The sequence below is a fragment of the Cyclobacterium lianum genome, from assembly GCF_900143075.1.
In the GTDB taxonomy this organism is placed as follows: Bacteria; Bacteroidota; Bacteroidia; order Cytophagales; family Cyclobacteriaceae; genus Cyclobacterium; species Cyclobacterium lianum.
On the sequence record NZ_FRCY01000006.1, the window covers coordinates 1 to 40,829 of the forward strand.

Consider the following 40,829-nt stretch of genomic DNA (forward strand, 5'->3'; position numbering starts at 1 on the left):
TCGTAATCGCTCCGGAAAAGACCCTCGAGGTTGTGGAAACCTCAAGGGTCGTTGTTGTCAAACCTTTGGGGTCTTTGGGACCCCGAAGGTTTTTTAGTGAACGCTCCGGATTAGACCTTCGGGGTTCGGAAAACCCCAAAGGTCTGACTCATTTCACTTTTCCCTTTCCACTTTCTCCGGTCTGCAGTTCATCCCGAAGGTGGACTCCACCGCATTGTGTTAAAATTAGCCCTTGGTTAAAATCAGGTAAAAAACCTATTGCTAAATCTATTAAACGATGGCTTGGAAGGGTTAGTACAAAGGTTCCAGATGATAGTAAGGATGTATCAATCTGATCCCTGACCAAATAAATGACCCCCGAAGGACACCCGATTTAGAAATTATTTACCAGATTACTTTTAGGCCTGTATCTGAATACCTTTTGATAATTTCATCATCAGAAATTAATGTCAAGTCATCCTGCAAGGCCTGCCATATAAGCATCCTGTCAAAGGGATCTTTATGATGAGTCTGTTTCAGTTGAAAAAATGAAGCCGCGTCATTGATTTTCAGGTCAAGATTTTGGAAGTCAAAATATTGATTAAATCCGGTCAATATGGTTTCAGGGGTATGGTGCTTCAAATCCAATTTTCCCATCTGGAATTTGATGCTGATCTCCCAAAAACTAACAGCACTCAAAAAAATCTCAGCATCGTTGGAAAGCAACAATTTCCTGACCCGGGAGCTAATTTTATTCTCATGAAAAGCGATCCATAATATCACATGGGTGTCCAATAAACACCTCATATGCCCATTTCAGACAATTCTTCGTCAGTCCATTCCATGTCTGATTTTGATATTTCAATACCCTGGTCTTTAAAAAAACCTAATTTCCTTTTTTTCGGCTTTGCCGGTTTCATCTCTTTTCCGAAATACCCTACCAATTGCCCGGATTTGCCCTTGACCACCTTTATGACAACACCTCCCTTGATCATTTCGACCACTTCGGAAAACCTGGCCTTAAATTCTCCTATATGCATGGTTACGGTCATGGTACATTTTTTCATAAATATAAGTTTTCCTTGTCAAGTTGACAAGTTTATTTTGTTGAAATATGTGCCTGTTGATGAAAAAATCGAACGGTATTTTTTTAGAACTATTTTTCACCGCAAGCCTGGTTTCAGCGCTGTGTGTGGATATCAATGTTTTCTGGAAGATCTATTAGATATTCTTATAAATGCTGAAATGAATTTGACCTTGTTGATGGAAATTTGAAATTTGGGAGATAAGTAGGAAACTGGTTAATACATCAGCACCTCTGAAAAGCTTCTCCGCCTGGCACCCCTGTTACCTGTCCTGTTCGCTTTACTTTATTTTCAGATATCAATGGGATTTCTGGAAAGATTGCGTTTCTTTAACCCTTCCAGCTCTATTCATTCTCCGAATGCCAAAATGAACCTGAAGACATGAACCCAAAAAGGAAAGTCAAACTCAGCCCTCCCGGCCAAATTGCAGCCGGAATGGACTCCATCCAATCTGTAGCCCGGGCCATCTGGGAGGAAACCCATGTGGGAAGAGGGGTGAAAACCTTATTCAAACTCAATCAACCCAAAGGCTTTGACTGCCCCAGTTGTGCCTGGCCAGACCCTGACCCGGACGAAGTATCCAAAATCGCCGAGTATTGCGAAAACGGAGCCAAGGCGGTGGCCTGGGAAAATGCCTCCAAAAAAATCGACGCTACCTTTTTTCAAAAAAATAGCGTTGAAGAGCTCTTCCAACAGTCCGACCACTGGCTGGAAAAGCAAGGGAGGCTCACCCAACCCATGGTGCTGAAGCCGGGAGCCAGCCATTACCATCCCATTTCCTGGGAGGAGGCCTTCGATCTGATGGCCGAAAAACTCCATGAACTGGATCATCCGGACCAGGCCATATTCTATACCTCAGGCCGTACAAGTAATGAGGCGGCTTTCCTCTATCAATGCTTTGTACGGCAGTTTGGCACCAATAACCTGCCCGATTGCTCCAACATGTGCCATGAAGCCTCCGGAAAAGCGTTGAGCGAAACCCTGGGAATTGGCAAAGCCTCTGTCATCCTGGATGATATCCGGCATGCAGACCTGCTGCTGGTAATGGGACAAAATCCCGGCACCAATGCCCCCAGAATGCTCACTGCCATGGAGCAACTCAAGAAAAACGGTGGCAAGATCATTTCCATCAACCCTTTACCGGAAACCGGACTGATCCAGTTTAGAAACCCCCAGAAACCCTGGGAATGGCTGGGCAAACCGACCACTCTGCATGACCTGCACCTTCAGGTAAAAGTCAGCGGCGACCTGCCCCTGCTCAAAGCCATACTTAAAATGCTGCTGGCGGAGGACAAGAAAAGTGGGGGCAAAATACTTGACCATACATTTATTGCGCAGCAAACAAGTGGTTATGAAGCCCTGCTGGAGCATTTAGAAACCTGCGACCTGGAAAAGCTTATTGACGATAGCGGCGTTGCTGAAACTCAGCTCAGAGAAGCAGTACAATTGCTGGCCGAAAACAAAAACATCATCATCGCCTGGGCCATGGGCATCACCCAGCACCGCAATGCCGAAAATACCATCCGTGAAATTGTCAACATCCTGCTGGTAAAAGGTGCTATAGGAAAAAAGGGAGCAGGAACCCTGCCCGTTCGTGGCCACAGCAATGTACAGGGTGACCGCACCATGGGCATTTGGGAGAAAATGTCCGATGCCTTTCTGGACAGATTGGGCCAGGCCTTTTCTTTCGAGGCGCCCAGAAATCACGGCGTGCATGCCGTAGGCACCGTAGAGGCCCTGGCTTCCGGAAAGGCTAAGGTATTTATGGGGATGGGTGGCAACTTTGTGCTTGCGGCACCGGATACCCAAAAGGTATTTGAAGGAATGCGGCAATGCAGCCTTACTGTACATGTCTCTACCAAATTGAACCGCAGTCACCTGGTACATGGCGAAACTGCCCTGATACTGCCCTGCCTGGGGCGTACCGAAGCGGACATTACAGCACATGGCCCCCAGTTTGTCAGTACGGAGGATACAGCCGGTCGCATCCGCATGTCATCCGGCGACCTTGAACCCGGATCCGATCTCCTGAAAAGTGAAGTGGCCATCATCTGCGGGCTGGCCAGAAAGGTGCTGGGTACCGAAAATGCCACCGATTGGGAAGGAATGGCGGAAAATTATGACCTCATACGGGATAAGATCGAGGCCGTGATCCCTGGTTTTGAAGCGTATAACGAAAGGGTGAGGGTGCCCGGAGGATTTTACCTGCCCAATGGGGCCAGAGAGGGCAGCTTCTACACCGAAGACCGCAAAGCCCACCTGACCGTAAATCCCCTTGCAGAAAAACCGGATTCGCAAACTCCTTTCATCCTGATGACCGTAAGGAGCCACGATCAGTTCAACACCACCGTTTACGGTTACAACGACCGGTACCGAGGAATTCAAAACAGCAGAGAGGTGGTCATGATGCACCGGGAAGACATGAAAGAAAGGGGATACCAAAGTGGCGATCTGGTAAAAATTACCAGCGTCTTTAATGGGGAAAAAAGGGTTTTGGAGGGCTTTCAGGTGGTACCTTACGATATCAGCAGGGGTTGCCTTGCGGTATACTTTCCGGAAGGCAATGTGCTGGTAGCGCTGGACAACAGATCTGGTGAAAGCCACTGCCCTGCCTCCAAATTTATAGAAGTTTTTCTGGAAAAAATGCAGGCATAATGGATAGCAAGGGTCTGGTCGCACATGCTGAGGTAGTCAAATACAGCAGGACAAACAGCCTGTTGTTACAGGATTTGGTGGCGGCCGAGGAGCCCTTGCAAATCAGGCTGGAATTTGAAAAAGCGGGATCCTGGTACAAAAAGGACCTGCTGGTTACCATGCGCAGTCCGGGTGATGATTTTGATTTGGCAATGGGCTTTCTGTTCTCGGAAGGGATTGTGCGTGAGGAAAAGGACATTCTGCTGATGCGCTATTGCCGGCAGGTCCGGGAGGAAGAAAAAGGAAATGTATTGCTGGTGCGCCTGGCGCCCAATCCGGAAATAGATTTAGCGGAACTGAATAGGAATTTTTACACCCATTCGAGTTGTGGGGTATGTGGTAAAACGGCGATTGATGCGGTTCAGTGCAGGGCTTTGCGGCTAGAGGATGATCCGGATTGGCAGATAGATCCCGATACTTTGATGGCTCTTCCTCATGCATTGAAAGAACACCAAACCGGCTTTAAATACACGGGAGGCCTGCATGCGGCGGTACTATACGATGCCAGGGGAAAAATCCAACTGATCCGGGAAGATGTAGGCAGGCACAACGCCCTGGACAAATTGATCGGTGCGGCGCTTACCGGATCGATCGCACTGGAGCGGAGAAAAATTGTCCTGCTCAGCGGACGGGTAAGTTTTGAGATGGTACAGAAAGCAGCTAATGCCCAAATCCCCGTTTTGGTTGCCTTTGGAGCACCTACCAGCCTGGCAGCAAACCTTGCCCGATCAAAAAATCTGACCTTAGTGGGCTTTTTGAAACAAGATGCATTTAACGTTTATTCCGGGCAGGAAAGGATAAAACAGTGGGTAAAAAAATCACTCAAATAATACCCACCATTTGCAATGGAAAAGTCCATTTTGAAAAGTTTATTTATCACCTGAAACAAAGGTAGGCAGGACTGACAATAAAAAATACCCTGTTTCGGGTATTTTTTATGCAAAAAGGCCCGAAAATCCGGGCCTTAAATAAAACGCATCCGGGCATCAACATCCGGGCATTCGGGTCGACTTCAAGACATGTTGAAGCGGTGCTCGTCTCCTGATACTTCCGTAAACAGTCCGTTTTGCAACATCCATTTTCTTAGTTTGGATTTCTCATCTTTGGTCAAGATCTGATTGGCTTTGGTCAGCTCTTTTTTCAACAACTGATAGTCAAAGCTGACTTTCTGCAAAATCATTTTGTAATAATCCAAATAAGATGTCTTCATACGCATTATGTTTAGGGTTTTAAAAAACTGATCTTCTAAATTCCTACTCAGGAAATATCAATGATTTTTATAGGCTTTCTTTTCGCTTCTTCGCGCTTGGGCAAAAACAAGGTGAGCATGCCCTGATTGAAACTGGCATCTATGTTTGCTGTATCGACCGATTCGGGCAACTGAAAAGACCGGCTGAAGGAGTGATAGTTGAATTCCTTGATTACATACTGCATCTCTCCGCTTTCCCGCTGCTGGTCTGTATTTCCGCTTACGGTAATCAACTGGTTATCAAGCTCCACCTTGATATCCTTTTTGTCCATACCTGGCAATCCCATCTCGATCCTGAAATCCTCGTTGGTCTCCATGATGTTGACCATCGGTACATAGGCGGTATTCCAATTTGTCCTGTTTATACCGAGTAACTCTCTGGACAGCATGTCCTCGAAAAATTGCGGACGCTGTTTTCTTCCGTTTTTACTGATTACATTTTCCATGGCGTTTAAGTTTTAAGTAAAACATCAAATAACTACATTTAATGGGATACAAATTGTCGGTCAAACAACAACTATTAACCATCAGGCATCAGGCGGCAAAGTGCATGCCAATCCGAAACGACTGAAAGGATGAACGAGCGTAAAAAGTCAGTTTGACAGTTCCTTTTCCAACAATCTTTTATTTGCTGAAACCAGGGACTGACAAACTGACTGAACTGGCTTACCCCTGTATTACTGATAATTTGGGTTTTGGGAAATAAGACCTCTACCCAGATCGATCTGATTTTGAGGGATCGGGAAGTATTCGTTTTTACCTGCAGCAAAATTAGCTCCCGAAAGATGAGGTCTTCTCGTTTTCTCCTATTGTCAGCCGGTCAAATAGCTTGAACTCTGAATTAAAACGGGCAGTAAAACGCTTGAAGCCGGTATGCTTGATCAAGCCTTCCTGATCGAAGTAATTGAAAGAAAGAAATTGATTAGCATCAGTTGAGTTTTTTGAGAAGTCAAGGTTATAGGATTGGATCATTGCAGGCCGGAAAATTTCGCTTACCCAGTCCACATCGGCAGCAGGTACGGTCTCAGCCTGATCGATCCATTCAGGGATAACCGGCTCAGCACCGGAGCCGTACACATCACTGGATGGCTGTCCGCCATCATTTAAGGTAGCCTCCCAGAGAAGATCGCCATATTCCTCTGCGTTGAGCATCCGGGGAAGATTAAATGCAGATTGAATTCCTGCATAGCTGTTGAAATTCATTTTGGTTTCTTCCGTTCGTCCTCTTTTGGTCGTGATGATGACCACGCCATTGGCTGCTCTGGACCCATAAATCGAAGCCGCAGCAGCGTCCTTCAGCACCTGAAAAGTCGCAATATCATTGGGGTTGATCATATTGATACCAGAAGTAGTCGGCACCCCGTCTATCACGTATAAGGGGTCGTTGTTTCGGATGGTGCTAAACCCCCTTATTCTGATCGCAACTCCTCCGCCGGGAGCGTTGTCAGACACTACATTTACGCCTGGAGCCCGCCCCTGGATCATTCCATCAATGCCTGCTGCAGGGATATTGGCGATTTCTTCCATATCGATGGTAGATACAGCGCCGGTCACATCCCTCTTTTTCTGGGAGGTATAACCGGTCACAATAAACTCATCCAGAAACAGGTCGTCTGCCTGTAGCCGGATTTCCAGATAACTTTGATTATCAATTGCGATTTCCCGGGGAATAAAACCTACATAGGAAACCAGGATTTGGTTTTGATTCTCCCCAAGCACCAGGCTGAATTTACCATCGATATCGGTAATGGTGCCAGCCGCAGTGCCCTTGACTGTAATGGCCGCCCCTATCAGGGGTTGGGCTGCGTCGTCGTATACAATTCCGTCAATTTTCTGCCGTGCGGCCACTATCCCGCAGACAAAGAGGAACAGGAAGCCGGACAAAAGTATGTGTTTTACCATTTTTGATTCAGTTGATTTGAGCTGCAAATCTCAAAAATGAATCATAAATGATATCAAAAAACGGATTAACAGTACATCAATTCTGTACCTGAAAACCCAATCTTAATTCACAAAAAAATAACGAGGAATTAAAATATCCCTGTCCGGGATCTGCTATGCCGGACAGGGATAAACGCAAGTAACCTATTCAGCAACATTTCGGGACGCAAACCTAAACGCCGGCTTTCCTGTAAAGTCCGTACTGAGCATTGAGGGAGCCCAATATTTTTCCACATGTGCCACCACCAAGTCCGTACCGGTAAAATGGTCTACGTAGGGAAGCATTTCCGGATTGTACATGGTGTCAGTCATGTCCCTCATCAGAACGACATTCTTGTCCAGATTGGCCATCTGCCGGATGGCGAAAGGTCTGCCCAGCACACACATGTTCAGATGTACACCCATGACCACGATATTTTCGATGTTCCTGGATTGAATGATATTGAAAATTTCCTGACCCTGGTCGGAAATAAAATCCGTTGCTGCGATATCGATCTCAGGGGTTTGCCGCGACCAGGCTTCTCTTTCCTCACAGGGTTCACCTCCGGAGCAGGGCTGATCACAGCCCCCATCGCTATCGTCAATGGGCAGGGCGGCTTCCTGTTCCGGATCCAGGTAACACCAGTCGTTTATGGGAAATGCTTCCGGTGCTGCATGGTAGGGTACCGATTTGGCCGCTTTTCGCTGGGGCCATTCTGCATAAAAATCCATGGTGCCGCTGGGGGCATGAATGATGGTCAGGCCCATTTCTCTTGCGGCATGGACGGTTTCGTTCATTCTTGGCGCCAGCTCCCCTACCCTTCTTGTAGCACTTTCACACCAGTGCTCATCCCACATGTCTGTGATGATAAAAGCTGTTTTCGATGGATCCCAGGACTCCTGAAATTCCCTGGATTCCCAAGCCATATTCTCGTTGTTGATTCGGACATGTTTACGCAGGTTGACGGAAATCTGCTCAGACTTAGTTGAGCGCTCCTCCTGCGCGGTATTTCTTTTCTGCTGCTGGCAGGCTGAAAACGTGACCAGCAGGATCAGTAAACATATAGAATAATTCATCTTACCGGGTTTTTCGGTAAGATACTTTAATTTTCCAATGTTTTAAAATATAATATTATGGAATCGATGTCATTTTCAGATAAGACACCCAGAAATGAAGGCATTTCACCCTCTCTGCCCTTCACCACCTTCGCGCCCGGGTCGGTGATGGATTCTTTCAGGTAGTCCTCATCGGCGACGGCACTGCTCCCGTCTTTAAATTCCCGCTCTGAGCCATAAAGCCCCTTCACCCCTGGGCCAATTTTTCCCTCATTATTTCCATCTACGGCATGGCAGGCAATGCAGCCATAGTTTGTAAACAGCTCCTTACCTTTGACCGCATCAGGTGCCGCCTCATTACTGCTGGCTACCATGGCGGGATCAAAGTCCCGGTTCAGGTCATCCTCATTGATACCACTAAAGCCTTCTGCCAGCAGATTGGGCATGACTACTTCGTTTACGGTCATCCAGACTTTGTCCGACCAGGACTCCCCCGCCGCAGTGGCCAGCTCGTAGGCCACTTCCATCTGCATCACCTCCGTGATATTCGGTACAGACAGGAATACTCCTTTTTTGTCGTCGGAAAGAAAAGCCTCCAATACAGGGAGGTTTTCCTCCCCTACCGATCCGTCGGGTTTGTAATGACCCGATCCATATTTTTCTGTGCGCAGGTAATTCCATCTTTTGACCTGGTAATTCGCCAGATCAGTGGCCATTTCTTCATCCAGTTCCTGCTCAAACCGGAGCAGGACGCCCCCATCTCTGACCTTATAATCTACCGGCAACAAACTCTTCTCACCCGTGTACCGGAGTCGCAATAAAGCACTCAGGGTATCTGAATTGTGTCCCCATAGGGAAAAACCGGTGATGTATACCAAGCCATCTTCAGGATTGACTGCAGCTTTCATGGTGGGCGCCGGATAGGTGCCGGGGATGACTGACGCTCCGCCCTGCACCCGCGAACTGGCACTGTCCACTCTCACCAGAAACAGACCGGGTCGGCCGTAGGAAAGGTGGATCATTTGGTTGTTTAAGGGGCCCATCTGCTCGCTGGTCACCCAGACCTGCCCCACTCCGGAGCGGTCCTGACTGTGCGGTATCCAGGTGATCGGAGGAGTAACTTCCGGAATTGGATCCCTGTGTGCCGTGGCAGGTACACCGAAGTAATTGCCCTTCCGGATCAACATGACCGGAGTAGATGGCATGTAGTGCCCCTGCTGATCCGAGCCTGTAAGCCAGCCCTTTTCCGGGTGAATGCCCAGATAGGGCCCCCTGAATCCACTGGCAAAGGTACTGATACTGCGGCCATCGGCAGAGACTTTCAGGATAGAGCCATCGTGGTGCGAAGCAGAGCGAAAGCCCATCAGGGATTTGGGCGAAGAGGTCTCCGGACCCATGTCCAGCGCTCCAAATTTAGCCACATAAAATCCTCCCTCAGGGTCTGCCACCATGTCGCTCGCCCATTCCCTGGTTTCGATGGACTGGGCCATCAGGTTAGAAAAATTTTCGTAAAAGTCGGCCACACCATCGCCATTCAGGTCGTGCAGGCGGGTGATGCCATCTTTCCCATAAACGTAAATGTCGCCATCAACCACCTCTATGCTCTGAGGCTCATACAATCCGGAAGCAAAGCGCGTCCAGGCTAATCTGTCCAGATCTTCGTCTATGCCATCCAGCATCCATACATCTCCTTCAAAGGTGACCATGGCGGCCTTTTCGCGTCCCAGAAAGCTCATGTCCACCAGCCTCACATTTCTCTTCCAGGGGTTGGGAACGGGCAGGGTAAGGCGGTCCGTGACAAATGCGGCAGTATCCGGAGAGATTTTCCCTCTGGTGAGTACTTCCTCTGTCCAGTATGGCTTTCCCCCCTTGCTGGTTTCAGGAATAGCCACCTCAAATTCCTGCGCGGCACTTTCGAATGCCTCCAAAGCAACTGCTGCTCCCTTCCAGATCAGTATGCCGAATTGCAGGTCATCTTGTCTGGCATCTACCTCCACCATCAGGTAGCGCTCATCTTCTATCAGCAATCTGGCTCCGCTGTTCTCAGAAGACAAAGCCAAAGCGGTGACCTGCCCGCCGGATTCCCCCTGGTATACCATCAGCTTATCATCCTGTATTTCAGCACGGGTACCATTGCTCACCTCAGCTACCGATAGGTATAGCTTTTCTGATCCTGCGGCAAGCTCAAAGGATCGGGTAAAAAAGCTGTTTCCGTCACTGTGCAGGCTACCGGGCCGTTCTTTTATTTCCGTATTGCCGACCCGGTAAGACAAGACCACCTGGTCATCCAAGGTATAAATGCCATTCCAACGGGCCAGTTTCGGAGAGAGCGGACCCCATGGGGGGCTCTGCGGATGGGGAGAGGGTGTACGGGGATCTGTGTGTGTGGGGCTGCCTGCTGACCATCCAGGATAGCTGCCAGTGGCGATCTTCGGTTCCCCACCTATGGTAGGGAGTTGGTTGCCTTTGTTGTGAAAATCATCGTACGATACCTGGGCCATGGTGACCATAGGCATAAAATCCCCCGTCCAGGCTACGGTCCAGCGCAGTAGGTCCGTATCAAAGCAGGCATAGGCCTCATTGCCCAATTGCAGGGCCAGCACCCTGGCCGAAATATTGTTTTCCGGAAAGCCTTCTCCCAGACCCCTGGCATCCATGGAGGTGGTGACAAATGGAAAACCTGGCTCCACAAAACCGGCAAATTCCTCCTTTTCAAAGTCTACTTCAGTGATTTTGGCCTCTTCCTTTGCGCAGCCGCAAAGGAAAAAAAGAAAAATAAGGATTGGAAGGCATGCGATAATATTGTCATTTCCGAAGGCTTTTTGCAGCAGTTCGTTTACTCGGAAGGAATTTGTCATTTGGCATTCATCGAATTAATTGAAGGCACAAAATACGGTCAAAAGATGTAAGTACAAAATCAAAATGGTAAACTTTAGAAGTCTCGCAGTAGCTTCCCGACATTATTGATTTGGCCAAAAATTATTTTGAGATTTATTAATTTCAGCCAGGTCTAAGCCAAAAATTGTCGATAAATTGATCCCCATATGAATTGTTTTTGAAACTGTCATGATGAAACACTACCTGACATTCCAGATTTTTCTGCTGGCTTTCTCCCTGCAAGCCCAGGATACCATTACACAGACCATACGCGGTAAAGTAATCGATACGGACGGCAAATATCCCCTGACGGGGGTCACGGTACTGCTGGCTGGTGAAGCGGAGGAAGGAATGACAGGCACCACTACTGATCTGGAAGGAGAATTCAGGCTGGAGAATGTGGCGTTGGGAAGGCATAACCTGAAATTCAGCTTTTTGGGATACAAAGAGGTGGTTTTGAGCAATTTGATGCTGACCTCCTCCAAGGAACTGGTCCTGGAAGTGGCCATGGAGGAGCTTGCCATTTCGCTTGCAGACGTGGAAGTTCGGGCCACCCGCAGCGGAGAAGCACAAAATGAAATGGCCATGGTCAGCGCACGTGCATTTACCGTGGAAGAAACAGACCGCTATGCGGGTAGCCGGGGCGACCCTGCACGCATGGCTTCTAATTTTGCGGGAGTGCAAGGTGCAGATGATTCCAGAAATGACATCGTGATCCGCGGAAATGCGCCAGGATCAGTGTTGTGGCAACTGGAAGGCATCAATATCCCCAATCCCAATCATTTCGGTGCTTCCGGCACCTCCGGTGGTCCGGTCAACATCATCAACAATAAGATTCTGGCCAATTCCGATTTTTACACGGGCGCATTTCCTGCCGAGTTTGGCAATACGGTCTCCGGAGTCTTTGACCTGAAATTCCGGAAAGGGAATAATGAAAAGCATGAACAGAGCTTTCAACTGGGCTTTATGGGCGCTGAGCTTTTCCTGGAAGGTCCGGTCAGTGAAGCCAAAGGCTCCTCTTTTCTGGTGGGGTACCGCTACTCCAGCCTGCAACTCTTTTCGGCTCTGGGCATCGATGTGGGCACCACGGCCGTCCCCAGGTACCAGGATTTGGCTTTCAAGTTTAATTTTCCACTGAAAAATAACGGCAACCTGTCTGTTTTTGCCGTAGGAGGAAAAAGCAATATCGATATCCTGGTTTCGGAAGAAAGCACGGAAGACAGAAACCTGTATGGAGAAAAAGACAGGGATCAGTACTTTGGTTCCCGAATGGGGGTTCTGGGCATATCCTATGAAAAAGTCCTGAAAAACCAAACCTATATGAAAGCTACCCTGGCAGGTTCGCAGGAGCGGGTCCAGGCAGACCATTACTATATTGTGGGACGGGTAAAACCTGACGGCTTTATCGATGTTCAGGATCTGCCGGCCATACTTGGCTATAACTTTACCACCAACAAATACTCACAGGTATTGAGCTTTTTTAAAAAAATTGACAATAAAAACACCCTCAATTACGGGTTCCAAAACGATATTTTTGGTTTTAACCTTACCGATTCAGCCCGTCAGGTAAATATACTACCTCAAAATGATCCCAACGCTCCCCTCAGTTTTCAAAGTACGCCCTGGGTAAATCGCTGGAATGAGGACGGTACGATCGCCGTATTGGCCCAACCCTACCTGCAATGGAAACACAAGCCCAGTGAATCCCTTGCGCTGGTGTTGGGATTGCACCATCAGTATTTTTCACTGACCGACAGTTGGTCTCCGGTTGAGCCGCGCCTGGGCCTGAACCTGAAACTCGATGAAATCCAGAGCCTGAATTTAGGAATGGGTTTCCACAGCCAGATTCAGCCTGCTTACACCTATTTTTACAAATTCAACGACCCAATCAGGCCCGATATGGGCTTTCAGGCCTTCAACAGAGACATGGATTTTACGCGGTCCAAACACCTGGTCCTGGGATACGAGCGTGCGCTGGGAAATCAGGTCCGGATGAAGTGGGAAACCTATTACCAGCATCTGACCCGGGTACCCGTTGAGAATCGGCCCTCTTCCTTTTCCCTTTTGAATTCAGGAGCCAGCTTCAACCGGATTTTTCCCGAGACAGGCCTGGTCAACGAAGGTACCGGAGAAAACTATGGACTGGAGCTGACGCTGGAGAAATACTACAGTAAGGGGTATCTTTTTTTAATTACCGGGTCGCTTTTTGAGGCCCGCTACCAGGGAAGCGACAAGGTATGGAGGGATACAGAGTTTAATGGAAATTACGCACTCAATTTTCTGGGTACCAGGGAAATTCAAACCAGAAATGGCCTGATCGGAATTGGTACCAATATTACCACTGCAGGAGGTAGAAGGTACGGGCCTGTAGACGTGGAAAGGACACAGGAGCAACAGGAGATTATCTACGAGGATGCAGGCAGAAACTCCCTTCAGTTTGACCCTTATTTCCGAATGGATTTGAGGGTAAATTACCGGATCAACCGAAAAAACCTGAGCCATGAAATTGCCCTGGACCTGATCAATATCCTGAACACCAGAAACATCCTGAACCTGACCTGGGCTCCGGATGAGTTAGAAAACCCTGACCCGGAAAAATCCATCGTCCCCAATTACCAGCTGGGATTTTTACCCATATTTTATTACAAGGTAGATTTTTAGCTCCCTTCAGGCCTTATAGCGGCTCTTAAGTAGGTTCAGCATATAGACGTTGATGTCCCACTGGCTGGCAAGGGGCATTTGGGTGTAGGCCAGGCAGGGCATATAGGGAAAGGGGCCAAACTCTGTGGTTATTCTGAGGGTACCTCCCTCCTCTCGATGCCGTTGGACCACCCTATCCCACCATTCCAGATGGGCCTGCAGTGCATCAGACCATTCGGGTGCCCGTGGATCATTGACCTGAGGGCCTTCCGCATGCCCCACCCTGCTGTGGATATGGTCGGTGCGGGAGAGGGCGAGTTCGACTGTCTCCCTTTGGTCTTCCAGCAGGGATTCGTGCACATTGCACCAGTGAGAAATGTCCAGGCATATCCTGAGTTCAGGCAGGCGTTCAAAATACTTTTTCGCAATGGGGGCAGCGTACAGGCATTTACCACGGTGTGTTTCGTGGGTGATGGGGATACCGGATTGGGACGACAATGCTGCGGCAAGCCCAAAATGACGCGCATTGGCTTCAAAATCAAAAAAATCCTTCCCCGTCTGGCAGTTGATGAGTACAGGTTCAGCAGCGATCAGGTGCCGGAGATACCGCTCATAGCTCTTTAGGTTTTCCCGGGGGTCGGCTTCGAAAGACTGGTAGTACTGGCCAATCAACTCCAGTTCGTGGTCATTCAATGTTTCGAGTACTTTCTTCTTTTCTTTCTGCTCCAGTGGCAGCTCCATTTCTACCCCGTCGTATCCGGCATCTTTGACATTTTGGCAAAAGGAATCAAAGGGAAGGGCATTTCCCCAGAGGGGTGCATAGAATTTGATTGGCATGGCAGGGGTTTTATTTCTGGATTATTCCATGGGCGTTTAATGTCTTAAAATTACGGAAAAAAACGAAACTATCCAGCGGAGCTGTGAGGGACTGAGAGACGAAGGGACTTAGAGAGGGGGTGACTGAGGGACTGAGTGACGGGGAGACTTAGAGACTTAGAGACTAAGAGAGCGGGAGACTGGGGGATGGAAGGAGAGAACGTACAGGATTTTTTAGTCACTAAGAACACAAAGAACCACGAAGGGCACAAAGGAAATTGCCGCTGTTCGGGATTTGCAATCCCGAACTCAGATAAGGCAGGATTTGCAATCCTGCTAACGAGTGCGGCATGTCTTGCACACACCGCAACGCTATTGCGGCAGCGGTACGGGCATTCCAAATCCCTCCGGAGGAGACGCTGTTCGGGATTTGCCATCTCCCTTGTGACATCCCAACCCCGACAGGGGTGACAGGAATATAACCTCGGGTAAGCCGAGGGACGAGGCGCAGCCCGGGGTAAGGAAAGCAACTAGTTTCCTGCATTGGCTATCCAGCTGATCAACCCTGAAGCCGGCTTTCCGCCAATGCCCTGACAGGTCTTGAGCTACTAGCATGTAATGGAACAATGGTTTAAAATTTAACCACCACGGTTGAGCCCAAAACCAGCCTTCCTGCTTAAGTGGCCATTACAAATCTCCAGCAGGCTTCGAGCCAAATGACCCTTAACATCCACGATTGAAACCAGCACCCTGCCCAAACGCAAAATGGCCAGACACAAAAGCCCATCCCCTATCGAACAAAACGAACACAAATGACTCGTATACCACCTCTCCTGCCTATTTGTCCGAAACAACCCCTCTGCCCAGACTGAGCCAATTAATGCTCAAGACTGGATTAGTGACCAATTTTAATCATTCCAATTTTCTACCGCAAGACCTTCAATTTTTCCAAAATGCCGAATGTTGTTGGTGACCAGGTTCAACTTATTTGAGATGGCAATACCGGCAATTAAAATGTCAATATCATCTATGGTTTCCCCTTTGACTCTCTGTTGCGAATATATCACTGCCGATTTCCGAATTGAATCCTTGGTTAAAAGTAGCAACGTGGCATTGGTACAAAACTTTTCAAAAATCAGGAGTTGCTTGGTAGCATTTTTGAAAGTCAATCCACTAACAATTTCATAATAAGTAATTATACTGATATTTATGCTTTCAAATTGCTTGAGATACTCCTGAAATTTTAAATAAACTTTTTCATTTCCTCTCAAAAAATAGGAAACAATGTCGGTATCAATCAAAGCTGGTTTCATCCAAAAATTTTACCCTGTTTGTTTTTCTCCTATTTTCTAAACCAATCGTAAATTCCTTAAACGTTTCATCATCAAGGGCCTGCCAGGATCCGGCAAAGGATAAAAGATCACCTTTTTTGGATCCTGAGTCCAGTGATTCCATAAATTTTTCCATATCCCTAAGCTTTGCCTCTGAAAGACCATCGATCCTTTCTTTCAACCTTTTTTTTAAATGCTTTGCACTGATCATCACCGAGTTCGCTAAAAGATATACTACAATTTAGCATTTAAAGTTCAGGATTCCAATCGCTTGTTTTTTAAATTAGCGATAGGTTTTACTTCTAATCCGCTATGCTAACATTAAAGCAGGTCCAGTTCTATGGGATCAATAGTAAAAATCCAATTCATCTGCCAAAAAAATCTATGGTAAAGCTTTAAACGAATAAACATTTTAACTACCACCGCTGAATCCAAATTCAGCCCCAAATGCAAAATGGCCAGACCCCAGCGCCCAGCCATCGAAATGCCATTTCACCCTTGACTTTGAGTCGCAAATCACTAACCCAGCAACATGCGCCTATACGACACCGAAGCCTGAAGGGCTTCAATAATCCAAACCCCGGGCGAAACCCGGGGTTTGGATGACAATCTATCCAGTTCGCAACTCCGGAGTGGGTTGGACATGGCCCTGCGAATACGGTACGCCATCTGGTGATACCTTTCCCACTAATGAAAATATATTTTTAGGAATACCTGTTTCGAATCCCAGAAAGGTTCAACCCCGTCCGGGGTTGGAGGTATTTCTTTGTTAGCTTATTCCGTGGGCTGCACCCACGGTTATTGTTGTTCAGGCCCTGCAGGCCTGGAGTCTATTTGAAAATCTCCGTAACTCCTTTTTCCTGGAATGATGGTTAACTGGGTTAACTCATTAGTTGAAGGTAATCGTCCGAAATTTCAATTTCGTAAATGGCTTTGAAAGACTGAATCAGATCAAAAAAATCTGTGTTAATCTGTGGCCATCTGTGGTGAAGCATTAAACAATTACCCCTTAAACGCCTCAAAGGTCTTTTCGAAACCTTCCGTGGCCGTCAGGGGAAGATCGCTGCCCAGGGCTTTCAGCAATTTGTCGTTGCTGACCCGGTAGCTTTCGGTAAGCTTCTGCAGGCGTTCGGAATTCAGCGGCAGGTGCAACCTGTCCCCTACCCTGGCAGCAGCACGGATCAGCCCGGAGGGAATCTTTAACAGACGGGCCGGCTTGTCCAGGGAGGCGGCCATCATTTGTATGAGTTCATTCGTAGAAAAAACGCCGGAATCGGCTACCTGATAAATGCCCGAGGGAATGTCATTCTCCATTAGCCGGAGTATCAGCCAGCAGAGGTTGTCCACCGAGAGGAAGGAGCGCTGGTTTTCGAAGGCCGTAAGGGGGTATGGGAGGCCTTTTTCAGCAAAGGCATAGAGCAGGTTCAGGTTGCCCTTATTGCCCGGCCCGTGGATCATTCAGGGGCGCAGGATACAGACCCGCTTGCCCTCCGGCAAATTATCCAACAGGTATTCCTCGGCTTTTCGCTTGGACTTGCCATAGACCGTTTCCGGAGCGCAGGGGCTTTCTTCCCTGAGCCAGCCTGTTACCCTGTCGGCACAGGCCTTGACGCTGCTGATAAAAATAAAGGTTTCGGCGGCAGGATCCGCCAGAAATCGATCGTACAGCTTGCGGGTCAACTCGTAATTGGCCTCCCAGTAATCCTGTTCGTTCGCCGTCGTTTTCAGGTCGTGCGCTTTTCCGGCCAGGTGGATGTAGTGGCCAAAGGACAGGTCATTTTGCTCCCAGAATTCGGTATAGGACAAGCCTGAACCGGATGGATTTCTGCTAAGGGCCTTCCAGGGCTTATCCTGCAGGTGCTTTTGCAGGTTTTGGCCTACAAAGCCGGAGGCGCCGGTGATGATGATGTGATGATGCGATGATGTGCGGTCCCTGAGCGGAGCCGAAGGGAGCGGAGTCGAAGGCATGGTTCGAGGATGTGGTGATTTGGGGATATGGTGATGTGCTGATTAGTACCGGTGCCTGATCCTGTCGGACTGAAAAACACTCAAACTAGACGCTTCTGCAGGCTCAGCGTGAAAGGCATGGGTTAAAGGTTTGATGGAATAGCGACCATGGGCATGCTTTCCTGGTAACGAACAAAAAACAAAGGCGCGTACCCGACAGCTAATCGATGAGCATTTACGTAAATAGCAGGCAAATATGAAAAAGACATTGAGTCTAGCCTGTAGTTTTCAAAACGAACTATTGTAGATCTAAAGTCCAAGAATGATAATTGGCTATAACATTCTTGACTTAAGTCCCATAATTGAAATCAATTTTATTTTTGGGAATTCGATTTTTCTCAGAATATTAAAATCTTTGTCCTGGGTTACCAGGTAGTCTGCGCCAGCAGCTACTGCGCAGTCACTAAATTTATTATCATCCTTGTCTTTAATGAGGTTCCACTTGAAGTAAATTTCAATTTTTTCTACATTTGGCAGTTCCATAAGGGCTTGCATTGCTGCCTCTGCTACCTCTTTTCCAATATGTTCCTCAATCTTCTCGGCATACTCAGAGAGAATCTCGGTCGTTACGCTAATTTGATAGGAACCTTTGATGAGTTTTTGGAAAATCCAATGGTACGGTGAACGCCTTGATATGGAAACAAGAAAAACATTGGTGTCTAAAACCACCTTCACGCTTTGTCACTTTTGTAGGGTGTTCGCATTTTTGATTTCAACAACTTATCAGCGTCCTTGTTTGTCCACCCTTTTTTTTGCCAGGATTCGTCTGCCAGGTCCATGGCTTTTTCTGCAAAATATTGGCCAATCAACTGTCGAATGGCTATCAGATCCTCTTCTGATACATCTTGGGCAAAAAGCTTGAGCATTTCCCTTTGCAAATTGCTCAAAGAAGAAGGTTTTGTGTGCTGTGTTTCCATGCGGGTTTAATTTTAACAGCGATTCTGATTAAAACATGCGGAAGTAACGGCAAGTTCCAGAAAGGATTAATTGCTTAACTGAAGAGTAACCCTTCGATTTCCATTTAACCTGGTTTTTTAACAGGAAACGGATCATTAATTCGTAATCGGCTGCTATCTTGTAATCTGTCTGGTAATTCCCGAATTTTTTAAAAAGCTCAGTCCTTGCAAAAAAAGAGGGGTGCGGGGGCATGTATCCCCAGGCGAACCGGGAAGGCTCCCATTTTTTTGCGGAATACCGCCTGATGATATTATCCTGATGATTTCCTTTGATAAATACGATATCCCCAATGGTTGCGTCGATTTCAGGATCTTCAAAGGCCGTTGCGATCTTCGAAAGTACCTTTTCACCATAAAAATAATCATCCAGCCAAAATGCTCGTCTCAAATTTCCAGCAGGCTTTGAACCAGTGAACCCTTAACCACCTGAGCTGATCTGGCAGCAAGCCTAAAATGCAAAACAGCCTACTTGAAGCCCGAAGCCGATTAATTAGGTCACTTTAAATTTTAAGCCCTGAAGGGGCAAAATACCAAAACACAGGGTGAATCCCTGTGAAAGCGTCCGGTATTAATAACAAAAGCCCTGAAGGGGCAAAATATATTTTTCGATTCATCAACCGGAGACAGAAAAATATTACGCCCCTTCAGGGCTCAATCCGATTGAGTCAATTCCATATCGATGGGCTGCACCCATCGCTGGGGTATTCCGCCCTTTCAGGGCTTGAATTTGGCAATTAATTTATCATTAACCGGTGATTGAGCGATTACTACCTTTTCAATTCTCCAACCGACTTCCAGTCTTTTAACCCTTAACCACCACAGTTAAATCCAAAAAAAACATTTCCTGCCAGCCTACCCGTTCCTATTCCACCGCCAGCTTCGAGCCTCTTTAATCCTTAACATCCACGATTGAATCCAGCACCCGCCCCAAAAGCGAAATGGCCAGACCCCAAAGCCCGGCCATTCAAATGCCATTTAAATTTTAATCAACCTTCCAGCCAAAAAAAATCTGTGTTAATCTGTGCCCATCTGTGGTGAAGCATTAAACAATTACCCCTTAAACGCCTCAAAGGTCTTTTCAAACCCCTCCTCTGCACTCAGAGGCTGCTCGTTGCCCAGGGCTTTCAGCAATTTGTCGTTGCTGACCCGGTAGCTTTCGGTGAGCTTCTGCAGGCGTTCGGAATTCAGCGGCAGGTGCCGGTTTATTAAGATCATATGATGAGGTGATGATACGATGAAATATGCGTTATGGCAATACACATAAATAAACCCTTCCTTGGTCCAATGGGGAAAATCATCACCCATTGCATTATTTCTCAAAAAGACTTTTCACTTTGACCAGGAGTTCATTTTTCGCTAGGTCGGTGAGCTGAGAAATCTTTTTTTTAACCAACATTTTTTCCATCGCGAAAATCTTATGCACCCTAACCTGGCTCATTTTTCTCAGTGAAACAGTAATCCTGTTTTCATCAATAAAAAAACTAAATTCATCACTTCTCGATGTTGAACTGATTTGGGCTAGAATGATATCCCTGGTATTATTTACTCTTTCACCTGAAATAACCACAGCGGGCCGGCTTTTTGACAGTTGCCCATCAGAAAAAGGGAAAGGAACAATAACGATTTCACCTTGCCTAAAATCCATTTATTCAAGAAAACTATCCCAGTGGGCATCATCTTCGTTTTCCCAATCTTCATTTAAGGATGATTCTGAAAGCCGCATTGCATGCTGTGTTAAAGCACTTTCGCCAGCATGTTGTGGATGGAGTTGGTCTTCATTTTTCTTTAATACAAATTCCGCAAAGTCAGCTATTTCTTGAATTCTACCTTCGGGGAGTCTTTCTAAAGCTTCAACTGTTCTACGAATTAAACCTTCTTTTGTCATGTCTTCCTCCTTTTCTGAAATATACGGTTTTTTAAGATTTTGTTTACAATGCGAATGATCTATTTGGTGATTTTGGATGGTGTTATGATATCGACTTCGACAGGTTCAACCCACGTGTAGGTGTCCATTTTGGCAGCCTGAGCCGATTTTTTAACTCTTAACCACCAGGTGTGAACCTAAAAAAAATCATCCAGCCAAAATGCTCATCTCAAATTTCCAGCAGGCTTCGAGCCAATTAACCCTTAACATCCACGATTGAATCCAGCACCCGCCCCAAAAGCGAAATGGCCAGACCCCAAAGCCCGGCCATTCAAATGCCATTTAAATTTTAATCAACCTTCCAGCCAAAAAAAATCTGTGTTAATCTGTGGCCATCTGTGGTGAACCATTAAACAATTACCCCTTAAACGCCTCAAACGTCTTTTCAAACCCCTCCTCAGCACTCAGAGGCAGCTCGCTGCCCAAGGCATTTAGCAGCTTTTCGTTGCTGACTTTGTAACTTTCGGTAAGCTTCTGAAGGCGTTCGGAATTCAGCGGCAGGTGCAAACTGTCCCCTACCCTGGCGGCAGCACGGATCAGCCTGGAGGGAATCTTTAACAGACGGGCCGGCTTGTCCAGGGAGGCGGCCATCATTTGTATGAGTTCATTCGTAGAAAAAACGCCGGAATCGGCTACCTGATAAATGCCCGAGGGAATGTCCTTCTCCATTAGCCGGAGTATCACCCAGCAGAGATTGTCCACCGAGAGGAAGGAGCGCTGGTTTTCGAAAGCCGCCAGGGGGTATGGGAGGCCTTTTTTAGCAAAGGCGTAGAGCAGGTTCAGGTTGCCCTTATTGCCCGGCCCGTGGATCATGCAGGGGCGCAGGATACAGACCCGCCTGCCCTCCGGCAAATTTTCCAGGAGGTATTCCTCGGCTTTTCGCTTGGACTTGCCATAAACGGTTTCCGGAGCGCAGGGGGAATCTTCGGTAAGCCAGCCTTCTACCCTATCGGCACAGGCCTTGACGCTGCTGATAAAAATAAAGGTTTCGGCGGCGGGATCCGCCAGAAAGCGATCGTACAGCTTGCGGGTAAGCTCGTAATTGGCCTCCCAGTAATCCTGTTCACCGGATGTTTTTTTCAGGTCATGCGCTTTTCCGGCCAGGTGGATGTAGTGGCCAAAGGACAGGTCATTCTGCTTCCAGAAATCTCCATAGGACAAATCCGTGGCGGAAGGATTTCTGCTGAGTGCCGTCCAGGGCCTGTCTTTTAAATGCTTTTTCAGGTTCTTCCCCACAAAGCCGGAGGCGCCGGTGATGATGATTTGATGGTTTGATGGTTCGATGGTGGGATGGTGGGATGGTTTGGTGATGTGGTGATTTGATGATATGCTGATGGAATGATTTGACGATGCGATGATGATGGGTACCTGAGCTTATCGGACTGAAAATCAGCCTAAAAAGGCATGCTGTGACGGGTTAAGGAGCGGAATTTAGGTTTTTATTGCTGTAACAAGACTTTGTTCCGCTGGGTGATTGTTGGCCTTGATTAGGAATTTGTTAAGGGTTAACTTATTTTAATTTCAAAAATATGAATCAACTTTTTATGCAACACCTTAATTTCTTTAAGATTAAGGTTTCCCAATTTCCCTATTACCAAGGATTTATCGATTGTGGCCATCTTTCCTATTCTTACGAGTGAAGGTTTCTTAAGTCCATTTATTGAATTTGGGTATAGTAGTATATCGGCCGGTTCCTGCCAGTGTAGCTTCGTAGAGATAAAGCTTACAGTGATGTCTAAAATTCCAACAATCAGTATCAACGCAGGGCGCTTTTTACTGCCTGTCAGATCGGTGAATGGAAAAGGGATCAAAATGATATCTCCCTGCTGCATCAGTATTTTTCTTTTAAATCATCTTCATTATATAAATCTTCCTCATCCTGAAGAAAAGCAAAACTATCTGATTCGCTGACCATTGTTTCTATCCCTTTTTGAAGAATTTGTTCTTCATGTTTTTTAAGTACAAAATCCGCAAAGTCAGCAATTTCTTGAATTCTACCTTCGGGGAGTCTTTCTAAAGCTTCAACTGTTCTATGAATTAAACCTTCTTTTGTCATGTCTTCCTCCTTTTCTGAAATATACGGTTTTTTAAGATTTTGTTTACATTATGCCTGGTGAAAGTTAAGGGTTAAGGGTTAAAACTAAACAGTTAACCGATTAAACAATTAACCCCTTTCGAATCCAACATACATCAACCTTCAGGATCTACGAAAAACACCTCACCAGCTGATACGCAATCCTAACCTATCGACTATACGTTGGCGGTTGGAAGTTAGCTATTGGCTGTTGGCTGGACCAAAAGCTAAAAGCAGAAGTCCAAATCTAAAATTCAATCACCGACACGAACTTGAAAAAACACGTACCAAACACTATACGAAACCTAAAAATCTTTTAACTGCTTCGCCAGCTTCCCTGCCTTTTCATAAACCGTCGGATTTTCTCTGATGGCGAACGATTCATTGAAATTCCGGATGGTATATGCTTGCTGAATCAACTGTTTGTCGGAAAGTTTATGGTGCAGCTGCATCCAGTCCAACACTTCGGTCCAGCGCCAAATTTTGGTTTTCGAGGTCAGGCCTGAGACCGGAACAGGAAAAGCTCCGTTCCCTCTGGCTCCGGAAATCAGCAAGCGGATGGATTCTTTGGACCTGCCCAATCGTCTGGCGATTTCTGCAGCAGTAACCAAATCTCCTGGTTCAACACTACTCACCGGAATTCCTGCGTTTTCAACATCCAAAATAGCACTCAGGATAGCTGTTTCAAAGGACTCCCCTTCCCGATCAAAATCCAAATAAGCGGTCTGCTCACGAAAATAAAGCAAGGCATCATCGCAGCCCCCTTCAAACAATTTGGTTTCTAAATCATCGGAAGGCTTTAGCAAACCCTTTAGCACCAATGTAAATTGAAAATTTAACATGTTTAATCCTTTACAGCTACTTTATGGTGGGGACAATTGTCAACCACCCGCTTAATTTGCCTGGCATGAGCCTCCTTATTTTTTGGGGTGCTCCATACAGAAATGATACAACCCTCTCTACTATTTTCACGACAAAACAACCTGCAAAAAGCATGTGAACTTCTTCCTGCTTCAACTATTCTCCAATCTTTTTGCAACGCATACTCAATCGCCTCTTGAATGTCTTTGCTGGGATGCTTTTTATTGGCCATGACAAAATTAACAATTTTGTTGATTTAAGTCAACGCGTCTTTTTCATTATTTGATGATCTGATGGTTCAATGGCAGGATGATTAATTGATGAAGGACTCGAGTGGTGAAAACCAAACCCCGACAGGGGTGGTAGGATTGTAACTCCGGGTAAGCCGAGGGACGAGGTGCAACCCGGGGTAGTTGGAGCCTCGCGTTTCCTGCATTGGCTATCCAGCGGCTCAATAGTGAAGCTGAATTTTCGCCAATGCCCGGTAAGGGTCGATTCCAGGTTGACGCAGGTGGCAGGACGAAGGTTAAATGTGGTAAGAATCGCTTATTCCTTCCGTACTTTTGGCCCCGATTCGCTGCGCTACTCGGGACAGGCTTTGACCCAAAAAGTACCAAACCTACCTATCGGTAGGCAGGAAAGTCAAGGCACAAAAATCCTTCCCCCCGCAAACCTCCCGCACCCCCGGTTTTGTGCCGGCCCTCCCGCTTTACTCATACATATATGTTCTATCAAAACTACCAGGCACAACCGACTGACCTATAACCCTTAACCACCCGATTAGGACTGAGTGACGGGGGACTAAGAGACTGAGTGACTGAGAGACGAAGGGACTTAGGGATAGACGGAGCGAACGTACAGGATTTTTTAGTCACTAAGAACACAAAGAACCACGAAGGGCACAAAGGAAATTCCGCTGTTCGGGATTTGCCATCTCCCTTGTGAAATCCAAACCCCGACAGGGGTGGTAGGATGATAACCCCGGGTAAGCCGAGGGACGAGGCGCAGCCCGGGGTAGTTGGAGCCTCGCGTTTCCTGCATTGGCTATCCAGTTGCTCAATAGTGAAGCCGGCTTTCCGCCAATGCCCGGTAAGGGTCGATTCCAGGTTGACGCAGGTGGCAGGACGAAGGTTAAATGTGGTAATAATCGCTTATTCCTTCCGTACTTTTTGGCCCAAAAAGTACCAAACCTACCTATCGGTAGGCAGGAAAGTCAAGGCACAAAAATCCTTCCCCCCGCAAACCTCCTGCACACTCCCGATAAAAATCGGGACAGGCTCCGGTTTTGTGTCGCCCTGCCCGCTTTCCTCATACAAAGAAGTTCTATCAAAACTACCAGGTGCGAACAAATGTCAAGATCTCACACCTGCCACTGGTACCCTTAACCCTTAACCACCAGGTTTGAACCTAAAATAAGTCATTCTGCCAAAGTGCTCGTCTCTATTCCCAACAGCCTTCGAGCCAATTAACCCTTAACAACCAGGGTTGAATCCAAATTAAGGGCTGACTGCCAAATAGCCACGATGAATACCACAGCCAGTTCCGAACCTCATTAACCCTTAACCACAACGGTTCAATTCAAAATCAGACATCCTGCCAAATTGCCCGTTTCAAATTCCCAACGGACTTAGAGCCAATTAACTACTAGCCATCAACAATGAATTCAAAAAAATACGCATATATTCCCAAGCTATTTAAAAATAAACTCAAATGGCTTAAACAGGTACTTGGAATAGATCATGGCGTAGTTCGTGTAGACATCGTTTTCCTTGCAAGCGCGGTAGATTTCCTTATTTAGGGTAATCAGACTTTGGATGCCTCGGGTACTCAATCCACCCATGCGCATTTTGGTGGTGGTGATGGGCAGGTACTTCCAGCGCAAGCCTCCTTTTAGCAAGAATCGGATCAGCAGTTCGTAATCCGCCGCGATTTTGTAATCCGTCTTGTAGTACCCCAACTTCTCAAACCATTCCCGGCGCACAAAAAAAGAAGGATGTGGCGGCATATAGCCCCAGGCAAATTTAGATGGTTTCCAATTTTTAGCGGAATATCTTCGCACCACCTGATTCAGGTCGTCTTCCTTTACAAAAACAATATCTCCTATTACGGCATCCAAATTAGGATCATCTTGAAAAGCGGATCCAACCTTGGTCAGTACCTGATTATTATAAAAAACATCGTCGGAATTCAAAACCCCAACAACATCCCCGGTAGCCATGCGAATGCCTTTATTCATGGCATCGTAAAGCCCACTGTCTTGTTCACTAAGGAAGGATAGTGAGCTTAAATCAAAGGATTTTATAATAGAAATCGTATTATCTGTTGATTTACCATCCACTACAAAGTGATGTTTAGAGTGAAAAGATTGAGAGCTTACTGAATATACGGTATCGGCAATGGTCTCCTCTACATTAAACGAAACAGTGACAACATCAATCCTCATACCCTCAGTCTTCGTAAAATTGTTTTTTATCCAATAGCTTAATTTGTTCGTGCGCTTTTAATAAGTGGCTGACACTTAAAGAATCAAAAAACATTTTAATACCTTCATCATTCGGTTCAATACACCAACCTAGTTTAACCTCCTGAACTCGCTGAGCAACGTAGGTACCCTTAGACACAACAATCGGAATATTAAAAAAACCAGATTCGTAGAATTTATTAGGCATAGCTACTTTTTCATTATCTAGAGAGTTATCATAAGCAACAAAATTAATGTTATTTTGAGAATAAATTTTCTCAAGATGGTCAGGATTTTTAAAAGGGCCAAAAAAATAAATATTTGGATATTTTTCAGAATGCTTCTTAATAAAATTTACTACATCTTCATAACCATCACCGTAAAACCTCAATTCTTTTTCAGGATTATTCTTAAAATAATTAATTAAAATCTTTATAATATCAGTATACCTAAAGGCTCCAACATAAGCTACACGTACAACATCACTTTTTAATTTTAGTATTGGTTGTACTTTATTAAAAGAACGAAATCTATTTTCTTTAATCAAAACCCTCTGCAATGGAAGATGCGAATAGTAGGATTCATAAAAGCCGGTTGAAGTAAACACAACTTTATATGATAAATTTGCTAAAAAATAATCAAGTTTACTAAAAAAAAATTTAAAAGGTCTCGAAAAATAAAGCCAGGAAATATCACTAATCTCATAAATCACTTTTGAATTATTAGAAAAAAAAACCAGCAAACGGGAATCTAACCCAAAACAATAGATATTATTAAACTTTTTAAACTGAAAATTTAAAAGAAATAAGAAATAAAAATAATATACAACACGGAAAAAAAAATTTCTATTAGGAATAGATTTCAGTTTAAGAATTTCAATTGAAGAGTAATTAGCAAACAAAGACGAATTAATATCTCTATAGAATGACCTAGAAAAACCTAGAATATAAACTTTGTTATAAATTTCAGTCAATTCTATAATTCTTTTAATTACCCGAGGTTGTTCTATAGATTGAACTAACACTAAAATTTCCGATTCCTTCATAAAACTATAAAAAACTCAAACAAATAAAGAACATCCCTAAATATACCCAAAATCCTTTAATATATCAAAATATTTATTATTAATCTTATTAATTGTAGATTCTTTTAATTTAATTTTATAATCTCCAGAAATACCTTTCCGTTTCTGCTTATTTTTATTTTCACTAGATTTCTGAGATAATTGATTATCTATAATATTTTTTCTAGTTTTCTCACAGAATTTATATCCAGTTTTCATTTCAAGTTGAAAAATCCATGAATTAAAATCACAAACCATTTCTTCATACTTCAATATTTTAACCGATGGATATTTATCTAATAAAAATTTTTTATAATTAAGATACCTATTAAATACATTATCGCATTCCTCTAGGACATATTCATCGATAGATAAAGCTAACGCCCTTTCTCGTTTTTTAATAAAAAACTCTCTCTTGGAACTTGAAAATGGAGGAATCTCGTGGCTAAAAGCCATAGAATAATATGAAGAAACAAGAATATCTCTAGGATCTCTAACAGTCAAAAGAATATTAAATCCACTCAAATCAACACCATTTAACATTCCACCAAAAGCACTATACATAAATCCCTGGGATTTGAAAACATCCTTATATTTAGACATTTGACTAACACTTAAATGATCAAAAAAAGGAATCTGGGTATAAAAAGAATAATCATTTAAATTAATAGGGACTAAATTATTTTCACTAGCTAACCTATTAAGAATAGACTTGATAAATTGAGATGCAGTTTTATTCAATGTAAAGTGAATCAATGATTGATTCTCGGAAAAATTAATATATTTTCCTTTAACGAGCCTAATTTCATTTCTAAATTTAATATTGATAATAAGTTTATTAAAAAATGGAAATTTAATAAATTTTTTAGCTATACTTCTGAAAATCATAATTAAATGTATTTATATTAAATAATATAAGATGGTCAATAAGATCATAATTAATTTTAAAGGAAATTTAAAAAAAATAAGAACAATAACAATAAATATATTGACTTAGGTATCTGATAATTAATCAAATTTTAATTGATTATCAATTGGTTAGAAACTTCCGCTTATTGAAATAATTTAAGAATTTGGTCTTTTGAAATTATTTTCGGAAATAAAATCTCTTTTAAAACTACTAAACCAAGAATGAACTATTGATTAGGTACCTAATAAAATAAATATAATTAAATTCAAATAATTTCTCTTAAAAAAGATAAACTTAAATAAAAACGAATTCAATTTTTTAAAAATTTTTAGTATATCTATTTACTGCAAACACTAATGCTAAAGAAAACCAAAACCAACTGGAATTATAAAACGTTCCACTGAATAATCCTTTTATGGTACTTTGAAAAAAAATAAAAGTTACCCAAGAATATTGAGGACTAAATTTAATAAGACTTAACGAATTTGAAATACCAGAGTAAATTAAAATGAAAATTGGAACGAAACCAATTACACCAAGGGATTGTAAAACTTCTAATATAATATTATGAGGATAGTAACCAGAAAATCCATTAACTCCAAGTTTATCACCAAAAAAAGGATTATTAATAAATTGATGAAATGAATTTTCCCACATTCCTAGTCTCATTGTCGAATTATTACCCTGTTCAATATCATTTGATAAATTGAAAAACCGATCAAATATATTACTTCCAAAATATTCTGACAAATAGATTAACGCATAAAAAGAAAAGAATATAAAAATTAACCCAAGAAAAAACCTTTTTATATTTACTTTAACTAATAAAACAACAAGAAAAGGAATGAATAAGGCAATTAAAGAACCACGCGAAGCCCCCAGAAAAAATGGAACAATTGAAAGCAAAATTGCAGCAAACCCAACTATATATTCCAAAATAGACCTTTTATTATAAATAAAATAAATAATAACTACTCCAATAATCAAGGTTGAAGAATATGATAGAGATAAGGGCGAAACAACATCTTCTCCTACTGTCTTACTAGATAATCTTCCAACTTCACCTATGAAATTACTGTAGAAGATAAGTGACAGAATTGAAAATAAAATACCTGAAGTGATAATCGATTTAATAATAATGTTAATAAGCCTTTCACTAAAAGGAATGGTACTAATTGAAACAAAAGGGATAAAGGAAAAAAAAAGAAAATAAAAAAAAACTTCAACGGATGATAAATAATAAATTGAGTCGTTATAATTATCAACAGCGACTCGAACGAAAAAAATAAAAGATAATATAAGAAAAATTTTGGTGTAGTAACCTATTTTAAATGATTTAAAATTTAAAATTAATAAAAAAAGAAAAGAAAAAATAATGATAAGTCTAACAGGAACTGTAACATATCTTGAAAAATCTGACAACCCAAAATTAATAGCTAAAAGTAAAATAGCGTAGTAACCCAAAAACGTCAGGAACACTATTTGGAATAAAAGCAAAGAATTAAAATAAGGTACTCTAATCTTCATAAATTAGATAACTACAAATAGTGTATTCTTCAAATTTAAATACCTAAAATTATTTTTGAGAAAGAACAAGGAGAATGAGATTTAACAAATTCCATTTGCCGACTAGTCTTAGTAAAAGGTGTGTCTAAAACACCAATAATCGCTTGGCTGATACATTTTGGGGAATTTTCTTTAATGGTAAATCCAAGATCGTAGGTTTTTACTAATTCACCAAGTAAACCCAATGAAGGACTGATGACTGGCTTTTTTGATGCTGCAGCATGCCCAATAATTCCACTAGATGATTCGGGATTTTTGTAAGGAACAAGAACAGAAGAACACTGTAGAAATAGACTTTTCATCTTCTCATTAGAAACAAAGTCATTTTCAAAAAAGCAAACTGAACTAATATTAAGTTCTTCAATCATTTTATTAATCCTATTTTCAATTTCAGAATTAACTTTACCAACTAAAAGAACAAAAATTTTATTTCGAACCTCAATTGGCAATAATTCAACAGATTTAAGTATATCAAATGTTCCTTTCCTTTCACCTAGAGAACCTATATGTAAGAATACGGCTTTGCCTTTATCAATGTTGTATTGCTTATACATATCAAAACCCTTTAAAGGCAATATTTCAGGGATCGGGTCAGGTAAAACCTTAAAAATTGATGTTCGAAATTGTAAATTTAGATAATTTACTGTTACATCATCATTTAATATGAAAATTTCTTTGATTTTTTTATTAATAGTTACTAAAAAGGTTTGTAGATATTTTCTATAATACATAATAGGATTTCTACTTTTTGAAGTTCGCGAAAACTGTTTAAACAAAATCCCACTAATCCCATATGAAGACCTAAAAATACTTAAAGAAAATTGAAAAGAATTTAAGGACAGGAGAATAGCATGCTCCACTTTATATAATAATGCATATTTATTCATTATTCGATACAGTCTAAGTGACTTCTTTAAAATGTTACCATTACAAGAACTATCAAACTCTTTTTGAGATACTTCAACCCAATTTATATTTTTGTTCGTTACTGATTTTTCTTTAATATATGGGAATTCATTTAAAAAGATCGGATGGACTACAAAAAAAAATTCGTTAGTGGTGTCCTTTTCAACTATATAATCAACCAAATGATTAATATATTCAGAATGATGACCAGTGATAAAAATATCAAATAATAAAATTCTCATAAATTGTGCTTTACAATTAACTACCTATAATACTAGCTAAATTATTTTGAAAAAAGATCTTTTATAACACCCTTATGTTCTTTAGATTAAGAAAAAGGATTATTAGCCATCTTGGAAAATAAAAAAAGATTAATGATTTTTTAGAAAGAAAATTTGTATCAATCAATTTACGAATCATTTTAACTTTATTCATATAGAGTCTTTCCTTTTCATATTTCCAAAGTAGATATACAGCCATGTTATTTACAAAATAAATTACATTAGAATTTTTTGACTTGGATAGTAGACCAAAAAGAATTTGGCTAGCCCAATGTTTGTCGATGGGTGGTCTTTTTCCGGTTAACCTATTTTCTTCGTCAACATCACAATTATAAAATGAAAGTGGTTTATTTATATAGACAATCTCAGATTGTGTAGAAACTCTTGAAAAAAAGTCATAGTCTTCATAATAATATATTCGTTCGTCAAAGTCTCCTACCTCAAGGATTGCCTTTTTATCTACAACACAACAGGATGTATGGAAGGGTAGTTCGTAGCTGTGATAATTTTTAAAAAAATTAAATAAATTAAATACTACGGTATTATTTGTTCTTGCGAGCGTCGGAGAACTCTTTACTGTTTTTACACCTCCATTTTCAACCCGATAATAAGATGAAAAATACAAGCATCTATTAGGATACTTACCAATTAATTCTGAAATCTCTTCCAAATAAGTGGGCGCCCAATAGTCGTCCGCATCAAGGAATGCCAGGTAGTCGTATTTAGCCGATTGAATACCGACATTTCTCGCACTGGAGACGCCACCGTTGTCTTTCGAAATAACACGTATCCGCTTATCGGAAAATGCGGTTACTATAGCAAGGCTTTGATCGACGGAACCATCGTCTACCACAATACACTCGTAATTTCCTTGAGTCTGGTTTATGACACTCTCTAAACAACGTCCAATATAGTCCTCTTTATTGTACAAAGGGATAATTATGGAAAAATACAGCTCTTTCAACTAACGTTCATTTTAATGCGCGACTTAGAAAGGTTTTTCCAACGTCTCCCATGCTGATAATTCTTTCATCAACGAATGACCAATCGATAGTCATTAAAGACGCTTCAGTGGTAGATGCGATGGTTGTCCCATCTACAGCGAGCTGATTCAGTTCCAGTCGTTTCAACAGCGACAATATTCGTTCATCTCGATTAAATCCTTTACCCCACTTAAGGAATAAAAACGGCGTGTGCGTAAAAAGAGCAAACAATACCGCATGATAGGAGTCCGTTATCAATAACTTGCTTTTAGAAATCGCACGAATCCAATCGAATGGACTAAAGTTGATACCCTTCATATCTAGTTTTTCCAAATCCGAAAATGAATCCAGACTACAGGCAAGTGATTCTAAAATTACCCCTCTCTCCTGGTTACCCTTGGCCAAAATAAATTTTGATACCTTTTTCCGTTTGTTTTCAGCATTCAAATTAAGGTGCTCTTTCCAATTAATCAAAAATGTCGGGTCGGGAGTCCATTCCGCCTTAGCTAAACCGATCCGCGTTAAGTAGAAAACCAGACTATCTTCCCTCGCCCCTAGCTGGTCAAATTTACTCAGAGAATCAAGCGCTACGGCCTGCATGTCATTGGAAAATACCTCTCCACCCGAACTTGCTGCATAAGAAATTCTTTTGATAATTTCATGGCCAAAATTCAAGAAATAAACAGGCATGTCGCATTCTAAAACAATTTTGGGACTCCAAATCTGATCGCTTCCGACGATATACATATCGGCTTCCGGTGGTGTTTTTTTCAATTGCTTCAGTGAATGATAGGTTCCTGTAGTCTGTGGTAAATATTCGTTTTGGAATTTTTTAAATATTTTCTCTTTTTGAAAATCGGATTTGAGCTCAACAAGATTTCTTTTGAATTTTGAATAGGGCGACCCAGGGCTTTTCCCGATGATACTAATAACAAACAAAAGTAGTTTACTATATTTTTGTTTACGTTTATAGTTTATAAACGAAACATCGTGCCCCTTTGAAGAAAGGAACGCTTTTAACGCATAAGCCTGGAGGTTTGCACCATAATTTAACTCAGCGTGAAATGTGAGAATCTTAATCTTCATTTATCTTTTTTTTGTAACTTTCATGGCGGAATAAACATGATAAAATCAGTTAGGTTTTACCGAGACTTTTCCTTAATGTTGCGATACCCTTTTTTCCCAATATTCCCTTTGCAGCGTCTTTTACAGCGGATTTTGCTCCAAAAACCGTGTCTTTGTGAATACTCATCATCATTTCTAAGGCTTTACTTTCTTCCTCACTATTTGTAAAGACCTCTAAAACTATTGGTCTTTCCGTAGGTTCTGCTTTTATAAACTCACTATGGACGCTTACAAATTCTTCCTTTGAGGATGCAGACAAGTATTCAAAACCTAAATTCTCCGCATATTGCTTTACCAAAGTAGGAGACTGGTTCCCAAAATGTCCTGCAGCCGAAATATACTCGTCGGCATAATCCTTGAAATGAGACGTGTGGTGCTTGTACTGTTTAAACTCAGTGCCTTTACCGTTATTTACCAATAATATGCGAACATTATTTCCAACGTGCCGATTTCCCAAAACATTCATGTCGTAAAAGAAAGCCAAATCTCCCACAACACAATAATAAATTCTATTCTTATTCGCCAATGATGCACCAATTAAAGCCGATAGGCAACCATCGATCCCAAACCCGCCGACATTCGACATAGATCGCACTCCCTCTGGCAATTCAAATAAATTCCAGGACCTGAGGCTATTTAATATTCCGAAATGAATTACTGAATTCTGTGGCATCTTAGGAGCCAGGATACTTGCAAGGTATATGTTAGAAAAAGGAAGATCAGGAATACTTTTTCTCACCGTGCTTAGGAAATTTTCGCAGGTAATAAAATAGGAATTGTCCGAGACACTATTAGTTGTGTATTTAGTAAAAAAAACGAATTCCTCCATTTCAAAGACGGTGGTGAGCTTGCGAAAGGTGTCGCGAATCTCTCCATCCGGACTAACTCGCCATACCTCCGTTCCGGACAAAGAAATCGATGGATAATCTCCCGTCACTTCTCCTATATGAATCATCAAGTCTGGTTTTAAAGGAACCCTGTTAAGGTACTGTTGTGAGCCGACCAATGAGAACAATAGTCGATTCTTCCCAAAATATCCACTTGTGTGATCACAAAAAACTACTGCACCTGTAGACAAACAAAAATTTTCCAAAGCCTTTGTTTCTCGCTCGTCCCACTTTCTATGAGAACCAACAAAAACCGCAATCTTACCCCCAGGAAGCTTTGGAAGTTTATCCTCTGACAAAAACCGATTGATTTTGCGATAAGGCGGAAGTACATTGGTTGAATAGGTACGCTGCGAACTGGTTTGTAAGTTAATATGAGCGGGCCCACCACCAGCACGGCTTAATTCAAGAATAGCTTTATTAACCGTAATCACACAATCCCACTCGTCCTCCGCGTCCTTAATAATGGGTAGATTCAAACTAAGTCGTGCAACGTCATTTGGAATCACTGACCGGTCGATTACCTGCGCTACATGATGTCCGACCCTAGCTATTGGCTGAGAGGAAGTGATAGCTAATATGGGCAGTTTTCGGTAATAAGCCTCAGTTAGCCCAGGCCCATAGTTTCTGGACGCAGTAGCACCTGTACAACTAATAACCACAGGTTCATTAGTCTCGGCCGCGAGACCACATGCAAGGTATGCAGCAGATCGCTCGTCTACTGAAGAATAAACTTCAAAGTATTTATCAAACTGGACACTGGCTACAAATGGAGAATTTGAGCTGCCAGGGGATGCTATAATCCGCTTAATTCCATGTTCTTTTAGTAACGAGAGTAGTACCTGAACATTCTTCTCGTCTGTATACATTGTGCTCATAGGGTAAAAATTTGGTAGATAAGATTGTTGTTAGTTATTTAAGTGAAAATCCTCCATCACAAATGATTGTTTGTCCAACTATAAAATTGGAAGCATCACTTAATAGAAATGCAGCCAATTCTGCAATCTCCTCGGGGGATGCTATTCGATTTTGCGGATTTAAATCACAATAGCTATTATCTCTTTGCTTTAAGAATTTTTTTTGCATTTCTGTAGAAATAATTCCTGGTGCAATTCCATTGACGATAATATTTTTTGGTGCAAGGGATATTCCTAAACCCTGGGTCAAACCAGCGATATCCCATTTGGTCATTCTATATGGATAAGTTGCTCCCACATATCCACCTTGGGAAGATATATTAATTACTTTTTTGACAGAACTTGTACTGGTATTTTGCTTTAACCAAATTCGACAAATTTCTTGAGTTAGAAAAAAAAGGCCCTTTGAGTTAATATCGTATACCTGCTCCCAATCCTCTTCTTTTACATTTGGGAAAAGTCCCTTTGATAGCACACCGGCATTGTTTACAAGTATATCAACCTCGCCTCCTAAAATATCTTTGGCCTCTGTTAAATGACTTGATAACTTTTCTGTTTCACTTACATCCCAAGCCAAAATTCGGAGATTAGGATTACTAATAGTATTTGCTACTTTCTCCAATTTATGAAAGTTCCGACCCGTAATTAGCACAACAGCCCCTAAATCCAAAGCCTTCTGCGCAATTGCCAGTCCTATACCCGATCCTCCCCCTGTAACTATGATTCTTTTATCATTTAGCAGCGCTTCATATTTTACGTAAGTAACATTTATAGAAAGATGACCACCAGATGTAAGAATTTTAGGGGCTAGCCTGATTAATCTGGGAAAATTACTAATCAGTATTCCACAAACTTTTAAAGCGGATTTTAGTTTTTTCAAGATAGAACGTAACATATTAAAGAAAAAACAGAAGTAAATAGTTGCCAATTGGGTTCAATCAAAACCAATACTCTTATCTCTAAATTTTGGCCGGTCAAAATGGAAGACTCTTTAATTTTGAGTGAATGAGCTTTGTAAGCTTTTTTCGGATTTTGGAGGGCAGTCCAATATAATATATAGATATTGCTGTGATACCAAAAATAATTACTAATGATACAGCAAAATAGAATAAATCTCTCACTGGAAATAAATCTTTAATTAACAACGAAAGAGCAGTAGAAATAAAGATAACCCCGAGAATAGAAGGAAGGGTTTCTTTCAAGTAGGAAACAACAGGTAATCCTGTTAAATTTCCAACAATTTGTAAACGTACAATAAACATTATAACGTTTACTAAAATAGCAACATAAAAAACAAATTCGGGTCCAAAACCACCGTTCAATAAAATCCAGGAAACTATCAGAATACTAAATTGAAAAAAACCAAGTATGGATTCATAGGTCGCCATTTTGCCGGGTGCCCTTGCTGCGGTAGTTAAGGGTAAACTTATCGAAAATATAAGACCTTCTACCAAACTTAGCCTGGCGAATTCTACTGTATAACTGGGAGTTTCCTTTAACCAGTAGACAAGTATAGACTCCATTTCAATGAAAACGGGTAGAGCAAGAATCCACATCAAAAAAAAAGTTGCCTTAGATCCATTCGTTACCAATGCAAACATCTCCTCCTTTTCATTTGCAGCATATGATTTAATAATAGGTGGATATAAGCTGGTATTGAACTGTGTGGCAAGTTTGTTTGATTGACTTGCGATATTTCCAGCAATTGATCGGGCCGCAACAACAATTGGAGTGAAATATTGATTCAGAAGTATTGTTATTGCCGCTCCCCTTGCCACTGTGGTTAATTGCCCAAAAAGAGTCCACCCTGTAAAACCAACTACCTCTCTCGCCAACCCAGCATCCCAACGTATGTATTTAATTTGGCATTCAGCATACCTATTAAAACAAATTATTGAATAAATTGTAGTGTCAATTAAAGAAACAAGCAGTAATAATAATCCATATACCAAAATCTTGTCGCCAGGCAGATAAATCAGCAAAAAAACAGCGGCAAGTTTAAGTATCGCATCGACAATTGCCATATAGGCATAGATTTTCATGTCCTCATGGGCGATAATCATCGCCATTAATGGTGATTTAAGAATGGTTAATACAAATGTAAAAACCGCAAGGTAGAAAAGTGATACCAAAGTGTCGAGCCGGCCATCGGGAACTTCCAAATGATTTTCAACAAACCAAAGACCACCTGTATTCAGGATCACCAGGGCTGCCAGCCCAATACCCAGATAAATTATGGAGTTAACACCAAAAACCCTATTGAGTTTGTTTTGGTCTTGTTGCCCCAGGGCATGTGAAAAAAAACGCTGAGTTGCCGAGGCCATCGAACCAGGTAAAAAACTTAGTATGGCAACTACTCCTCCCACCACATTGTAGAGCCCATAATCCTCCGCCCCAAGCGTATTCAAAACAATCCGAACAGTGTAAAGAGAAACCCCCATCGTAATGAGCATGCGCGAATACAACAGCAGCGTATTTTTTGCAATGCGCTTATTACGATTTGATTTAGTTTCAGTCAACATGAAGGAAATAAAAGTTGGTCATCAAAAAATTTATGTCACCTTTTACGGTAATTTGTTAAGGGCTAAGGAGCTTATTTCTGGTTGTTATTGTAGTAGATGTACTTTGTCCGGCTGGGTGGTGGTTGAGCTAATTTTTAGATTTGTTAAGGGGTAAGGGGCTTGTTTCTGGTTGTTGCGGTGGTAGCGGGGTGTTGTCCGGCTGGGCTATCTTTGGGCAGCTCCCCAGCTTTGTTAAGGGTTAAGAGCCTTGTTTCTGGTTGTTATTGTTATAGAGGGGCGTTGCCCGGCTAGGTGGTTGTTAGGCTGATTCCTGGAATTGTCAAGGGTTAAGGGTTAAAATGCTTATTTCTGGTTGTTATCGTGGTAGCGGGGTGTTGCCCGGCTGGGCCGTTTTTGGGCAGCTCCCCAGCTTTGTTAAGGGTTAAAAGCGTTATTTTTTGTAGTTGGCCGTGTTTTTAATTTTGGCTGCTTTGGGTCGTGGTTAGCGTTATCGGGAATTTGTTAAGGGTTAAGAGCCTTGTTTCTGGTTGTTGACCTGGTAGCGGGGTGTTGTCCGGCTGGGCTGTAGTTGAGCTGATTTCCAGGGGTGTTAAGGGTTAAGGGTTAATAGCTTATTTTTGGTTGATGTTGTGGTAGCTGGACCCTTTCCGGCTGAGGGGTTGTTGGCCTGATTTTTGGAGTTGTTAAGGCTTAAGGATGCGCCATAAATCCTTTTTATTTTTGGAGAAACGACTATTTCTTTAACCCTTAACAAGCACGGTGCAGCTTAGAACAAACTCAATTGCTAGAAGAAAACCTTGAGAAGCTTACTACTTTTCCTACCATTAACCCTTAACTATCACGGTTCAACTACCAATAAGCTCAACTGCCAGACATCTCCTCCCCACCACTCAGCCCGACCAGCATCATTTTAACCCTTAACAACCACGGTCCCACTTCTATCCAGCCTCCGCAAATTAATCCGCCTCCACTTCTTATACCGATTCGAACCATATTAACCCTTAACAACCACGGTTCGACCAAAAACAAGCTCCAATTTACGGAAGCAATTTTGATTTGCTCAGCCCCGTCCGAACCATATTAACCCTTAACCACAACAATTCTACTTAATTCAACCCTAAATACTAACAAGAAACATTGACCATTTCACCACCTTTCCTACCATTAACCTCCAGGCTTCAGCCTAAAACAAACCCTGTTGCCAACCAGCCATTTTGATTCCCTCAGCCCCTTCCGAGCCACTTCTTCCAGGACTTCTTCTCCTGTTGATCCTCGGCATAATACCCGTATCCGTATCCATAGCCGTATCCATAGCCATATCGATGCGCCTTTTTCTCCACCCCGTTAAAGATCAGGTAGGCCTTATTGAGCAATTGCTGCTTTTTGAGCGCATTGATGTGCTCGATAAACGGCTTCTGGCTGTAGTTATAGCGTACCACGAAGAGGCAGAGATCCGAAAGCTGGATCAGATCCAGGGACTCGGAGACCAGACCTACCGGAGGGGTATCCAGAATAATGGTATCGTAGCTTTCCCGCATGGCCGCAAGCATTTCCCTGAAATGGTCCGTGATCAGCAGCTCGGCAGGATTGGGCGGTATGGGACCGGAAGCGATCACGTCCAGGTGCTCGTAGGCGGTATTTTGTATTACCGCATGCACATCCGTCTCCTGTCCGCTCAGGTAGGTGGACAGGCCATTCTTGTTTTTCAGGCTGAAATCGTCAAAGATACGGGGCTTGCGCAGGTCGCAGCCGATCAGAAGGGTCCTCTTGCCACTCAGGGCATAGACCGAGGCCAGGTTGATGCTACTGAAGGTCTTGCCCTCACCCGAAATACTGGAGGTGATCATGATCACGGAGGTCTGATCCCGTGGCAGGATAAAGTTCAGGTTGGCCCGCAGGGAGCGGAAGGCCTCTGTGACCCCGGAGCGGGGATGCTGAAGCACCACCAGGTTGCCCTTTTCCTCGCTCTGGTTGATGCTGCTGAGCAGCGTAAGGTCAGATTTCCTTTCCAGCTCTTTGCCGTCCTTGATCCGGGTATTGAAGTAATTGCGCAGCATGCTGATGCCCACGGGCACCGCTCCGCCCAGGATCAGGGCGATCAGAAAGGTGAGTGCCTTTTTGGGGCTGATGGGCCGGGGATTGACCAGAGCGGTTTCGATGATCTTGTTGCTGGGGGTATTGGAAGCCCGGGTGATCGCAGACTCGGCGCGCTTCTGCAGCAGGAAGGTATAGAGCTCCTCATTGAGCGAAAACTCCCGCTCTATGCGGATCAGGTTCTGTTCGGTCTGGGGCAGGCTGCCAAAGGTGCCCTCAATCCGGCCAATGCGCTCCTCAAGGTCGTTGATCAGCAGCAGGGCATTCTGGTCTACATTCTGCAGCAGCTCCAGTATGGAGCGGTTCATGTCGGCGATCTTGCGGTTGACCTCCCGCACCGGAGGGGAAATGTCAGTGAGCCGGGAGGCATGCATGGATTTTTCGGCCTGCAGCTCCAGCAGGTTTTCGATCAGCGTGTTGAGGATGGGGTCTTCTATGCCCAGCCCGGAGGGCACCACGATATTGTTATAATCCTCCCGCTGCAGGTAACTTTGCAGTTGCCGGTAATACTGCCGCTTGAATTTTTGCTGGGCCAGCTCGGTTTCCAGCTCCTTGAGCTGCTCAAAGATGGCTGTACCCTCGGAGCTGAGGTCGTAAATGGCATTGTTGGAGCGGAAGTTTTCCAGGCGGTTTTCGATGTACATCAGCGAATCCGAAAGCACCACGAGCTGGGCATCGATAAAGTCGATGGTATTGCTGGCCATGGCGTTTTTTTCCTGCAGCTCATTCTCCAGGTACACCTCCTGCAGCGTGTTCAGGTAATCCTTCCCCTTGGCGGGGGTCTGCGTCTTCAGGGTGAGTTGCAGGATGGTGGACTGCTTGTCCATGGGGGAAATCTGCAGTTCCTCCCCGGTGTACTGGTTGACCAGCCCGAAGCGGTCGCGCAGCCGGATAAGCAGCTCCCCCTCCCCTTCTGCTCCGGTAAGGCCGATGCGGAAGCGGTTCATGGGCAGCTCTACCCATTCGCCAAAGCGGTAGGTCTGTGAAGGACTTGCGGGATCTTCCAGCCGCTCCCGGCTGTCGCTGTCGGGAAAGATCTGCGTAAATTCGCTGTCCTCATAGCTCAGCCGGAAGCTCTGCCGGTCAGACCATTCGATGCGGATCAGGCCATTGGCGAGCTGGGGGTGTGTCCAGTCCACCTCCACGGCGATGGGGGTTTTCTGGTAGAGTTCTTTTTGCACAAAGACCTCCTCCTCGTAATACTCCACATCAAAGGCCAGGCGGTCCAGGGCGGCTTCGGCGATGGGGCGGGACTTGAGGATGATCATCTGGTTGCCCAGCACCATTTCATCCTGTCCGCCCATCATGCCCAGGCCGGTATTTTCGAATATGCCGGTGAGGGGACTTTCCTTTTCCTTGACAAAAAACTTGGACGAAACCTGGTACACGGGTACGGAAAAGCGGATGATCAGATAGGCCAGGATCAGGGTAATGCCCAGGGAAAGGAGTATGTAGAAGCGGATGCGCCAGACTTGCAGCAGCAGGTCCTTGACATCGATAAGGTCTTCCTCCGGCACTGCCACCGGCGGCCGTTGCGGGTCGGGTTGGGTCATTCGTGAGCTGTTTTTATATTGTTAGTGTTGTTTTTTGATTTTGTTGGGCTGGGCATTGGGGTTGGTTAAGGGTTAAGGGGCTTGTTTCTGGT

The 40,829-nt window shown here is 43.5% G+C and carries 37 protein-coding genes; 3 read left to right on the forward strand and 34 right to left on the reverse strand.

Annotated elements, in window-relative coordinates; all coding sequences use genetic code 11:
- Nucleotides 1-384 precede the first annotated feature (384 nt).
- Nucleotides 385-786, reverse strand: a complete 402-nt coding sequence (locus BUB19_RS11275) for a type II toxin-antitoxin system VapC family toxin (protein WP_073094667.1) — start codon at nt 784-786, stop codon at nt 385-387.
- Complete coding sequence (locus BUB19_RS11280) at nt 783-1,046, reverse strand: hypothetical protein (protein ID WP_245802832.1); 264 nt, start codon at nt 1,044-1,046, stop codon at nt 783-785. Before BUB19_RS11280 ends, BUB19_RS11275 begins: the two co-directional genes overlap by 4 nt.
- Before the next feature lie 399 nt (nt 1,047-1,445).
- Between BUB19_RS11280 and BUB19_RS11290 the strand changes: the two genes are divergently transcribed.
- Both BUB19_RS11290 and fdhD read left to right on the forward strand, forming a co-directional pair.
- Entirely contained in the window at nt 1,446-3,719 is a 2,274-nt protein-coding gene (locus BUB19_RS11290; protein ID WP_073094670.1) for an FdhF/YdeP family oxidoreductase, read from the forward strand.
- Entirely contained in the window at nt 3,719-4,588 is an 870-nt protein-coding gene (gene fdhD, locus BUB19_RS11295; RefSeq protein ID WP_073094671.1) for a formate dehydrogenase accessory sulfurtransferase FdhD, read from the forward strand. Before BUB19_RS11290 ends, fdhD begins: the two co-directional genes overlap by 1 nt.
- Nucleotides 4,589-4,770: 182 nt before the next feature.
- Here fdhD and BUB19_RS11300 read toward each other — a convergent pair whose 3' ends face one another.
- From BUB19_RS11300 to BUB19_RS11320, 5 genes are all read right to left on the reverse strand, one after another.
- Nucleotides 4,771-4,968: a hypothetical protein gene (locus BUB19_RS11300; protein WP_073094672.1), complete on the reverse strand. Its 198-nt coding sequence runs from the start codon at nt 4,966-4,968 to the stop codon at nt 4,771-4,773.
- A 47-nt stretch (nt 4,969-5,015) separates the two neighbouring features.
- Complete coding sequence (locus BUB19_RS11305) at nt 5,016-5,453, reverse strand: Hsp20/alpha crystallin family protein (protein WP_073094673.1); 438 nt, start codon at nt 5,451-5,453, stop codon at nt 5,016-5,018.
- Nucleotides 5,454-5,778: 325 nt separating this feature from the next.
- Nucleotides 5,779-6,909, reverse strand: coding sequence for a SusC/RagA family TonB-linked outer membrane protein (locus tag BUB19_RS11310; protein WP_073094674.1), 1,131 nt, complete (start codon nt 6,907-6,909; stop codon nt 5,779-5,781).
- A 183-nt stretch (nt 6,910-7,092) separates the two neighbouring features.
- Nucleotides 7,093-8,004, reverse strand: a complete 912-nt coding sequence (locus tag BUB19_RS11315) for a cysteine hydrolase family protein (protein WP_073094675.1) — start codon at nt 8,002-8,004, stop codon at nt 7,093-7,095.
- A 26-nt stretch (nt 8,005-8,030) separates the two neighbouring features.
- Nucleotides 8,031-10,841: a DUF6797 domain-containing protein gene (locus tag BUB19_RS11320; RefSeq protein WP_073094676.1), complete on the reverse strand. Its 2,811-nt coding sequence runs from the start codon at nt 10,839-10,841 to the stop codon at nt 8,031-8,033.
- 208 nt (nt 10,842-11,049) lie between these two features.
- On the opposite strand from BUB19_RS11320, the gene BUB19_RS11325 reads away from it, so the two are divergent.
- Entirely contained in the window at nt 11,050-13,521 is a 2,472-nt protein-coding gene (locus BUB19_RS11325; RefSeq protein WP_245802833.1) for a TonB-dependent receptor, read from the forward strand.
- 6 nt (nt 13,522-13,527) lie between these two features.
- On the opposite strand, the gene BUB19_RS11330 is transcribed toward BUB19_RS11325, so the two are convergent.
- The 27 genes from BUB19_RS11330 to BUB19_RS11460 all read right to left on the reverse strand — a co-directional run bounded on the left by BUB19_RS11330 (nt 13,528) and on the right by BUB19_RS11460 (nt 40,737).
- Nucleotides 13,528-14,337: a sugar phosphate isomerase/epimerase family protein gene (locus BUB19_RS11330; protein ID WP_073094678.1), complete on the reverse strand. Its 810-nt coding sequence runs from the start codon at nt 14,335-14,337 to the stop codon at nt 13,528-13,530.
- Nucleotides 14,338-15,224: 887 nt separating this feature from the next.
- A complete protein-coding gene (locus BUB19_RS11340) occupies nt 15,225-15,629 on the reverse strand; it encodes a type II toxin-antitoxin system VapC family toxin (RefSeq protein ID WP_073094680.1) in 405 nt (134 codons plus the stop codon).
- On the reverse strand, nt 15,610-15,828 hold the full coding sequence (locus BUB19_RS11345; protein WP_143156011.1) for a hypothetical protein: 219 nt from the start codon (nt 15,826-15,828) through the stop codon (nt 15,610-15,612). Before BUB19_RS11345 ends, BUB19_RS11340 begins: the two co-directional genes overlap by 20 nt.
- 821 nt (nt 15,829-16,649) lie before the next feature.
- Entirely contained in the window at nt 16,650-17,105 is a 456-nt protein-coding gene (locus tag BUB19_RS24355; RefSeq protein ID WP_218588557.1) for a Rossmann-fold NAD(P)-binding domain-containing protein, read from the reverse strand.
- Nucleotides 17,106-17,615, reverse strand: coding sequence for an NAD-dependent epimerase/dehydratase family protein (locus tag BUB19_RS24360; RefSeq protein ID WP_218588558.1), 510 nt, complete (start codon nt 17,613-17,615; stop codon nt 17,106-17,108).
- 312 nt (nt 17,616-17,927) lie between these two features.
- A complete protein-coding gene (locus tag BUB19_RS11355; RefSeq protein ID WP_073094682.1) occupies nt 17,928-18,329 on the reverse strand; it encodes a putative toxin-antitoxin system toxin component, PIN family in 402 nt (133 codons plus the stop codon).
- Nucleotides 18,326-18,571 carry a hypothetical protein gene (locus BUB19_RS11360; RefSeq protein WP_073094683.1) on the reverse strand — a complete coding sequence of 82 codons (246 nt, stop codon included), beginning with the start codon at nt 18,569-18,571 and terminating at the stop codon, nt 18,326-18,328. Before BUB19_RS11360 ends, BUB19_RS11355 begins: the two co-directional genes overlap by 4 nt.
- Nucleotides 18,572-18,599: 28 nt before the next feature.
- Nucleotides 18,600-18,998 (reverse strand): glycosyltransferase family protein, encoded by a 399-nt coding sequence (locus BUB19_RS11365; RefSeq protein WP_073094684.1) that lies wholly within the window; start codon nt 18,996-18,998, stop codon nt 18,600-18,602.
- A 662-nt stretch (nt 18,999-19,660) separates the two neighbouring features.
- Nucleotides 19,661-19,825, reverse strand: a complete 165-nt coding sequence (locus BUB19_RS23975) for a hypothetical protein (RefSeq protein WP_178371484.1) — start codon at nt 19,823-19,825, stop codon at nt 19,661-19,663.
- 94 nt (nt 19,826-19,919) lie between these two features.
- Entirely contained in the window at nt 19,920-20,255 is a 336-nt protein-coding gene (locus tag BUB19_RS24770) for a type II toxin-antitoxin system PemK/MazF family toxin (protein WP_073094686.1), read from the reverse strand.
- Nucleotides 20,256-20,495, reverse strand: a complete 240-nt coding sequence (locus tag BUB19_RS11380; protein WP_073094687.1) for a hypothetical protein — start codon at nt 20,493-20,495, stop codon at nt 20,256-20,258.
- A gap of 396 nt (nt 20,496-20,891) precedes the next feature.
- Nucleotides 20,892-21,845 (reverse strand): NAD-dependent epimerase/dehydratase family protein, encoded by a 954-nt coding sequence (locus tag BUB19_RS11385; protein ID WP_317041587.1) that lies wholly within the window; start codon nt 21,843-21,845, stop codon nt 20,892-20,894.
- 194 nt (nt 21,846-22,039) lie between these two features.
- On the reverse strand, nt 22,040-22,366 hold the full coding sequence (locus BUB19_RS11390) for a type II toxin-antitoxin system PemK/MazF family toxin (protein ID WP_084097209.1): 327 nt from the start codon (nt 22,364-22,366) through the stop codon (nt 22,040-22,042).
- Nucleotides 22,366-22,590 carry a hypothetical protein gene (locus BUB19_RS11395; RefSeq protein ID WP_073094690.1) on the reverse strand — a complete coding sequence of 75 codons (225 nt, stop codon included), beginning with the start codon at nt 22,588-22,590 and terminating at the stop codon, nt 22,366-22,368. The genes BUB19_RS11390 and BUB19_RS11395 overlap by 1 nt, the downstream gene beginning before the upstream one ends.
- A gap of 323 nt (nt 22,591-22,913) precedes the next feature.
- Nucleotides 22,914-23,450: a helix-turn-helix transcriptional regulator gene (locus BUB19_RS11400; RefSeq protein WP_073094691.1), complete on the reverse strand. Its 537-nt coding sequence runs from the start codon at nt 23,448-23,450 to the stop codon at nt 22,914-22,916.
- A gap of 2 nt (nt 23,451-23,452) precedes the next feature.
- Nucleotides 23,453-23,701: a hypothetical protein gene (locus tag BUB19_RS11405; RefSeq protein ID WP_073094692.1), complete on the reverse strand. Its 249-nt coding sequence runs from the start codon at nt 23,699-23,701 to the stop codon at nt 23,453-23,455.
- Between the two features lie 1,458 nt (nt 23,702-25,159).
- Nucleotides 25,160-25,912: a glycosyltransferase family 2 protein gene (locus tag BUB19_RS11410; RefSeq protein ID WP_073094693.1), complete on the reverse strand. Its 753-nt coding sequence runs from the start codon at nt 25,910-25,912 to the stop codon at nt 25,160-25,162.
- Between the two features lie 4 nt (nt 25,913-25,916).
- Nucleotides 25,917-26,975 carry a glycosyltransferase family protein gene (locus BUB19_RS11415; RefSeq protein ID WP_073094694.1) on the reverse strand — a complete coding sequence of 353 codons (1,059 nt, stop codon included), beginning with the start codon at nt 26,973-26,975 and terminating at the stop codon, nt 25,917-25,919.
- A 36-nt stretch (nt 26,976-27,011) separates the two neighbouring features.
- Nucleotides 27,012-27,881, reverse strand: coding sequence for a sulfotransferase domain-containing protein (locus BUB19_RS11420; RefSeq protein ID WP_073094695.1), 870 nt, complete (start codon nt 27,879-27,881; stop codon nt 27,012-27,014).
- Nucleotides 27,882-28,221: 340 nt separating this feature from the next.
- Nucleotides 28,222-29,430: an O-antigen ligase family protein gene (locus tag BUB19_RS11425; protein ID WP_073094696.1), complete on the reverse strand. Its 1,209-nt coding sequence runs from the start codon at nt 29,428-29,430 to the stop codon at nt 28,222-28,224.
- Nucleotides 29,431-29,465: 35 nt separating this feature from the next.
- Nucleotides 29,466-30,617 carry a glycosyltransferase gene (locus BUB19_RS11430; protein ID WP_073094697.1) on the reverse strand — a complete coding sequence of 384 codons (1,152 nt, stop codon included), beginning with the start codon at nt 30,615-30,617 and terminating at the stop codon, nt 29,466-29,468.
- A gap of 61 nt (nt 30,618-30,678) precedes the next feature.
- A complete protein-coding gene (locus tag BUB19_RS11435) occupies nt 30,679-31,620 on the reverse strand; it encodes a glycosyltransferase family 2 protein (RefSeq protein WP_073094698.1) in 942 nt (313 codons plus the stop codon).
- A 7-nt stretch (nt 31,621-31,627) separates the two neighbouring features.
- Nucleotides 31,628-32,725, reverse strand: coding sequence for a polysaccharide pyruvyl transferase family protein (locus BUB19_RS11440; RefSeq protein ID WP_073094699.1), 1,098 nt, complete (start codon nt 32,723-32,725; stop codon nt 31,628-31,630).
- 49 nt (nt 32,726-32,774) lie between these two features.
- The gene (locus tag BUB19_RS11445; RefSeq protein WP_073094700.1) at nt 32,775-34,529 is read right to left on the reverse strand and encodes a thiamine pyrophosphate-binding protein; all 1,755 of its coding nucleotides are present in this window, start codon (nt 34,527-34,529) and stop codon (nt 32,775-32,777) included.
- A 34-nt stretch (nt 34,530-34,563) separates the two neighbouring features.
- The gene (locus BUB19_RS11450) at nt 34,564-35,448 is read right to left on the reverse strand and encodes an SDR family NAD(P)-dependent oxidoreductase (RefSeq protein ID WP_218588559.1); all 885 of its coding nucleotides are present in this window, start codon (nt 35,446-35,448) and stop codon (nt 34,564-34,566) included.
- Between the two features lie 94 nt (nt 35,449-35,542).
- Entirely contained in the window at nt 35,543-37,090 is a 1,548-nt protein-coding gene (locus BUB19_RS11455) for a lipopolysaccharide biosynthesis protein (RefSeq protein WP_218588560.1), read from the reverse strand.
- A gap of 1,223 nt (nt 37,091-38,313) precedes the next feature.
- A complete protein-coding gene (locus BUB19_RS11460) occupies nt 38,314-40,737 on the reverse strand; it encodes a GumC family protein (RefSeq protein WP_073094701.1) in 2,424 nt (807 codons plus the stop codon).
- Nucleotides 40,738-40,829: the final 92 nt, after the last annotated feature.

What these genes read in the sequence shown, in the direction of transcription:
- BUB19_RS11275 (WP_073094667.1), bottom strand. Translation starts at nt 786, where the DNA reads ATGAGGTGTTTATTGGACACCCATGTGATATTATGGATCGCTTTTCAT.
- BUB19_RS11280 (WP_245802832.1), bottom strand. Translation starts at nt 1,046, where the DNA reads ATGAAAAAATGTACCATGACCGTAACCATGCATATAGGAGAATTTAAG.
- BUB19_RS11290 (WP_073094670.1), top strand. Translation starts at nt 1,446, where the DNA reads ATGAACCCAAAAAGGAAAGTCAAACTCAGCCCTCCCGGCCAAATTGCA.
- fdhD (WP_073094671.1), top strand. Translation starts at nt 3,719, where the DNA reads ATGGATAGCAAGGGTCTGGTCGCACATGCTGAGGTAGTCAAATACAGC.
- BUB19_RS11300 (WP_073094672.1), bottom strand. Translation starts at nt 4,968, where the DNA reads ATGAAGACATCTTATTTGGATTATTACAAAATGATTTTGCAGAAAGTC.
- BUB19_RS11305 (WP_073094673.1), bottom strand. Translation starts at nt 5,453, where the DNA reads ATGGAAAATGTAATCAGTAAAAACGGAAGAAAACAGCGTCCGCAATTT.
- BUB19_RS11310 (WP_073094674.1), bottom strand. Translation starts at nt 6,909, where the DNA reads ATGGTAAAACACATACTTTTGTCCGGCTTCCTGTTCCTCTTTGTCTGC.
- BUB19_RS11315 (WP_073094675.1), bottom strand. Translation starts at nt 8,004, where the DNA reads ATGAATTATTCTATATGTTTACTGATCCTGCTGGTCACGTTTTCAGCC.
- BUB19_RS11320 (WP_073094676.1), bottom strand. Translation starts at nt 10,841, where the DNA reads ATGACAAATTCCTTCCGAGTAAACGAACTGCTGCAAAAAGCCTTCGGA.
- BUB19_RS11325 (WP_245802833.1), top strand. Translation starts at nt 11,050, where the DNA reads ATGATGAAACACTACCTGACATTCCAGATTTTTCTGCTGGCTTTCTCC.
- BUB19_RS11330 (WP_073094678.1), bottom strand. Translation starts at nt 14,337, where the DNA reads ATGCCAATCAAATTCTATGCACCCCTCTGGGGAAATGCCCTTCCCTTT.
- BUB19_RS11340 (WP_073094680.1), bottom strand. Translation starts at nt 15,629, where the DNA reads ATGAAACCAGCTTTGATTGATACCGACATTGTTTCCTATTTTTTGAGA.
- BUB19_RS24355 (WP_218588557.1), bottom strand. Translation starts at nt 17,105, where the DNA reads ATGATCCACGGGCCGGGCAATAAGGGCAACCTGAACCTGCTCTATGCC.
- BUB19_RS24360 (WP_218588558.1), bottom strand. Translation starts at nt 17,615, where the DNA reads ATGCCTTCGACTCCGCTCCCTTCGGCTCCGCTCAGGGACCGCACATCA.
- BUB19_RS11360 (WP_073094683.1), bottom strand. Translation starts at nt 18,571, where the DNA reads ATGGAAACACAGCACACAAAACCTTCTTCTTTGAGCAATTTGCAAAGG.
- BUB19_RS23975 (WP_178371484.1), bottom strand. Translation starts at nt 19,825, where the DNA reads ATGATCTTAATAAACCGGCACCTGCCGCTGAATTCCGAACGCCTGCAG.
- BUB19_RS24770 (WP_073094686.1), bottom strand. Translation starts at nt 20,255, where the DNA reads ATGGATTTTAGGCAAGGTGAAATCGTTATTGTTCCTTTCCCTTTTTCT.
- BUB19_RS11380 (WP_073094687.1), bottom strand. Translation starts at nt 20,495, where the DNA reads ATGACAAAAGAAGGTTTAATTCGTAGAACAGTTGAAGCTTTAGAAAGA.
- BUB19_RS11390 (WP_084097209.1), bottom strand. Translation starts at nt 22,366, where the DNA reads ATGCAGCAGGGAGATATCATTTTGATCCCTTTTCCATTCACCGATCTG.
- BUB19_RS11395 (WP_073094690.1), bottom strand. Translation starts at nt 22,590, where the DNA reads ATGACAAAAGAAGGTTTAATTCATAGAACAGTTGAAGCTTTAGAAAGA.
- BUB19_RS11400 (WP_073094691.1), bottom strand. Translation starts at nt 23,450, where the DNA reads ATGTTAAATTTTCAATTTACATTGGTGCTAAAGGGTTTGCTAAAGCCT.
- BUB19_RS11405 (WP_073094692.1), bottom strand. Translation starts at nt 23,701, where the DNA reads ATGGCCAATAAAAAGCATCCCAGCAAAGACATTCAAGAGGCGATTGAG.
- BUB19_RS11410 (WP_073094693.1), bottom strand. Translation starts at nt 25,912, where the DNA reads ATGAGGATTGATGTTGTCACTGTTTCGTTTAATGTAGAGGAGACCATT.
- BUB19_RS11415 (WP_073094694.1), bottom strand. Translation starts at nt 26,975, where the DNA reads ATGAAGGAATCGGAAATTTTAGTGTTAGTTCAATCTATAGAACAACCT.
- BUB19_RS11420 (WP_073094695.1), bottom strand. Translation starts at nt 27,881, where the DNA reads ATGATTTTCAGAAGTATAGCTAAAAAATTTATTAAATTTCCATTTTTT.
- BUB19_RS11425 (WP_073094696.1), bottom strand. Translation starts at nt 29,430, where the DNA reads ATGAAGATTAGAGTACCTTATTTTAATTCTTTGCTTTTATTCCAAATA.
- BUB19_RS11430 (WP_073094697.1), bottom strand. Translation starts at nt 30,617, where the DNA reads ATGAGAATTTTATTATTTGATATTTTTATCACTGGTCATCATTCTGAA.
- BUB19_RS11440 (WP_073094699.1), bottom strand. Translation starts at nt 32,725, where the DNA reads ATGAAGATTAAGATTCTCACATTTCACGCTGAGTTAAATTATGGTGCA.
- BUB19_RS11445 (WP_073094700.1), bottom strand. Translation starts at nt 34,529, where the DNA reads ATGAGCACAATGTATACAGACGAGAAGAATGTTCAGGTACTACTCTCG.
- BUB19_RS11455 (WP_218588560.1), bottom strand. Translation starts at nt 37,090, where the DNA reads ATGTTGACTGAAACTAAATCAAATCGTAATAAGCGCATTGCAAAAAAT.
- BUB19_RS11460 (WP_073094701.1), bottom strand. Translation starts at nt 40,737, where the DNA reads ATGACCCAACCCGACCCGCAACGGCCGCCGGTGGCAGTGCCGGAGGAA.